General features: G+C 72.9%; 51 protein-coding genes and 1 riboswitch (1 of these 52 running past the window's edge). Of the genes, 26 read left to right on the top strand and 25 right to left on the bottom strand.

Features of this window, described 5'->3' with window-relative positions:
* Positions 1 to 18 precede the first annotated feature (18 nt).
* Positions 19 to 155, top strand: a riboswitch (cobalamin riboswitch).
* 137 nt (positions 156 to 292) lie between these two features.
* The 8 genes from ACFZDL_RS37080 to cobC all read left to right on the top strand — a co-directional run bounded on the left by ACFZDL_RS37080 (position 293) and on the right by cobC (position 10,100).
* Entirely contained in the window at positions 293 to 1,522 is a 1,230-nt protein-coding gene (locus ACFZDL_RS37080) for a cobalamin biosynthesis protein (protein ID WP_353595113.1), read from the top strand.
* A gap of 2 nt (positions 1,523 to 1,524) precedes the next feature.
* The gene (locus ACFZDL_RS37085; protein WP_353595112.1) at positions 1,525 to 3,231 is read left to right on the top strand and encodes a cobyric acid synthase; all 1,707 of its coding nucleotides are present in this window, start codon (positions 1,525 to 1,527) and stop codon (positions 3,229 to 3,231) included.
* Positions 3,228 to 5,417: a putative cobaltochelatase gene (locus ACFZDL_RS37090; protein ID WP_353595111.1), complete on the top strand. Its 2,190-nt coding sequence runs from the start codon at positions 3,228 to 3,230 to the stop codon at positions 5,415 to 5,417. Before ACFZDL_RS37085 ends, ACFZDL_RS37090 begins: the two co-directional genes overlap by 4 nt.
* The gene (gene cobO, locus ACFZDL_RS37095) at positions 5,417 to 6,022 is read left to right on the top strand and encodes a cob(I)yrinic acid a,c-diamide adenosyltransferase (protein WP_353595110.1); all 606 of its coding nucleotides are present in this window, start codon (positions 5,417 to 5,419) and stop codon (positions 6,020 to 6,022) included. The genes ACFZDL_RS37090 and cobO overlap by 1 nt, the downstream gene beginning before the upstream one ends.
* Positions 6,016 to 7,449, top strand: a complete 1,434-nt coding sequence (locus tag ACFZDL_RS37100) for a cobyrinate a,c-diamide synthase (protein WP_353595109.1) — start codon at positions 6,016 to 6,018, stop codon at positions 7,447 to 7,449. The genes cobO and ACFZDL_RS37100 overlap by 7 nt, the downstream gene beginning before the upstream one ends.
* Positions 7,450 to 7,641: 192 nt before the next feature.
* Positions 7,642 to 8,031, top strand: coding sequence for a cobalamin biosynthesis protein (locus ACFZDL_RS37105; protein WP_353595108.1), 390 nt, complete (start codon positions 7,642 to 7,644; stop codon positions 8,029 to 8,031).
* 103 nt (positions 8,032 to 8,134) lie between these two features.
* Positions 8,135 to 9,019: a sirohydrochlorin chelatase gene (locus ACFZDL_RS37110; RefSeq protein ID WP_353595107.1), complete on the top strand. Its 885-nt coding sequence runs from the start codon at positions 8,135 to 8,137 to the stop codon at positions 9,017 to 9,019.
* A complete protein-coding gene (gene cobC, locus ACFZDL_RS37115) occupies positions 9,009 to 10,100 on the top strand; it encodes an Rv2231c family pyridoxal phosphate-dependent protein CobC (RefSeq protein WP_353595106.1) in 1,092 nt (363 codons plus the stop codon). Before ACFZDL_RS37110 ends, cobC begins: the two co-directional genes overlap by 11 nt.
* 231 nt (positions 10,101 to 10,331) lie before the next feature.
* Here cobC and ACFZDL_RS37120 read toward each other — a convergent pair whose 3' ends face one another.
* Together ACFZDL_RS37120 and ACFZDL_RS37125 are read right to left on the bottom strand one after the other, a co-directional pair.
* Entirely contained in the window at positions 10,332 to 11,258 is a 927-nt protein-coding gene (locus tag ACFZDL_RS37120; RefSeq protein WP_353595105.1) for an SCO1860 family LAETG-anchored protein, read from the bottom strand.
* A 272-nt stretch (positions 11,259 to 11,530) separates the two neighbouring features.
* The gene (locus ACFZDL_RS37125) at positions 11,531 to 12,640 is read right to left on the bottom strand and encodes an amidohydrolase family protein (protein ID WP_353595104.1); all 1,110 of its coding nucleotides are present in this window, start codon (positions 12,638 to 12,640) and stop codon (positions 11,531 to 11,533) included.
* Between the two features lie 271 nt (positions 12,641 to 12,911).
* Here ACFZDL_RS37125 and ACFZDL_RS37130 point away from each other — a divergent pair, with 271 nt between their 5' ends.
* The 6 genes from ACFZDL_RS37130 to thpD all read left to right on the top strand — a co-directional run bounded on the left by ACFZDL_RS37130 (position 12,912) and on the right by thpD (position 17,964).
* Positions 12,912 to 13,559 carry a SigE family RNA polymerase sigma factor gene (locus ACFZDL_RS37130; RefSeq protein WP_391193476.1) on the top strand — a complete coding sequence of 216 codons (648 nt, stop codon included), beginning with the start codon at positions 12,912 to 12,914 and terminating at the stop codon, positions 13,557 to 13,559.
* Positions 13,556 to 14,344 (top strand): hypothetical protein, encoded by a 789-nt coding sequence (locus ACFZDL_RS37135; RefSeq protein ID WP_353595103.1) that lies wholly within the window; start codon positions 13,556 to 13,558, stop codon positions 14,342 to 14,344. The genes ACFZDL_RS37130 and ACFZDL_RS37135 overlap by 4 nt, the downstream gene beginning before the upstream one ends.
* Before the next feature lie 374 nt (positions 14,345 to 14,718).
* Complete coding sequence (gene ectA, locus ACFZDL_RS37140; RefSeq protein WP_353595102.1) at positions 14,719 to 15,261, top strand: diaminobutyrate acetyltransferase; 543 nt, start codon at positions 14,719 to 14,721, stop codon at positions 15,259 to 15,261.
* A 69-nt stretch (positions 15,262 to 15,330) separates the two neighbouring features.
* Entirely contained in the window at positions 15,331 to 16,599 is a 1,269-nt protein-coding gene (gene ectB, locus ACFZDL_RS37145; protein WP_353595101.1) for a diaminobutyrate--2-oxoglutarate transaminase, read from the top strand.
* Between the two features lie 67 nt (positions 16,600 to 16,666).
* On the top strand, positions 16,667 to 17,071 hold the full coding sequence (locus tag ACFZDL_RS37150; protein WP_353595100.1) for an ectoine synthase: 405 nt from the start codon (positions 16,667 to 16,669) through the stop codon (positions 17,069 to 17,071).
* Between the two features lie 5 nt (positions 17,072 to 17,076).
* On the top strand, positions 17,077 to 17,964 hold the full coding sequence (gene thpD / locus ACFZDL_RS37155) for an ectoine hydroxylase (RefSeq protein WP_353595099.1): 888 nt from the start codon (positions 17,077 to 17,079) through the stop codon (positions 17,962 to 17,964).
* Between the two features lie 41 nt (positions 17,965 to 18,005).
* On the opposite strand, the gene ACFZDL_RS37160 is transcribed toward thpD, so the two are convergent.
* The gene (locus ACFZDL_RS37160; RefSeq protein WP_353595098.1) at positions 18,006 to 19,067 is read right to left on the bottom strand and encodes an aminotransferase class V-fold PLP-dependent enzyme; all 1,062 of its coding nucleotides are present in this window, start codon (positions 19,065 to 19,067) and stop codon (positions 18,006 to 18,008) included.
* Between the two features lie 71 nt (positions 19,068 to 19,138).
* The gene (locus ACFZDL_RS37165) at positions 19,139 to 19,792 is read right to left on the bottom strand and encodes a DsbA family oxidoreductase (protein ID WP_353595097.1); all 654 of its coding nucleotides are present in this window, start codon (positions 19,790 to 19,792) and stop codon (positions 19,139 to 19,141) included.
* A 155-nt stretch (positions 19,793 to 19,947) separates the two neighbouring features.
* Between ACFZDL_RS37165 and ACFZDL_RS37170 the strand changes: the two genes are divergently transcribed.
* Together ACFZDL_RS37170 and ACFZDL_RS37175 are read left to right on the top strand one after the other, a co-directional pair.
* Positions 19,948 to 20,223, top strand: coding sequence for a hypothetical protein (locus tag ACFZDL_RS37170; RefSeq protein ID WP_353595096.1), 276 nt, complete (start codon positions 19,948 to 19,950; stop codon positions 20,221 to 20,223).
* The gene (locus ACFZDL_RS37175; protein WP_353595095.1) at positions 20,220 to 20,690 is read left to right on the top strand and encodes a fic family toxin-antitoxin system, toxin component; all 471 of its coding nucleotides are present in this window, start codon (positions 20,220 to 20,222) and stop codon (positions 20,688 to 20,690) included. The genes ACFZDL_RS37170 and ACFZDL_RS37175 overlap by 4 nt, the downstream gene beginning before the upstream one ends.
* Positions 20,691 to 20,808: 118 nt before the next feature.
* Here ACFZDL_RS37175 and ACFZDL_RS37180 read toward each other — a convergent pair whose 3' ends face one another.
* Complete coding sequence (locus ACFZDL_RS37180; protein ID WP_353595094.1) at positions 20,809 to 22,338, bottom strand: aldehyde dehydrogenase (NADP(+)); 1,530 nt, start codon at positions 22,336 to 22,338, stop codon at positions 20,809 to 20,811.
* A 131-nt stretch (positions 22,339 to 22,469) separates the two neighbouring features.
* Here ACFZDL_RS37180 and ACFZDL_RS37185 point away from each other — a divergent pair, with 131 nt between their 5' ends.
* The 4 genes from ACFZDL_RS37185 to ACFZDL_RS37200 all read left to right on the top strand — a co-directional run bounded on the left by ACFZDL_RS37185 (position 22,470) and on the right by ACFZDL_RS37200 (position 26,550).
* Entirely contained in the window at positions 22,470 to 23,240 is a 771-nt protein-coding gene (locus tag ACFZDL_RS37185; RefSeq protein WP_353595093.1) for an IclR family transcriptional regulator, read from the top strand.
* Positions 23,241 to 23,437: 197 nt separating this feature from the next.
* Positions 23,438 to 24,778 (top strand): histidine kinase, encoded by a 1,341-nt coding sequence (locus ACFZDL_RS37190; RefSeq protein ID WP_353595092.1) that lies wholly within the window; start codon positions 23,438 to 23,440, stop codon positions 24,776 to 24,778.
* Between the two features lie 65 nt (positions 24,779 to 24,843).
* Positions 24,844 to 25,491: a response regulator transcription factor gene (locus tag ACFZDL_RS37195; protein WP_353595172.1), complete on the top strand. Its 648-nt coding sequence runs from the start codon at positions 24,844 to 24,846 to the stop codon at positions 25,489 to 25,491.
* 78 nt (positions 25,492 to 25,569) lie between these two features.
* Positions 25,570 to 26,550 carry an aldo/keto reductase gene (locus ACFZDL_RS37200; protein ID WP_353595091.1) on the top strand — a complete coding sequence of 327 codons (981 nt, stop codon included), beginning with the start codon at positions 25,570 to 25,572 and terminating at the stop codon, positions 26,548 to 26,550.
* Between the two features lie 57 nt (positions 26,551 to 26,607).
* On the opposite strand, the gene ACFZDL_RS37205 is transcribed toward ACFZDL_RS37200, so the two are convergent.
* Positions 26,608 to 28,053: an NCS2 family permease gene (locus ACFZDL_RS37205; protein WP_353595090.1), complete on the bottom strand. Its 1,446-nt coding sequence runs from the start codon at positions 28,051 to 28,053 to the stop codon at positions 26,608 to 26,610.
* A gap of 138 nt (positions 28,054 to 28,191) precedes the next feature.
* Positions 28,192 to 29,433, bottom strand: coding sequence for a right-handed parallel beta-helix repeat-containing protein (locus tag ACFZDL_RS37210; protein WP_353595089.1), 1,242 nt, complete (start codon positions 29,431 to 29,433; stop codon positions 28,192 to 28,194).
* A gap of 319 nt (positions 29,434 to 29,752) precedes the next feature.
* Here ACFZDL_RS37210 and ACFZDL_RS37215 point away from each other — a divergent pair, with 319 nt between their 5' ends.
* On the top strand, positions 29,753 to 30,631 hold the full coding sequence (locus ACFZDL_RS37215; RefSeq protein ID WP_353595088.1) for a class I SAM-dependent methyltransferase: 879 nt from the start codon (positions 29,753 to 29,755) through the stop codon (positions 30,629 to 30,631).
* Between the two features lie 150 nt (positions 30,632 to 30,781).
* On the opposite strand, the gene ACFZDL_RS37220 is transcribed toward ACFZDL_RS37215, so the two are convergent.
* From ACFZDL_RS37220 to ACFZDL_RS37290, 15 genes are all read right to left on the bottom strand, one after another.
* On the bottom strand, positions 30,782 to 32,089 hold the full coding sequence (locus tag ACFZDL_RS37220; RefSeq protein ID WP_353595087.1) for a pectate lyase: 1,308 nt from the start codon (positions 32,087 to 32,089) through the stop codon (positions 30,782 to 30,784).
* Between the two features lie 66 nt (positions 32,090 to 32,155).
* Complete coding sequence (locus ACFZDL_RS37225) at positions 32,156 to 32,980, bottom strand: rhamnogalacturonan acetylesterase (protein WP_353595086.1); 825 nt, start codon at positions 32,978 to 32,980, stop codon at positions 32,156 to 32,158.
* 128 nt (positions 32,981 to 33,108) lie between these two features.
* Positions 33,109 to 34,455, bottom strand: coding sequence for a sugar ABC transporter substrate-binding protein (locus ACFZDL_RS37230; protein ID WP_353595171.1), 1,347 nt, complete (start codon positions 34,453 to 34,455; stop codon positions 33,109 to 33,111).
* Between the two features lie 36 nt (positions 34,456 to 34,491).
* A complete protein-coding gene (locus ACFZDL_RS37235) occupies positions 34,492 to 36,396 on the bottom strand; it encodes a pectinesterase family protein (RefSeq protein WP_353595170.1) in 1,905 nt (634 codons plus the stop codon).
* Between the two features lie 161 nt (positions 36,397 to 36,557).
* Entirely contained in the window at positions 36,558 to 38,108 is a 1,551-nt protein-coding gene (locus ACFZDL_RS37240; protein WP_353595085.1) for a glycoside hydrolase 43 family protein, read from the bottom strand.
* A gap of 92 nt (positions 38,109 to 38,200) precedes the next feature.
* Positions 38,201 to 39,082, bottom strand: coding sequence for a PmoA family protein (locus ACFZDL_RS37245; protein WP_353595084.1), 882 nt, complete (start codon positions 39,080 to 39,082; stop codon positions 38,201 to 38,203).
* Complete coding sequence (locus ACFZDL_RS37250; protein ID WP_353595083.1) at positions 39,079 to 40,263, bottom strand: Gfo/Idh/MocA family oxidoreductase; 1,185 nt, start codon at positions 40,261 to 40,263, stop codon at positions 39,079 to 39,081. The genes ACFZDL_RS37245 and ACFZDL_RS37250 overlap by 4 nt, the downstream gene beginning before the upstream one ends.
* Positions 40,264 to 40,273: 10 nt before the next feature.
* Positions 40,274 to 41,665: a pectate lyase gene (locus tag ACFZDL_RS37255; protein WP_353595082.1), complete on the bottom strand. Its 1,392-nt coding sequence runs from the start codon at positions 41,663 to 41,665 to the stop codon at positions 40,274 to 40,276.
* A gap of 71 nt (positions 41,666 to 41,736) precedes the next feature.
* Positions 41,737 to 42,636: a carbohydrate ABC transporter permease gene (locus tag ACFZDL_RS37260; protein ID WP_353595081.1), complete on the bottom strand. Its 900-nt coding sequence runs from the start codon at positions 42,634 to 42,636 to the stop codon at positions 41,737 to 41,739.
* Positions 42,633 to 43,559 carry a sugar ABC transporter permease gene (locus ACFZDL_RS37265; RefSeq protein WP_353595080.1) on the bottom strand — a complete coding sequence of 309 codons (927 nt, stop codon included), beginning with the start codon at positions 43,557 to 43,559 and terminating at the stop codon, positions 42,633 to 42,635. Before ACFZDL_RS37265 ends, ACFZDL_RS37260 begins: the two co-directional genes overlap by 4 nt.
* 161 nt (positions 43,560 to 43,720) lie before the next feature.
* Entirely contained in the window at positions 43,721 to 45,487 is a 1,767-nt protein-coding gene (araD, locus tag ACFZDL_RS37270) for an L-arabinonate dehydratase (RefSeq protein WP_353595079.1), read from the bottom strand.
* Positions 45,484 to 46,386 (bottom strand): dihydrodipicolinate synthase family protein, encoded by a 903-nt coding sequence (locus ACFZDL_RS37275; RefSeq protein ID WP_353595078.1) that lies wholly within the window; start codon positions 46,384 to 46,386, stop codon positions 45,484 to 45,486. The genes araD and ACFZDL_RS37275 overlap by 4 nt, the downstream gene beginning before the upstream one ends.
* A gap of 170 nt (positions 46,387 to 46,556) precedes the next feature.
* Positions 46,557 to 47,234 (bottom strand): GntR family transcriptional regulator, encoded by a 678-nt coding sequence (locus ACFZDL_RS37280; protein ID WP_353595077.1) that lies wholly within the window; start codon positions 47,232 to 47,234, stop codon positions 46,557 to 46,559.
* Positions 47,235 to 47,389: 155 nt separating this feature from the next.
* Positions 47,390 to 48,589, bottom strand: coding sequence for a hypothetical protein (locus ACFZDL_RS37285; RefSeq protein WP_353595076.1), 1,200 nt, complete (start codon positions 48,587 to 48,589; stop codon positions 47,390 to 47,392).
* A gap of 33 nt (positions 48,590 to 48,622) precedes the next feature.
* On the bottom strand, positions 48,623 to 49,585 hold the full coding sequence (locus tag ACFZDL_RS37290) for a 5-dehydro-4-deoxyglucarate dehydratase (protein ID WP_353595075.1): 963 nt from the start codon (positions 49,583 to 49,585) through the stop codon (positions 48,623 to 48,625).
* Between the two features lie 267 nt (positions 49,586 to 49,852).
* On the opposite strand from ACFZDL_RS37290, the gene ACFZDL_RS37295 reads away from it, so the two are divergent.
* Together ACFZDL_RS37295 and ACFZDL_RS37300 are read left to right on the top strand one after the other, a co-directional pair.
* Positions 49,853 to 50,677, top strand: a complete 825-nt coding sequence (locus ACFZDL_RS37295; protein WP_353595074.1) for an NAD(P)-dependent oxidoreductase — start codon at positions 49,853 to 49,855, stop codon at positions 50,675 to 50,677.
* Between the two features lie 507 nt (positions 50,678 to 51,184).
* Complete coding sequence (locus ACFZDL_RS37300) at positions 51,185 to 51,406, top strand: hypothetical protein (protein ID WP_353595073.1); 222 nt, start codon at positions 51,185 to 51,187, stop codon at positions 51,404 to 51,406.
* Positions 51,407 to 51,541: 135 nt separating this feature from the next.
* On the opposite strand, the gene ACFZDL_RS37305 is transcribed toward ACFZDL_RS37300, so the two are convergent.
* A complete protein-coding gene (locus ACFZDL_RS37305; RefSeq protein WP_353595072.1) occupies positions 51,542 to 52,489 on the bottom strand; it encodes a LysR family transcriptional regulator in 948 nt (315 codons plus the stop codon).
* Between the two features lie 125 nt (positions 52,490 to 52,614).
* Between ACFZDL_RS37305 and ACFZDL_RS37310 the strand changes: the two genes are divergently transcribed.
* The 3 genes from ACFZDL_RS37310 to ACFZDL_RS37320 are packed head-to-tail and all read left to right on the top strand — an operon-like array spanning position 52,615 to position 54,988.
* On the top strand, positions 52,615 to 53,538 hold the full coding sequence (locus ACFZDL_RS37310) for a zinc-binding dehydrogenase (RefSeq protein ID WP_353595071.1): 924 nt from the start codon (positions 52,615 to 52,617) through the stop codon (positions 53,536 to 53,538).
* Positions 53,535 to 54,551: an alpha/beta fold hydrolase gene (locus tag ACFZDL_RS37315; protein ID WP_353595070.1), complete on the top strand. Its 1,017-nt coding sequence runs from the start codon at positions 53,535 to 53,537 to the stop codon at positions 54,549 to 54,551. Before ACFZDL_RS37310 ends, ACFZDL_RS37315 begins: the two co-directional genes overlap by 4 nt.
* 47 nt (positions 54,552 to 54,598) lie before the next feature.
* Positions 54,599 to 54,988, top strand: a complete 390-nt coding sequence (locus ACFZDL_RS37320; RefSeq protein WP_353595069.1) for a hypothetical protein — start codon at positions 54,599 to 54,601, stop codon at positions 54,986 to 54,988.
* Between the two features lie 16 nt (positions 54,989 to 55,004).
* Here ACFZDL_RS37320 and ACFZDL_RS37325 read toward each other — a convergent pair whose 3' ends face one another.
* Both ACFZDL_RS37325 and ACFZDL_RS37330 read right to left on the bottom strand, forming a co-directional pair.
* Positions 55,005 to 55,568 (bottom strand): isochorismatase family cysteine hydrolase, encoded by a 564-nt coding sequence (locus ACFZDL_RS37325; protein ID WP_353595169.1) that lies wholly within the window; start codon positions 55,566 to 55,568, stop codon positions 55,005 to 55,007.
* Between the two features lie 23 nt (positions 55,569 to 55,591).
* Positions 55,592 to 56,038, bottom strand: the final stretch of a protein-coding gene (locus ACFZDL_RS37330) for an MFS transporter (RefSeq protein WP_353595068.1). Its footprint extends 1,014 nt past the window's final position; 447 of the gene's 1,461 nt are visible here — the last part of the coding sequence; its start codon lies off the right edge, out of view; its stop codon occupies positions 55,592 to 55,594.

Raw genomic sequence — 56,038 nt, forward strand, 5'->3', positions numbered from 1 at the left:
GAGCCAAACGGCGGCAGGAGAGGAAGCCGGTGAGAATCCGGCGCGGTCCCGCCACTGTCACCGGGGAGCGCTCTCCCATCGCCTGTACGGGTCACGGCCATCCACACGGAGGCTGGAAGACCGGGAGAGACGCGGATCCGGGAGCCAGGAGACTCTCACCGCCGGTCACGTCGAACCAGGGCGCGGACCCTGAGTGAGGACATACCGCCATGCCCGGCACCGCCGTACCGCCGACCCGCCCGCGGCCCCTCCGCCACGTCCCGACGCCCCGGGGCAAGACGGCGGACTGACGATGCGTGCCGATCACGCCTCCTACGCGTGCGGCGCCGCCCTCGGCTTTCTCGGCGATCTCGCCCTGGGCGATCCGCGTCGCGGCCACCCCGTCGCGGCGTTCGGGCGCGCCGCCCTGGCCGTCGAGCGGCTGCTGTGGCGCGACCACCGCGGCTCCGGGGCTCTCCACACCGCGCTGTGCGCGGGCGGCGCGGCGGCGGGCGCCGCGCTGTCGATGCGCGCCGTACGGGCCTTGGGACGACCCATGCCGACCCCCTTGGAACGCCTCGCTCTGGGCAGCCCTGTTCTGAAACGCTCGGGGCGTCCCGTCTTGGGGAGCGCCGCCGCGGAATCCTCCGCCCCCGGGCTCCCCTCCCCCACCGCGCGGACCATGCTGACCGCCGCCGCCACCTGGGCCGTGCTCGGCGGGACGACGCTGGGCCGGGAGGCGCGGGCCGTCGGCCGTGCGCTGGCCGCCGGGGATCTCGACGCCGCCCGGCGGCGGCTGCCGCATCTGTGCGGGCGCGATCCGCAGGCGCTGGACGAGACTCAGATCGCGCGCGCGGTCGTCGAGTCGGTCGCCGAGAACACCTCGGACGCCGTGGTGGGCGCGCTGGTGTGGGGGGCCGTCGGCGGGGTGCCGGGCCTGGTCGGCTTCCGGGCCGTCAACACTCTGGACGCCATGGTGGGCCACAAGTCGCCGCGCTACCGGCGTTTCGGCTGGGCCTCGGCCCGTCTTGACGACCTCGCCGGCTGGCCCGGCGCGCGGCTCACCGCGGCGCTGGCCGCCCTCGCCGGGCCCGATCCGCGCGGCGCGTGGCGCGCCTGGCGGCGCGACGGCCACCGCCACCCCAGCCCCAACGCGGGCCCCGTGGAGGCCGCGTTCGCGGGCGCGCTCGGCGTACGGCTGGGCGGCACCCTCGCCTACGGCGGCCGCGTCGAGCACCGGCCGGTGCTCAACCCCGGAGGGCGGCCGGTCGAGGCGGCCGACATCGAGCGGGCCGTACGGCTGTCGCGGCGCGTCGGCGCCCTGGCGCTCGGCGTGTCCCTCGCGGCCCGGCTGGCCGCGGGCGCGCTGCGGCCGGCGCGTACGGGGCCCTTCCCGGCCGCGCGGCCCGGCGCGCCCGTACGCCCCGGCCGCGCCCCACATGGCGCGCTCGCCCGCGGGGCACGGTCCTTGCGGGCTCCCGGGGCCGCGGGCGCCGCGTACGGCCCGGCGACGGCGCGGCCCCCGGCCGCGGGGAGGGACTGAGGATGAGCGGGACAGATGGCACAGGCTCCGGGAGCACGCCGGGCGGCGGGCTGCTCGTCGCGGGCACGACCTCGGACGCGGGCAAGAGCGTCGTCACCGCCGGGATCTGCCGGTGGCTCAGCCGTAAGGGCGTCAAAGTCGCGCCCTTCAAGGCGCAGAACATGTCGCTCAACTCCTTCGTCACCCGGGACGGGGCGGAGATCGGCCGCGCCCAGGCCATGCAGGCCGCCGCCGCCCGCGTCGAGCCGAGCGCGCTGATGAACCCCGTCCTGCTCAAACCCGGCAGCGACCGCAGCAGCCAGGTGGTGCTGCTGGGCAAGCCGGTGGGCGAGCTGAGCGCGCGTGGCTACCACGCAGGGCGCCAGGAGGCGCTGCTGGGAACCGTCACCGAATGCCTGGCCGAGCTGCGGCGCACCCATGACGCGGTGATCTGCGAGGGCGCGGGCAGCCCCGCCGAGATCAATCTGCGCCGCACCGACATCGTCAACCTGGGGCTCGCCCGCGCCGCCCGGCTGCCGGTCGTCGTGGTCGGGGACATCGACCGCGGCGGCGTCTTCGCGTCGTTCTTCGGCACGACCGCGCTGCTCTCCGAGGCCGACCAGCGGCTTGTCGCGGGCTATCTGGTGAACAAGTTCCGCGGCGATGTGACCCTGCTCGAACCGGGCCTTGCGATGCTGCGCGGCCTGACGGGCCGCCCGACCATGGGAGTGCTGCCGTACGCGCACGGACTCGGCATCGACGAGGAGGACGGGCTGCGGGTGTCGCTGCGCGGGGCGGTGCGCGAGAGCGTCGTCGCACCGCCGCACGGCGCGGACATCCTGCGGGTCGCCGTCGCCGCCGTGCCGCTCATGTCGAACTTCACGGACGTGGACGCGCTGGCCGCGGAGCCGGGCGTGGTCGTGCGGTTCGTGGACCGGCCGGAGGAGCTGGCCGACGCCGATCTGGTGGTGGTGCCCGGCACCCGCGGCACCGTACGGGCGCTGGCGTGGCTGCGCGAGCGAGGGCTGGCCGCGGCGATCGCACGGCGGGCGGCGGAGGGCCGGCCGGTGCTGGGCATCTGCGGCGGCTTCCAGATGCTCGGCGAACGCATCGAGGACGAGGTCGAATCGCGCGCCGGAACCGTCGAGGGGCTCGGGCTGCTGCCGGTGCGGGTGCGGTTCGCGGTGCACAAGACCCTGGCCCGGCCGGTCGGCGAGGCGCTGGGCGAGCGGGTGGAGGGCTACGAGATCCACCACGGGGTCGCCGAGCTGCTGGACGGTGCGGACGAACCCTTCCTGGACGGCTGCCGGGTCGGCTCGGTGTGGGGCACGCACTGGCACGGCTCGCTGGAGAGCGACGGCTTCCGGCGCGCCTTCCTGCGGCGGGTCGCGGACGCGGCGGGCCGGGCGTTCGTCCCCGCGCCCGACACCAGCTTCGGGGAACTGCGCGAGGAGCAGCTCGACCGGCTGGGCGACCTGATCGAGGAGCACGCGGACACGGACGCGCTGCTGCGCCTGATCGAGAACGGCGTACCCGACGGGCTGCCCTTCGTCCCGCCGGGCGCGCCGCCCCAGCCTCCCGGGCCGCCGCTGCCCCCTCCAGCCGCGTCGGCGGAGGCCGCGTCCGTGGAGACCGCGTCGGCGGAGACCGCGTCCGTGGATGCGCCGTCCCTTCCGCCCCGCCCGGACGACCACCACCGCGCCCACACCGCAGGAGGTACCCCCGCATGACCGCCGCCCCCTACCCGTTCACCGCGCTCGTCGGGATGGCCGACCTGCGGCTGGCGCTCCTGCTCAACGCCGTGTCACCGGCCGTCGGCGGGGTACTGGTGCGCGGCGAGAAGGGCACCGCGAAGTCGACGGCGGTACGGGCGCTCGCCGCCCTGCTGCCCGGCATCGACGTGGTGGCCGGCTGCCGGTTCTCCTGCGACCCCGCCGCGCCCGACCCCGGCTGCCCGGACGGCCCGCACGAGCCGGGCACCGGCACCCCGCGGCCCGCCCGGATGGTCGAGCTGCCGGTCGGCGCCTCCGAGGACCGGCTGGTCGGGGCGCTGGACATCGAGCGGGCCCTGTCGGACGGGGTGAAGGCGTTCGAACCGGGCCTGCTGGCCGACGCGCACCGCGGCGTGCTCTACGTCGACGAGGTCAACCTGCTGCACGACCATCTGATCGACCTCCTGCTCGACGCGGCCGCCATGGGCGCCTCCTATGTGGAGCGCGAGGGCGTGTCCGTACGGCACGCGGCGCGCTTTCTGCTGGTGGGCACCATGAACCCCGAAGAGGGCGAGCTGCGGCCGCAGCTGCTGGACCGCTTCGGCCTGACGGTGGAGGTCGCGGCGTCGCGGGACACCGACGAGCGGGTCGAGGTGGTGCGGCGGCGGCTGGCGTACGACGAGGACCCGGCCGGGTTCGCGGAGCGCTGGGCGGACGAGGAGGGCGCGCTGCGGGAGCGCGTGGCGGCGGCGCGCGCCCTGCTGCCGCGGGTCCGGCTGGGCGATGGCGCGCTGCGGCAGATCGCGGCGGTGTGCGCGGCGTTCGAGGTTGACGGGATGCGCGCGGACATCGTGACGGCGCGCACCGCGACCGCGCTGGCGGCGTGGGCGGGGCGTACGGAGGTGACCACCGAGGACGTACGGCAGGCCGCGCTGCTGTCGCTGCCGCACCGGCGCCGGCGGGCCCCGTTCGACGCGCCGGGTCTTGACGAGGACAAGCTCGACGAGGTGCTGCGCGAATCCGGCGGCGACGACGACCCCGACCCGGGGCCGGGCCCGGACGGGCGCGACGGGCAGGAGGGTCCTGACGGGCAGGAGGGGCCGGGCGGGCCTGACGGGCCGGGCGGTGGGCAGCCGCCGCAGGGCTCTTCCGACGGGCCCTCGACGCCGGAACAGACGCGGCCGTCGGACGGGTCCTCCGTGCCGGAGCCGCGCACGGGCTCCGACGCCCCGAGCCGGGCCCCTGGCGCCGCCGACGCGCCGACGGAGGAGGCCACGGTCGACGGGGGCGCGGGGGGAGGCACGGCGGGCGGGCCCGGCGGCGAACGCGCGGCCGTGGGCGCCGCCGAGCCGTTCCGGGCCCGGCGCCTCGACGTACCGGGGCTCGGCGAGGGGGCCGCGGGACGGCGGTCGCGCGCCCGCACGGCCCACGGCCGCACCACCGGCGCCCGCCGCCCCCGCGGAACGCTGTCCAAGCTGCATCTGTCCGCGACCGTACGGGCCGCCGCGCCGCACCAGCGCTCGCGCGGCCGGCGGGGCCCCGGGCTCGTGGTGCGCCGTGACGACCTGCGTGAGGCGGTGCGCGAGGGCCGCGAGGGCAACCTCGTGCTGTTCGTGGTGGACGCGTCGGGGTCGATGGCGGCGCGGAAGCGCATGAGCGCCGTCAAGGGCGCCGTGCTGTCGCTGCTGCTCGACGCCTACCAGCGGCGGGACAAGGTCGGCCTGATCACCTTCCGGGGCGCCGAGGCCACCCTGGCGCTGCCGCCCACCTCGTCGGTGGACGCGGGCGCCGCCCGGCTGGAGAAGCTGCCCACCGGCGGGCGCACCCCGCTGGCCGCCGGGCTGCTGAAGGCCCGCGAGGTGCTGCGGATCGAGCGGCTGCGGGACCCGTCGCGCCGTCCGCTGCTTGTCGTGGTGACGGACGGGCGGGCCACCGGCGGCCCTGACCCGGTGGCCCGGGCCGGGCGCGCGGCCCGGCTGCTGGCGGACGACGGGGTCGCCTCGGTGGTGGTGGACTGCGAGGCGGGGCCCGTCCGGCTGGGCCTGGCGGGCGCGCTGGCGGTCGAGCTGCGGGGGACGCCGGTGACGCTCGACGAGCTGCGCGCGGACAGCATGACCGCGCTGGTGCGCGACGCGCGCGGGACAACCACCGCACGGGCCGTACGAGAGACACGGACCGCGACACAGACACGGAGGGCCGCCTGATGCCGCAAGGACAACCGACCGTCGTGCCCGACGACGGGCTGACCACCCGGCAGCGCCGCAACCGGCCGCTGGTGCTCGTGCACACGGGCGTCGGCAAGGGCAAGTCGACGGCCGCGTTCGGGCTGGCGCTGCGGGCGTGGAACCAAAACTGGCCGGTCGGTGTATTCCAGTTTGTAAAGTCCGCGAAGTGGCGGGTCGGCGAGGAGCGGGCGCTGCGCGTCCTCGGCGAGTCGGGCGAAGGGGGGACCGTCGCATGGCACAAGATGGGCGAGGGCTGGTCATGGCTCCAGCGCTCCCAGCAGGACGCCATCTCCAGCGAGGAGGCGGCGCGCGAGGGGTGGGAGCAGGTCAAGCGGGACCTGGCGGCGGAGACATACCGGCTGTATGTGCTGGACGAGTTCGCGTACCCCATGCACTGGGGGTGGGTGGACACCGACGAGGTGGTGTCGGTGCTGCGCGACCGGCCCGGGGCCCAGCACGTGGTCATCACGGGGCGTAACGCGCCTCAGAAGCTGCTGGACTTCGCGGATCTGGTCACCGATATGTCCAAGGTCAAGCACCCGATGGACGCCGGTCAGAAGGGGCAGCGGGGCATCGAGTGGTGAGCGTGCCGCGCCTGGTCATCGCCGCGCCCGCCTCCGGCAGTGGTAAGACCACCGTGGCCACGGGCCTGATGGCCGCCTTCGCGCAGCGTGGTCTCGATGTGTCGCCGCACAAGGTGGGCCCGGACTACATCGACCCCGGCTATCACGCCCTGGCCGTCTCCTCCCCGGGCCGCTCCGGGCGGGCGGCGCGCCCGGGGCGCAATCTGGACGCCTATTTGTGCGGGCCGGAGCGGGTGGGCCCGCTGTTTCTGCACGGGGCGGCCGGCTGCGATCTGGCGGTCGTCGAGGGCGTGATGGGGCTCTACGACGGGGCGGCCGGGCAGGGCGAGATGGCGTCGACGGCGCATGTGGCGAAGCTGCTGCGCGCGCCGGTGGTGCTGGTGGTGGACGCCTCGTCGCAGTCCCGCTCGGTGGCGGCGCTGGTGCACGGCTTCGCGTCCTGGGACCCCGAGGTGCGGGTGGCCGGGGTGATTCTCAACAAAGTCGGCTCGGACCGGCACGAGGAGCTGCTGCGCGAGGCGCTGGACGGGTCGGGGGTGCCGGTGCTCGGGGCGCTGCGCCGGGTGCGCGCGGTGCACGCCCCGAGCCGCCATCTCGGTCTGGTGCCGGTGGCCGAGCGGCGGGCGGAGGCGGTTGAGTCCGTGGCCGAGTTGGCCGAGCGGGTGCGCGAGGGCTGCGACCTGGAGGGCCTGCTGGCGCTGGCGCGCAGCGCACCGCCATTGGCGGACCCGCCCTGGGATCCGGGGCGGGAGACCGCCTCCGCGCGCGGCGGGGTGGGGACGGCCGGGGGTGGGGCGGAGACGGCCGGGGGTGGGGCGCGGCCGGTTGTCGCGCTGGCGGGCGGGCCGGCCTTCACCTTCTCGTACGCGGAGCACGCGGAACTGCTCACCGCCGCGGGCGCGGAGGTGGTCCCCTTCGACCCGCTGCGGGACGAGCGCCTGCCGTCCGGCACCGCGGGCCTGGTGATCGGCGGCGGTTTTCCGGAGGTGTTCGCGCCGGAGCTGTCCGCGAACGAGCCGCTGCGCGCGGAGGTGGCGCGGCTCGCGGCGGCCGGCGCGCCGATGGCCGCCGAGTGCGCGGGGCTGCTGTATCTGGCGCGTTCGCTGGACGGCGAGCCGATGTGCGGAGTGCTGCCCGCCGAGGCGCGTATGTCGGAGCGGCTGACGCTGGGGTATCGCGAGGCGGTGGCGATCGGCGACAGCTCACTCGCCGCCGCGGGGACCCGGGTGCGCGGGCATGAGTTCCACCGCACCGCCGTGGACCCGGGCGCGGGGCCGGAGCCCGCGTGGGGGCTGGTCCGTCCGGAGCGCCGCGCGGAGGGGTTCGTCCAGGGCGGTGTGCATGCGTCATATCTGCATGTGCACTGGGCGGCGGTGCCGGAGGCGGCGGTCCGGTTCGTGGCCGGTTGCGCGCGGCGGGGTGGATGAGAGGGCGAAGCGGATGACGGAACGGAACGGGAGGGGGCGGTGAGTGGAGAGCGTGACGCGGGCGGGGCGCGCCCCGGGCCGCCGATGGGGTCCGCGGCTGCGCCGGGGGCGGCGAATACGCCGATGCCCTCCGCGCCGCGCCCGGGGCTTGTGGTCGGGGTCGGTGCCGGGCGGGGTGTGTGCGTCGGGGAGGTGACCGGGCTCATCCGGCGGACGCTGGAAGGGGCGGGGCTCTCGGTGTGCGAGGTCGTGGAGTTGGCCACGGTCGAGGGGAAGGTGGACGAGCCGGGGCTGGCCGCGGCGGCGGCCCGGCTCGGCGTGCCACTGCGGGGCCTTGGCGCCGCGGCGCTGGCCTCCGTCGCGGTGCCGAGCCCGTCCGGGGCCGTGCTGGGCGCCGTGGGGACGGCCAGTGTCGCCGAGGCGGCGGCCCTGCTCGCCGCCGGGCCGGGGGGCGAACTCCTCGCGCCCAAGCGGAAATCGGAGCCGCGCGGCCGTCCCGCGCGGGCCACCTGCGCCGTCGCGCGCCGGCTGTCCCGGCTCGGGTCGCTGCAGGGCAATCACGGGCAGGACAAGGAAAGATGACCTGCCTGCACATCGGCCCGCAGAACTCAGTAACGTCTCGGGGCGGGATTCCAACCCCCCGCATCGACTGTGCCACCCGCACCATCAGCACCAAGGAGACCTCGTGACGACCCCGCCCGCGCTTCTCATCGCAGGCATCGGCACCCGAGACGAGAGGCGAGCCGACGCCTTCCGCGACTTCGTGCGGGAGTTGGGCACCCGCAATCCCGGCCTGCCCGTCGCGGGCGGCTTCACCGGCCGAAGTCCCTTGCCGCTCGGTGACGCGGTGGCCGGACTCGCCGACGAGGGCGTGACCCGCTTCGCCGTCGTGCCCCTGACGCTGATCCCCTCCGAGCGCGCCGACCAGGACCTCACCGCCGCGCTGGCAGGCGAGCGTGAGCTGCGCCCCGACACGTCCTTCGTCCGCGCCCGCCCGCTGGGCCCGCACCCCCGGCTGCTGAGCGTGCTGGAGCGCCGTCTGGACGAGGCGCTGGGCGACGGCCCGCGCCGCTCCCCCTCCGACCGGGCGGAGACCACCGTCCTGCTGGTGGGCCCCGGGTCGGTGAGCCCCGAGTCCAACGCCGAGGTGCACCGGGCCGCCAGGCTGCTGTGGGAGGGCCGTGGCTTCGGCGGCGTGGAAACCGCCTTTGTCTCGCTGGCCGCGCCGGACGTGGCCTCGGGCCTCGACCGCTGTGCCCGGCTGGGGGCGCGGCGCATCGTGGTGCTGCCGTACTTCCTGTTCGCGGGGACGGCGGCGGACCGGGTGCAGCAGCAGGCGGAGGGCTGGGCGCTGGCGTACCCGGAGATCGAGGTGGTGGCCGCCGAGGTGCCGGGTCCCTCGGAGGAGTTGATGGACCTGGTCATGGAGCGCTACCGGGAGGCGGCCGGAGACGGGGCCGGACACGGGGCCGGGACTGCGGCCGGGGGCGCCGGGGACGTGACGGGCGGCTCGGTCCCCGTGCCCGCGCAGCAGGGCGGGCAGCCCGGCTCCCCCACGCATGCGCGCTGACCAGCCCGCCGGCGTGTCCGTCGATCCGGCCGCCGGGTTCGACCCGCGCCATCTGCGTCACCACGGGGACGCGGAGGTGCGGGGCTCCGGCGCCGGGCTGACGGATCTCGCGGTCAATGTCCGGGCCGATACGCCTCCCGGCTGGCTCAAGGCCGAGGTGGCCGCCGCGCTCGACGGTCTCGCCGCCTATCCGGACGGTCGCGCCGCGCGGCGCGCGGTGGCCGCGCGGCATGGTGTGCCGCCGGCGCGGGTGCTGTTGACGGCGGGGGCTGCGGAGGCGTTCGTACTGCTCGCACGCGCCCTCCCGGTGCGGCGCCCGGTCGTGGTGCATCCGCAGTTCACGGAGCCGGAGGCCGCGCTGCGGGACGCCGGGCACCGGGTGGAGCGGGTGGTGCTGGACGAGCGCGACGGCTTCCGGCTGGACCCGGGCGCGGTGCCCAAGGAGGCGGACCTGGTGGTGGTGGGCAACCCCACCAACCCGACGTCCGTGCTGCACCCGGCCGATGCGGTGGCCGCCCTGGCCCGCCCGGGGCGGACGCTGGTGGTGGACGAGGCGTTTATGGACGCGGTGCCCGGCGAGCGGGAGTCGCTCGCCGGCCGCACCGATGTGCCGGGGCTGGTCGTGCTGCGCAGCCTGACCAAGACCTGGGGGCTGGCGGGGCTGCGGATCGGCTATGTGCTGGCGGAGCCGGACACGGTCGCGGCCCTGGAGCGGGCGCAGCCGCTGTGGCCGGTGTCCTCCCCGGCCCTGGCGGCGGCGGAGGCGTGCTGTGCGCCTCCGGCGCTCGCCGAGGCGGCGCGGGCGGCGGAGACGATCGCCGCCGACCGGGCTCATCTGGCCGCGCGGCTGGCCGAGTTCGAGGAGATCCGGGTGTGCGCCCCGGCGGCCGGACCCTTTCTGCTGATCCGGCTGCCGAACGCCACCGCGGTCCGCGCCCGCCTGCGCGAACTCGGTTTCGCGGTGCGGCGCGGCGACACCTTCCCGGGCCTGGGCCCGGACTGGCTGCGTCTCGCGGTCCGCGATCCGGCCACGACCGACCGCTTCATCACCGCCCTGGCGAAGTCCTTCGCCGAGCGCTGACCCGGGGCCGGCCCCGAGGGCTTCGGGGCTGATGCGCCGCCCCCGCCCGCGCGGTGACCGCGCGAGGCCCGGCCGGGCGCCACCCGGGCAAGGCTTCAGCCGAGGTGGCGCATCAGCTCTGCCCGGGCGGCGGCCAGTGACCGCGTGCGACGCCCGCGCCGGGGGCGCCGGCCGGGCGGGGTCCCGCCCGCCCGGCGCCCCCGGCCGGCGTACGACCGGCCCGGGGCCGCGTCAGACTCCGTCGCCGGGCGCCGCGGCGCGACGGCGGCGGGCCAGGACGATGGCGCCGGCACCCAGACCCAGGAGGGCCGCGCCGCCGGCCACGAGGTACGGCGTGGTGGAGCTGCCGCCGGTCTCGGCGAGGTGTTCCGGCTTGGGGCCCGGACCGGCCTGGGAGCCGATCTCGGAGCCCGCGCCCGGGGCGGCCGGGGCCTCACAGGTCGCCTCGGCCAGGGTGATCTTCCCCTCGACCTCGGAGACGTTCAGCTTCAGCGGGTTCACCGAGACCTTCAGCCCGAGCGCCGTGGCCGCGGCGGTGCGGGACGTGGTCGAGGTGCGCGACAGGTCGAGCCGCACCGTGCCGAGCCCCGGCACATCGACCGTGGTCGTCCCGCTGGAGGCGAGCTTGACCTTCTTGCCGAGCACGACCACGCTGCCCAGCACGTTGGACGTGGCGGTGGGCCGCTTTCCGGCCTCGCACACCGCCTTCGAGGTGACCTGCTGGACCTCGACCAGCGACACCCCAGGCAGCCCCGGGAGGTGCACTGTGGCGTGTGCGAGATTGGCGTACCCCTCGGCGCGGGACTTCGCGACGGTGCCACGTGCGGTGGCCACGTCCGCGCGCAGGACGTTGAACGGCTTGCCCCCCTCGACGCCGTCCAGTGTCGCGCTGAGCGCGGTCTTGCTGGCGGAAGCCGGCGCGCGCACCTCGTTCAGGGTGAGCGCCAGCGGCGCCTTGACGGTCTTGTTGAGCAGCGAGACGTTCAGATCGGCGCGGAGTACGGCCGCGCCGGCTCCGCCCGTCGTGTGCGTGCTCGTCTTGGCAGAGCCGCCGGCCTTGCTGTCACCGTCGGTGGCGTGCGCCGCGCCCGCGGGCAGCAGGCCCAGTACGGAGACGGCGGCAGCTGCCGTGGCGACCGCCAGACGGCGGGCAGGCATGCCTGAGTAGTTGTTGGTGGAACAGGACACGTGAGTTGACCCCCACAGGAGACATGGAGCCGTCGGCGGCTCGCCACGGGGGGACACCACGGGCGCCGACGGCATCGACCCCGCAATATTTGCGGCACGCAAGGCCAACCCGCAGCTTCCTGGGGTCAGTTCATCCCATCGGGTGTGACTCGCCGATGCGTTCGAACCCCTGGGTGTCCTGAGCCCGCTGAAGCCGCTGAGCCCGCTGAGCCCGCTGACTCGGCCGAGCCCACCGGGTCCCCTCAGCCGACCACACGCCCGCGCAGCACCACCCGCCGCGGCGCGGTCAGCACCCGCACATCGGCCCGCGGATCGGACTCGTACACCACCAGATCGGCCGACGCGCCCTCGGTGAGCCCGGGGCGGCCGAGCCAGGCCCGGGCGCCCCAGGTGGCGGCCGACAGCGCGGCCGTCGCCGGGATACCGGCCCTGACCAGCTCGGCGACCTCCTGGCCGACCAGACCGTGCGGGAGCGAACCGCCCGCGTCGGTGCCGGTGTAGATGGGCACGCCCGCGTCGTAGGCCGCGCGCACGGTGTCGTAGCGGCGCTCGTGGAGCCGCCGCATGTGGTCCGCCCAGCGCGGGAACTTCCGCTGCCCGCCCTCTGCCAGTTTGGGGAAGGTGGCGATGTTGACCAGGGTCGGGACGATCGCGACACCGCGCTCCGCGAAGAGCGGGATGGTCTCCTCGGTCAGCCCCGTGGCGTGCTCGACGCAGTCGATCCCCGCCTCGACGAGGGGGGCCAGGGTCTCCTCCGCGAAGCAGTGCGCGGTGACCCGTGCGCCCAGCCGGTGTGCCTCGGCGATGGCCGCCTCGGCCGCCTCGCGCGGCCAGCAGGCCGCTAGGTCCCCGGCTTCCCGGTCGATCCAGTCGCCGACCAGCTTGACCCAGCCGTCCCCACGCCGCGCCTCCCGCGCGACATACGCCACCAGTTCCTCGGGCTCGATCTCGTGGGCGTAGTCGCGGATGTAGCGCTTGGTCCGGGCGATGTGGCGGCCCGCGCGGATGATGCGGGGCAGGTCGTCGCGGTCGTCGATCCAGCGGGTGTCGGCGGGCGACCCGGCGTCCCGCAGCAGCAGCGCCCCTGCCTCCCGCTCGGTCAGCGCCTGCTTCTCGCTGGTCGACTCGTCGACGGCGCCATGCGTGTCGAGCCCCACATGGCAGTGCGCGTCCACGAGCCCGGGCAGCACCCATCCCTCGATGGTCCGCACGTCCCGGGCGGTGGCCGGCCGGTCGTAGGTGATCTTCCCGTCCACGATCCACAGTTCGTCCCGGACGTCCTCGACGAAGCTCCCGGCGTCCGGCCCGACGAGCACCCTGCCCTTGATGTGCAGCACCGCGCTATCCCTCATGCCTCGCACTGTACGAGACTTCGCCAACGCGCTGACCGGCCAATTCCCCAGGGGCCAAACAGCGCCACTCGTACAACACGGGGAGCGCTGCTACGCTCACGCAACCCACCGGACGAGGGGAAGTGAGGAGGCCCGCGTGAGCGCTCCCACCGATGACCCGGCCGCCGTACGCCCCGCACCGGCGACACTGCCGGAGTCACCGGAGAACGCGCCCCCGGCTACCGCCGGGACGCGCCCCCCGCGGGACTTACCGGCGGCCGCCCTGTCGGGCCTGACACCCGCTCCGGCATCCGATCCGCCCCCTGAACAGGCACCCGTCCCGACAGCCGACCTCGCGCCCGCCGGGCCACCGGACGCCCAGGCGGAGTTCCGGGACTTCTTCGAGCGGCACCACGCCGAACTCGCCCGCCTCGCCCATCTGCTGCTCGGCAGCTCCGACGGCGCGGACGACCTCGCCGCCGACGCGCTGGTCGCCGTCTGGCACCAGTGGGAGCGGGTGCGGGTCGCCGACCACCCGGCCGCATACGCCCGGGGCGTGGTCGCCAATCTGGCGCGCTCCCGGATCCGCAGCCTGGTGCGCGAGCGCCGCCGGGTGGCGCTCTTCTCGTCCCAGCGCGCCGACCACGTCGACGACCCGGACATCTCCGCCGTGGTGGACGTCCAGGCCGCCCTGGTGAGGCTGCCGTTCCGCAAGCGCGCCTGTGTGGTGCTGCGGCACGCCTTCGACCTGTCGGAGCGGGAGACGGCGCGTACGCTCGGCATCTCGGTGGGCACGGTCAAGAGCCAGACCTCGCGCGGCATCGCGGAGCTGGAGCGGCTGCTCGGCTCGGCGCACGGCGGCGGGCAGCAGCCGGTGCCGGGCACGCAGGAGACCGTACGGAAGCTCCACCCTGGCCATGCGGGAGGGAACGGTCGATGATCGACCACCGCGAGCGGCACGACCGGATCGATGTCGCCGCCGAACTGCGCACGGCCGCCGAGGCCCACCGGCCGGACCGGGCCCGGATGCTGGCCCGGGTGACCGCGGGCATGGCCGGGGACCGGCGGCGCCGCACCGAGCGCTGGGCCGGGCGGCCGTGGACCCGGGTGGCGGGCCCGGTCGCCGGGCTCGCCGCGGCAGTGGCGGCCGCGGGGATCGTGGTGCTGGCCACGGATCCTGCCCAGCGGCCGCAGACCGTACGGACGTCGAGCGAGCCCGCGGTCCCGCCGGCCCATGCGGGGCGGGACACCGGGAACGGAGGGGGGACGGACGACGGATCGCAGCGGCACACTCCGACCGCCTCCCCCACCGCGGTCGGTCCAAACCACCTTGCCGACCCCGTGGTGCGCTCGACCGGCGAGATCAACCCGGGGTCCAATCCGTACTGGGCGCAGAGCGATGTGATCGTGAAGACCGGCAAGCCGCTGACCTCGCTGACCGTCGAGTTGCGGGTCGCGCACACCGGTGGGGTGCTCACCACCGGCTCGTGGTCCACGCTGCCCACCGGCAGCGTGAACGTCTCGGTGCGCAGCGAGAAGAACGCGCTGGTGTACCGCTGGACGCTGAAGGACGGGGCCACGGTGCCCGCGGGGCGGCATGTCTTCGCCGGCCAGTACAACCACGCGGAGGGTGACCGGGACATCTCCGGGGACGGCTACTCGGCCTCCGGCAACGGCCCGTCGGGCGCGTTCGCCGTCAGGGGCCGGTTCCGCGAAGCCAAGTGATTCCCGGGGACGCCACGTGATTCCAGGCGAATCCAGCTGAATCCAGGTGAATTCCGGGTGGCCTGCGGAGATATAAAGGAAGCGCCTTTTTGAATACAGGTTCCCATCTTCTTCTGCCCGCTTTCCGGACTCCTAAACGCTAAAGTTTCGTAACCCGGGAGCGCTGTAATTCGAGTGCGTCACTCGACCGTTACGCAGATGTGACACATTCCACACGGAGGACGTTTCGCCCCGGTAACTCCCCCGACAAAGCAGCATTTTTCATCCATCGCCCCGTGCGCACGCGCGTCCCCGCGCGATAACACACCGACCCCGCTCCGGGTAACCCCTCACCGCAATGCAATTTAAGATTGTGCTGGGTAAATTCAATCCGCATGACCGCCGCACAAGCAGACCTTGCAAGTGCCCGAAGAGAAATGCCGAAAGGACTGACGCTCGAGGCCCCACGCGTCGAGGACGGAGCCGCGATCTGGCGCATCGCCCGCGACTCCGGGACCTTGGACCTGAACTCCTCCTACAGCTATCTGCTGTGGTGTCGCGACTTCGCCGCCACCTCGGTCGTGGCCCGGGACACCCACGGGGAGCCGGTCGGCTTCGTCACGGGTTACATCCGCCCGCAGCGCCTCCGGACCCTGGTGGTCTGGCAGGTCGCCGTGGACCAGGCGTGGCGCGGCCGGGGGCTGGCCGCCGCCCTGCTGGACGGGCTGACCGCGCGCGTCGCCGAGCAGTCGGACATCCATCGCATCGAGACCACGATCACGCCGGACAACACCGCCTCCAACAGGCTGTTCACCTCCTTCGCCGAGCGGCACGGCGCCCCCGTGGAGCGCGAGGTGCTGTTCGACGGCGGCCTGTTCCCGGACGGCGGCCATGAGCCCGAGGTGCTGTACCGCATCGGCCCCCTCGCCGTCACCTGACGCCCCGCCCCGCACCACACCCTCGCCCCAAGCTCTCACCCCCTCACATTCATCTCCCAGGAGAATGCTGTGACCATCACCCCGCCCGCGCTGAGCGTCTTCGAGGCCCTGGAGTCGGAGGTACGCAGCTACTGCCGCGGCTGGCCCGCCGTCTTCGACCGCGCGCAGGGCAGCTACATGTACGACGAGGACGGCCACACCTACCTCGACTTCTTCGCCGGGGCCGGAGCGCTCAACTACGGCCACAACAACCCGGTCCTCAAACGCGCCCTGATCGACTACATCGAGCGGGACGGCGTCACCCACGGCCTGGACATGGGCACCACCGCCAAGCGCGCCTTCCTGGAGACCTTCCAGAACACCGTGCTGCGCCCGCGCGATCTGCCGTACAAGGTCATGTTCCCGGGCCCGACCGGCACCAACGCCGTCGAGGCCGCCCTGAAGCTGGCCCGCAAGGTCAAGGGGCGCGAGGCCATCGTGTCCTTCACCAACGCCTTCCACGGAATGTCGCTGGGCGCCCTCGCCGTCACCGGCAACGCCTTCAAACGGGCCGGCGCGGGCATCCCGCTGGTCCACGGCACACCGATGCCGTTCGACAACTACCTGGACGGCCGGGTGCCCGACTTCCTGTGGTTCGAACGGCTGCTGGAGGACCAGGGCTCCGGCCTCAACCAGCCCGCCGCGGTCATCGTCGAGACGGTGCAGGGCGAGGGCGGCATCAACGTGGCGCGCACCGAGTGGCTGCGCGGCCTGGCCGACCTGTGCAAGCGCCGCGACATGCTGCTGATCGTCGACGACATCCAGATGGGCTGCGGCCGCACCGGCCCGTTCTTCTCCTTCGAGGAGGCGGGCATCACCCCGGACATCGTCACGCTCTCCAAGTCCATCGGCGGCTACGGCCTGCCCATGTCGCTGACGCTCTTCCGGCCCGAGCTGGACGTCTGGGAGCCGGGCGAGCACAACGGCACCTTCCGCGGCAACAACCCGGCCTTCGTCACCGCCGCCGCGGCCCTGGACACGTACTGGGCCGACGGCCAGATGGAGAAGCAGACCCTGGCCCGCGGCGAGCAGATGGAGCAGGCGCTGCGCGCGATCTGCGAGGAGCACGTCCGGCTGGGCGCCGAGTACCGCGGCCGGGGCCTGGTCTGGGGCCTGGAGTTCACCGATCGCTCGCGCGCCTCGGCGGTGTGCGCCCGCGCCTTCGAACTCGGCCTGCTGGTGGAGACCTCGGGCCCGGAGAGCGAGGTCGTCAAGCTGCTGCCGCCGCTGACCGTCTCCCCCGACGAGCTGGACGAGGGGCTGCGGACCCTGGCCCGCGCGGTCCGCGAGACCGCCTGATCACCTCGCACCACGCCACACCACCTCACACCACATCGGATCACGAACAGAAAGGCGACAATCCACCGTGATCGTCCGATCCTTCAAGGACATCGAGGGCACCGAGCGGCATGTGAAGGCCGCGTCGGGCACCTGGGAGAGCAAGCGCATCGTCCTGGCGAGGGAGCGGGTGGGCTTCTCACTGCACGAGACCACGCTCTACGCCGGCACCGAGACGTCGATGTGGTACGCCCACCACATCGAGGCCGTGCTGTGCGTCGAGGGCGAGGCCGAGCTCACCAACGACGACACCGGCGAGAAGCACTGGATCACCCCCGGCACCATGTATCTGCTGGACGGGCACGAGAAGCACACCCTGCGTCCCAAGACCGACTTCCGCTGCGTCTGCGTTTTCAACCCGCCGATCACCGGACGGGAGGACCACGACGAGAACGGCGTATACCCCCTGATCACCGAGCCGGAGGAGGCCTGATCCAGATGACCACGGTCACTGACCTGTACCCGACCCGCACGAGCTCCGAGACGGTCACCCCGCGCGTGGACCCGGTGGTGTGGTCCGAGCCCGGGGCCCCGGGGCCGCTGCGCCCGTCCGAGCTGAGCGACTTCGATCGGGACGGCTTCCTGGCGATCGACCAGCTGATCGCTCCGGACGAGGTCGCGGTCTACCGCGCCGAGCTCGACCGGCTGATCGCCGACCCGAAGGTGCGGGCCGACGAGCGCTCGATCATCGAGCCGAAGTCGCAGGACGTACGGTCGGTTTTCGAGGTGCACCGGATCAGCGAGGTCTTCGCGGGCCTGGTCCGCGACCCGCGCGTCGTGGGCCGGGCCCGCCAGATCCTCGGTTCGGAGGTGTACGTCCACCAGAGCCGGATCAACGTCAAGCCCGGCTTCGGCGCCTCGGGCTTCTACTGGCACTCGGACTTCGAGACCTGGCACGCCGAGGACGGGCTGCCGAACATGCGCACGGTGTCGGTGTCCATCGCGCTGACCGAGAACCACGACACCAACGGCGGTCTGATGATCATGCCGGGTTCGCACCGCACCTTCCTCGGCTGCGCGGGGGCGACCCCGAAGGACAACTACAAGAAGTCGCTGCAGATGCAGGACGCGGGCACCCCGTCGGACGAGGCGCTGACGAAGCTCGCCGACGCGCACGGGATCAGGCTGTTCACCGGCAAGGCCGGATCGGCGACCTGGTTCGACTGCAACTGCATGCACGGGTCGGGCGACAACATCACGCCGTACCCGCGCAGCAATGTCTTCATCGTCTTCAACAGCGTGGAGAACGCGGCGGTCGAGCCCTTCGCGGCGCCGATCCGGCGGCCGGAGTTCATCGGGGCGCGGGACTTCACCCCCGTACGGTGACCCCCACGCCCGTACGCTGACCCGGCGTCCCGGAAGGGGCCCTACGCCCCGGCCGGGACGCCGGAGACCACCTCGAGCAGCCGGTCCACATCGGCCTCGGTGTTGTAGAGGTGGAACGAGGCGCGCAGATTCCCGGCGCGCGCCGCGACGGAGACGCCGGCCTCGGCGAGGCGGGGCGCGGCGTGGCCGAGCCCCGGTACGGACACGATCGCCGAGCCCGGGGCGTCCACGCACCGGTGCCCCAGCGCGGTGAGCCCGGCCCGGAAGCGGTCGGCGAGCGCGCGGTCGTGGTCGCCGATGGCCGCCGTGCCCAGCTCCTCGACGAGCGCGAGGGAGCGCGCGGCGCCGACGTACGACAGCAGGCTGGGGCTCTGGTCGAAGCGGCGGGCCGAGTGCGCCAGTTCCTCGACGGGCCCGTAGCAGCTGTCCCAGGGCTTCTCGCCGGCCGCCCAGCCGGCGAAGACCGGGGTGAGCCCGCCGAGGTCCTCGGGCACGGTCAGGAAGGTGACGCCGCGCGGGCACATCAGCCACTTGAAGCCGACGCACACCGTGTAGTCGGCGTCGTCGGCGTTCAGCGGCAGCCAGCCGAGGCCCTGGCTGCCGTCCACCAGGAGCCGGGCGCCGTGCGCGCGGGCCGCCGCCCGGATGGCGTCCAGGTCGGCGATCCGGCCGTCCGCCGACTGCACCGCGCTGACGGCGACCAGCGCGGTGCCGGGGCGCACCGCGTCCGCCAGGGCGTCCAGCGGAACGGCGCGCGGCTTCAGGTCGCGGCGCATGGTGAAGGGGTTGACCAGCGAGCTGAAGTCGCCCTCGGCCACCAGGACTTCGGCACCGGACGGCAGGGATGCCGCCACCAGCCCGGCGTACACGGCGACCGAGCCGCCCGCCGCGACCCGCCGCGCCGGCACCCCGGTCAGCCGGGCGAAGGCGGCGCGCGCCTCCTCCACCGCCTCCCAGGCCAGGTCGGCGGCGGGCCCTCCGCCCGCCGCGGCGTCAAGGGCCTCCTTCATGGCGGCCACGGTACGGGCGGGGATCAGACCGGTGGAGGCGGTGTTGAGATACGTCGTCTGCGGCGCGAATTCCGCGCCTCCCAAGGGCTCCATGTGCATCCACTATGGGAGGCGTCCACCCCCGCGTCCATCGCCGAGGTCTGAAGCGTATCCCCAAGCAGTCCTTACTTGTCCCCGCTGACCTGCGACGCTTCCCAGGCCTGGCGCAGCGCCTGGGTGAAGATCTCAGCCGGTTGGCCGCCCGAGACGCCGAAGCGGCGGTCGAGGACGAAGAAGGGCACGGCACTGGCCCCGAGCTCGGCGGCCTCGCGCTCGTCGGCCCGTACGTCCTCGGCGTACGCGGTCTCGTCGTCGAGTACCGCGCGGGCCTCGGCGGGGTCGAGCCCGGCCTCCGCGGCGGCGGCCAGCAGTGTCCCGGGGTCGAAGAGGGACCGCTCGTCGGCGAAGTTCGCGGCGTAGAGCCGGTCCAGCAGGGCGCCCTGGCGTCCGCGGGCCTTGGCGAGGTGCAGCAGCCGGTGGATGTCGAAGGTGTTGCCGTGGTCGCGGTCGGAGCGGTAGCCGAGCCCGGCTTCGGCCGCGGCCTCGGCCACCCGGCCCTCCATGGCCTGGGCCTGCTCGCGCGGGACCCGGTACTTGGTCGCGAGCATGTCGAGCACCGGCACCGTGTCGCCCTTGGGGTGGTCGGGGTCGAGCTCGAAGGAGCGATGCACCACCTCGACCTGGTCACGGTGTTCGAAGGCGGCCAGGCCCTGCTCGAAGCGGGCCTTTCCGATGTAGCACCAGGGACAGACGATGTCGGACCAGATCTCTACACGCATGGGGCTCGCTTTTTCCGATCAGTCGCCGGTCGCCGTGCGCGGGGGCGGCGGCGCCCGGGGGGGGTGTCACAGTGTTGGCGGGTCAACCACGAGGCACCCCGGTTCATTCCCCACGGGGATTGCGATCACCTGATTCGGGGTGATTGTCTCCCCGCATGGCCAACCTCATCCTCCGGCTCACCGAAGCAGAACACGAGGAGATCCGGCGCCGTGCGGCAGCCGTCGGCATGACGCCCCAGGCGTACGGGCGGGCTCGGCTCGCGCTGGACCGGGACGAGACGCGGGAGGCCTTCCTGGCCGCGTTCCGGGATTCGCTGCAGCGCTGGAGGGGCGAGTTCGAGGAGCTCAACGAGGAGCTTGCGGCGCGTCCCCGCAGCACGAGCAAGGAGATGGGGTTCGACCCGGCCACGCGTCTGAAGGACGTCTGTTGACCCGGTCGGCCCGGTCGCCCCGTTCTCCAGGGCTCGCCATCGACTTCCCCACCCTGCTCCAGGCGACCGCGGACATCCCCGGCTCGCCCGCGATAGACGACTACGGGGTGCCGCTGGCGGCCATCCACCGGCACGGCGCACACATGCTGAACCAGGACGTGTACTGGGGCGCCCATCTCAAGGCGGCCGCGGTCCTCGACACGCTGCTGCGCCATCCCTGGCTCGAACACTCCCAGGCCGACGCCGCGTGGGCCGCGACCCGGGCGGTGCTGACGATAAACGGCCTGTCCGTCACCCAGGACGTCAAGGGCTCCGAGGTGCTGGCGCTGATGCGCGACATCGCGGGCCCGGGGGTTCCGCTGCGGCACATCGCCCGCGCGCTGCGCGCCTGGACGTCGGAGGTGGCGTCGGAAGGGGCGGCGGAGGGGATGTCGGACGGAGCGGGGGACGGGCCGGCCGACGGCTGAGCCGGGGCGGCCGACGGCTGAGCGCGGTGGGGCGTGCGTACGGCCCACCGCGCTTGTGGGCGCGGTGAGCCGCGGGCGGGGCCGGCCGGCCCCGCCCGCGGCGTCGCACCTCGGGTCGTCAGGCCTCCCGGCGCCCGTTCACCCGGCGGGGCAGCCCCAGCGGGTTCTCGTCGCGCAGCTCCGGCGGCAGCAGCGCGGCCGGGGTGTCCTGGTAGGTGACCGGCCGCAGCCAGCGCTCGATGGCGGTGCCGCCGACCGACGTGGAGGTGGAGGTGGTCGCCGGGTACGGGCCGCCGTGGTGCTGGGCCGGGGCGACGGCGACGCCGGTCGGCCAGCCGTTGACCAGCACGCGGCCGGCGAGCGGGGTGAGCTCGGCCAGCAGTTCGGAGGCCCGGCCGTCGCTGCCTTCGCCCTCGGCCTCGGAGAGGTGGACGGTGGCGGTCAGGTTGCCCGGCAGCCGCCCGAGCACGGCCGTGATGTCGTCCTGGCTCTCGTAGCGGGCGAGCACGGTCACCGGGCCGAAGCACTCCTCCAGCAGCACATCGTGCTGCCCCTCCTCGGCGAGCAGCCGCGCCGGGACGGTCAGGAAGCCGGCGCTGACCGCGTGCTCACCGCCGGAGCCGGGGGTGACCGGGGCGTCCACCTCGGGGAGTTCGGCCCGCTCCTTGACCCCGGCGACGAAGTTGTCGCGCATGCGGTGGTCCAGCAGCACACCGGCCTCGCTGTTACTGACCGCCTCGGTGAGGGACTTCACCAGGCGGTCGCCCGCCTCGCCCGCCGGGGCCAGCACAAACCCGGGCTTGGTGCAGAACTGGCCCATGCCCAGCGTCATCGACCCGCCCAGGCCCGCGCCGATCTGCTCGGCGCGCTCGGCCGCCGCGGCCTCGGTGATCACGACCGGGTTGAGGCTGCCGAGTTCGCCGTGGAAGGGGATCGGCACCGGCCGGGCCGCGGCGGCGTCGAACAGGGCGCGCCCGCCGCGGATCGAGCCGGTGAAGCCCGCGGCGGCGATCAGCGGGTGCTTGACCAGCTCGATGCCCGCCTGGAAGCCGTGCACCACCGAGATCACGTCCACGGGCAGCCCGGAGTCCTCGGCGGCGCGGCGCAGCGCGGAGGCGGTCACCTCGGAGGTGGCGGGGTGGTCGGGGTGCGCCTTGACGACGACCGGGCAGCCCGCGGCGAGCGCGGAGGCGGTGTCGCCGCCGGGCACGGAGAAGGCGAGCGGGAAGTTGCTGGCGGAGTAGACGGCGACGACGCCGAGCGGCACCTTGTAGCGGCGCAGATCGGGCCAGGGCGGGGTCTGGGTGGCGTCCGCGTGGTCGACGCGCACGTCGAGGAAGCCGCCCTCGTCCACGACGTCGGCGAAGGCCCGCAGCTGGTAGGTGGTGCGGGCGAGCTCGCCCGTGAGCCGGACGGGGCCCAGCGCGGTCTCGGCGTCGGCCGCCTCGACGATCCGGTCCTTCGCCTCGTCGAGCCGGTCGGCGGCGGCGCGCAGGAAGGCGGCGCGCACCGTACGGTCGGCCAGGGAGCCGCGTGCCTCGTGGGCCGCCCGCACCACGCGGTCGATCTCCTCGGCGGTGGCTTCGATCGCGACCTGTTCCCGCTGCTTCCCGGTTCGGGGGTCGACGCTCCACACTGGTGCTGACACCGCGGAATCCTCCTGCTGTGTTGCCGCTGCTTGCGTCCCGCACCTCGGCTGTTGTTCGATATGCTGAACGCTGTCCCTGATAGTGAACTCTGTCGGGACTCTATGGCTGGTCGAACAAAGGGGTCAAGGCGATGTCAACTGCCGAGACGGGTGGGGCCCAGGTCAAGTCGGCGGTCCGTACGGTCGAGCTGCTGGAATTCTTCGCCGGCCGGCCCGGCATGCACAGCCTGGCCGCCGTGCAGGATGCCGTGGGCTACCCCAAGTCCTCTCTCTACATGCTGCTGCGCACCCTGGTGGAGCTCGGCTGGGTGGAGACCGACGCGACCGGCACCCGCTACGGCATCGGCGTGCGCGCCCTGCTGGTGGGCACCTCGTACATCGACGGCGACGAGGTCGTGGCCGCCGCCCGGCCGACCCTGGACCGGCTCTCCGACGACACCACCGAGACCATCCACCTCGCCCGCCTCGACGGCACCAACGTGGTCTACCTCGCCACCCGCCAGTCCCAGCACTATCTGCGCCCCTTCACCCGCGTCGGCCGCCGGCTGCCGGCCCACTCCACCTCGCTGGGCAAGGCGCTGCTGGCCACCTACTCCGACGAGCAGGTGCGCAAGATGCTGCCCGAGACCCTCGGCGCGCTCACCGAGCACACCATCACCGACCGCGAGAAGCTCATCGAGGAGCTCCACGTCATCCGCGAGCAGGGATACGCGGTGGACCGCGAGGAGAACACGCTGGGGCTGCGCTGCTTCGGTATCGCGATCCCCTACCGCACGCCTTCGCGGGACGCGATCAGCTGCTCCGTGCCGGTGGCCAGGCTCACCCCCGCCCATGAGCAGATGATCAAGGACGCCCTCTTCGACGCCCGCGACCGCCTCACCCTCGCCACCCGCCGCCTCTGACCCGCCCCTGACCCGCCCCTGACCCGCCCCTGACCCGTCTGCGCCCCTCCGGCCCGAAGGCGCGGGGCCGCTCGCCCGTACGGCGGAGGCGGATCGTCTCACGGGAGGAAGCGCGGCAGGGAGGCCGCCGGAAGACTGGTGGGCATGAAAAGAACCCTGCGCTCCTTCGCCGTCGCCGCCCCGGCGCGCCGGGGGGCGTGACGCCCGTGGCGTGGTGGCGGCGGTGCGCCCGGGCGGCGCTGGGGCGGCGGGCCCGGCTGCGCTGGGTGCATCTGGTGCTCGGCGGGGCCCTGTTGATGCCGTACTACCTGCTGGCCTGCGTCGTCCTCGTGGCGGCCGTCCCGGGCGCCCGGCCCCTCGACTCGCTGGGGTGGCAGCTCGCCGCGTACGCCGTGGCCCTGCCGCCGGCCGTACTGACCGCGCTCTTCCCACTCGTACGCCCCCTGGAGGCCACGGCCGCGCGCTCGCTGTGCGGGCTCCCCGAGCCCGCCGAACTCGCGTCCGGGCCCGCCACGTCCTGGGACGCGCGCAGCCGCGCCTCCCTGTGGTACGGGCTGCACCTGGCGCTCGGCGGCCTCGTCGGCGCGATCACCCTCGCCCTGCCGCCCGCGGCGGCGCTGCTGGTCGCGCTGCCGTTCACCGACGCGGCGTACGCCAGGGGCGTGGTCTGGCCGACCGCCTTCGAGTCCGCCCGCGTGCTCGCCCCCGCCGCCGGAATCCTGCTGCTGTCGGCCGTGGTCGCGGCGATCGCGGGCGCGGGGGCGCTGCTGGCTCGCTGTGCGCCCGCGCTGCTCGGGCCCACGCCCGCCGACCGGCTCGCCGCGGCCGAGGAGCGGGCCGCCCGCCTCGCCTCCCGCAACCGACTCGCCCGGGAGCTGCACGACTCCGTCGGGCATGCGCTGAGCGCGGTGACCCTGCAGGCGGGCGCGGCGCGCAAGGTCCTCGACGCGGACCCGGAGTTCGCCCGGCAGGCGCTTGCCGCCATCGAAGAGGCCACGCGCGCGGCGGTCGGGGAACTCGACAGCGTGCTGGGCCTGCTGCGGGAGGGCGAGGACAACGGAGGCGGGAACGAGAGCGGGAGCGGCGGGGGCCGTGCCGCCCCCGCCCCCACCCTCGCCGGCCTGGACGGGCTGCTGGCCCGGACCCGGGCGGCCGGCGTCACCGTCGTCCTGACCGCCACCGGCGGGCTCGACCGGCTGCCGCCCGCCGTGTCCCGCGAGGCGTACCGCATCGTGCAGGAAGGACTCAGCAACGCGCTGCGCCACGCGGGCCGGGTGCCGGTGAGACTGCGGATCGCCGAGCGCACCGCACAGGACAGGGAGTTGGAGATCACCATGGAGAACCCGGTGAGCCCGGTGGACCCGGTGGAACCGGCGAAGCGGGTGGGCGGGGCCGCCCGGCGGCGGCGCACCGGCGGCGGCCGCGGCCTGCGCGGGATCGCCGAGCGCACGGCGCTGCTGCGCGGCAGCTGCGCCTGGGGCCCGACCGAGGACGGCTGGCGGCTGGCGGTCCGTATCCCCCTGGGGGCGGCCCGGTGAGCGCCCCGCCGCCCTCCGCCCCGCCGGCATCCGTCCCGCCGACATCCACCCCGGCGCCGCCTCCCCTGCGCATCGTGCTCGCCGACGACGAGCGGATGGTGCGCACCGCGCTGCGCGCGATCCTGGCCGGCGAGCCGGACCTGGAGGTCGTCGGCGAGGCGGGCACTGGCGCGGAGGCCGTCCCGCTGGTCCACCAGCTGCGCCCGGACATCGTCCTGATGGACGTCCGGATGCCCGAGATCGACGGCATCCGCGCCACCGAGCGCATCCTGGCGACCATGCCCGAGCCGCCGCGCGTGATCGTCGTGACGACCTTCGAGAACGACAGCCATGTCTACGACGCGCTGCGCGCGGGGGCCAGCGGCTTTCTGCTCAAGCGGGCCCGCGCGGACGAGCTGGTGCAGGCGGTGCGGCTCGTGGCGCGCAGCGACTCGCTGCTGTTCCCGGCCGCGGTGCGGGCGCTGGCCGCCGCGCACGCCACCGGCCGCGACGACCCGGCGCGGGCGCTGCGCGACCGGCTCTCCGAGCGGGAGGCCGAGGTGCTGCGGCTGATGGCCGCCGGGCTGTCCAACGCCGAGATCGCCGGCCGGATCGCGGTGAGCCCGGCCACGGTCAAGAGCCATGTGGCCGCGGTGCTTGCCAAGCTCGGCGTACGGGACCGCACTCAGGCGGTCATCGCGGCCTACGAGTGCGGTTTCGTCAAACCGGGCTGACACGCGGGCGCCGTAGTGGTCTGCTGTGACCGATCGAGGGAACTGGGAAACCTGGGAAATCTGGGAAAGAGGAAACGCATGGAGTACGCCCGCCTGGGACAGTCCGGGATCAAGGTGTCGCGGATCTGCCTGGGGATGATGAGCTACGGCGACCCCCAGCACCGCGCGTGGCAGTTGGACATCGACGCGGCGCGGCCGATCGTGCGCCGGGCGGTGGAGAGCGGCGTGACGTTCTTCGACACCGCCGACATGTACTCCAGGGGCAGGAGCGAGGAGGTCACGGGCGAGCTGCTGCGTGAGCTCTTCTCCAGCCGGGACGACTATGTGCTGGCCACCAAGGTGTACATGCCGATGGGCGAGGGCCCCAACGACCGCGGGTTGTCCCGGAAGCACATCCTGGCGGGCATCGACGCCTCGCTGCGGCGGCTTGGCACCGACCACGTCGACCTCTACCAGATCCACCGGTGGGACCCCGAGACGCCGATCGAGGAGACCATGGAGGCGCTGCACGACGTGGTGCGGGCGGGCAAGGCGCGCTATATCGGCGCGTCGTCCATGTTCGCCTGGCAGTTCGCCAAGGCGCAGTACACGGCAGCGGCGGCGGGCTGGACCCGGTTCGTGTCGATGCAGAACCACTACAACCTGCTGTACCGGGAGGAGGAGCGGGAGATGAACCCGTTCTGCCTGGACCAGGGGGTGGGGGTGATCCCGTGGAGCCCGCTGGCGCGCGGGCTGCTCACCGGCACCCGCGACCGGCACCGCACCGGGGCGACGGTCCGGGCGGGCGAGGATCAGCTGGTCGAGAGGTGGTACGCGGACGCCGAGTTCGACATCGTGGACGCCACCCGTGCCGTGGCCGAGGAGCGCGGGGTGAGCCCGGCGCAGGTCGCGCTCGCCTGGCTGCTCGGCAAGGACGCGGTGACCGCGCCGATCGTGGGGGCCACCAAAGCCGGCCACCTGGAGGACGCGGTCGCCGCGGTCGGGCTGCGGCTCGACGAGGACGAGGTGGCCCGCCTGGAGGCGCCGTACCGCCCGCGCCCCATCATGGGTCACGGCTGATGGGACGCGAGCGGTCCGGGGCCAGGCCCAGGCCCAGGCCCAGGCCCAGGCCCAGGCTCAGGTGAGCAGCTGCTCGATCGGGTCGATCCCGAAGTAGAGGACGAACAGCGCCGCCGTTCCCCACAGCAGCCAGTGCACCTCGCGCGCCTTGCCGAGGACCGCCTTGATGAGCACGTACGCGATGAACCCGGCGCCGATGCCGTTGGTGATGGAGTAGGTGAACGGCATCACGACGATGGTGAGGAACGCCGGGATGGCGATGTCGTAGCGCTCCCACTCGATGTGCCGCACCTGGCTCATCAGCAGGAATCCCACAGCGATCAGCGCCGGGGTGGCGGCCTGGGCGGGCACCATGGTCGCCAGCGGGGTCAGGAAGAGGGCGAGCCCGAACAGCGCGCCGGTGACCACGCTGGCGAAGCCGGTGCGCGCCCCCTCGCCGACCCCGGCCGCCGACTCGATGTAGCTGGTGTTGGACGAGGCGGACGCCGCGCCGCCCGCGGCCGCCGCGACCCCGTCGATCAGCAGCACCCGGCCCAGGTTGGGCACCTTGCCGTTCTCGTCCAGCAGCCCGGCCTCGTTGCTCACGCCGACGACCGTGCCCATGGTGTCGAAGAAGTCGGACAGGATCAGGGTGAAGATCAGCAGGACGATGGTGACCACGCCGACCTGCTCGAACGCCCCGAACAGGCTGAAGGAGCCGATCAGGCCGAAGTCCGGGGTGTCGACGACCTTGTCCGGGAAGGAGGGCACGGTCAGCCCCCACGCCTGCGGCTTGATGTCGGCGACCTCGTTGATGATGACCGCGACCACGGTCGAGGCGACGATGCTGATCAGGATCGCGCCCTTGACCTTGCGCACCATCAGGGCGATGGTCAGCAGCACCCCGAGGCAGAAGACGAGCACCGGCCAGCCGGTCAGCCGCCCGGTCGCGCCGAGCTGGACCGGCACCGAACCCTCGATGCCCGGGATGCGGGTGGCGAAGCCCGCGTCGATGAAGCCGATGAAGGCGATGAACAGGCCGATGCCCACGCTGATCGCCTGCTTCAGCGGCTGCGGGATCGCGTTCATCACCGCCTCGCGCAGCCCGGTGCCCACCAGCACACAGATGATCAGGCCCTCCAGGACCACCAGGCCCATGGCGTCGGGCCAGCTCATCTGCGGGGCGATCTGGTACGCGACGACCGCGTTGAGCCCCAGGCCGGCGGCCAGCGCGAGCGGCAGATTGCCGCCGACGCCCATGAGGACCGTCATCACACAGGCGACCAGGGCGGTCGCGGTGACCAGCTGCGCACCGTCGAGATGGGCATGGAACTTGTCCTCCGCCTTGCCCAGGATGATCGGGTTCAGCACGAGGATGTAGGCCATCGTGAAGAAGGTGGCGAACCCGCCCCGGACCTCCCGGCCGAGGGTCGAACCCCGCTCGGATATCCGGAAGAACCGGTCAAGTGCGGTGCGGGACGGCGCGGTGGGGGTCGGTGCCTTGTCGGTCACCTGTCGTGCCATGTCGTGGCGCTCCTTAAGCGTGAAACAGACGCGTGCGGGGTGACTGGATTGTGCCCACTACGCGGACCGCTCAGGTTTTCGCCGTGTTACGAGATCAACTGGCCGCGCGGCGCGGTGCGGTGGGCGCCGCGACGGGCGTCACTCCATCGTCGATCCGATCTCGGTGCCGTCGGCCACCACCAGGAAGCTGGTGACGGGCAGTGAGCCGTCCTGCCGCCGGGCGCCGAGGGCCGTGACGGGGTCGGTGGTGACGAAGGGCGGGGTGGCCGCGCCTCCGGCGCGCCAGCCGCTGCCCCGCCCGGGGCTCCAGTTGTTGCCCCGGGAGACGGCCTCCGGGCCCGCGTCGGCGTTGGCGTCGCCGTTGGAGACGGCGAGGTTGCGCTCGAGGCGGGCGCGGGAGCTGGGGAAGGAGTAGCCGGCGGCCTGGTTGCCGTACGCCGTGGTGCGCCGGACGCGGATCGCTCCGCTGTTGCCGTTGGCCGAGAAACCGTACTGGGTGTTGTCCCAGGCGGCGGAGTTCCGTACGACATGGGCGGGCGAGGGGGCGGGGGCGTCGCCGCCGAGCTGGAAGCCGCTGCCGTCGCCCCGGAAGTCGCGGATGTGCCAGCGGTTCTCGCCGTTTCCGAAGGCCCATGTGTGCTCGATGGTGACCGGGCCGGCCCATCTCCACAGGTCCACGCCGTCGTCGCTGTTGTTGAACGCGCGGACTCCGGTGATCACATTGCCGCCGCCGGAGCCGTGGGTGATGGCTATGCCGTCCGCCTGCTTGCCGCCGGTGGCGTCGTCGTGGTTGTCGTACGAGTCCAGGTTGCGGATGACGTTGTTGTCGCTGCCCTTGCCGCGCAGGGTGAGCCCGGTGTCGCCGTTGCCATGGGTGGAGAGGTTGGCGAAGACGGTGCGGGTACAGGAGGTGCAGACCAGGCCGCCGCCGGGGGCGTTGCGGAATTCGATGCCCGAGACGGTCCAGTAGTCGGCGCGGAGCGAGAGCAGCGAGGAGCCGGACGAGAGCCGCGAGCCGTCGACCCGGACCTGCTCGGCGCGGTACGGCCGCAGCTCGACGCGGTCCCGGGCGGTGCCGTCGACGGAGCTGCTGAGGGTCCGGGCGGGGTAGTAGGTGCCGCCGCGCACCTCGATGACGGTGCCGGCCTTCGCGACCGAGAAGGCCTTCTCCAGCGTGCGGTACGGGGATTCGAGCGAGCCGGAGTCCCCGTCGTCGCCCTGGGGGGACACATACACGGTCGACGCCACGGCGCTCGCGCCCTCGGGCGCCGCCGTCAGATAGACGCCCGCCACGGCCGACGCCACGATGACGGCGCTGCCCAGCGGCAGCGTACGGTCCTTCCGGCGGCGGTGGCGACCGCGCTTGCGCCTCAGCCCCATTGGCAACTCCTGTTCTGCGTCGAGGGAATGGGCCGGGGGATCCTGGTCCGACCCATTCCAAGCCGTAGTTGCCGCCAACCCCAGCTTAGGTTGCCGCGCACTCGCGAATTCTTAGATTACGAAATCGGGATGGTCGCACGAGTGGCCGGGGCAAACCTTGATCATTTCGTGTTCGGAGTAGCCTCCTCACCGGTCAGGGACGGTCAGGCCGCGCACAGGACGGATCGCGGAGCCCCTGGCGCGGCGCCGGCGTACGAGACTTCGGAACCTGATAGCCTCAGGCAACTATTTCATCCGGCCGAGGCCCGGGAGGCCCGAGATGCAGCCGCGCAGCCCCAGCCGCACCGCCCGGCGGGCCGCCGCGCTCCGCGCGGCCCACCAGACACTGGACCACGGCCAACTGTTCCGCGATCCGCTGGCCGTCCGCCTGCTGGGCGCGGACGCCGACGGACTGCTCGGCGAGCTCGACGCCACCCGCACCGCGCCGGAGCGCCGGGGCATCCGCCTGTTCATCGCCGCCCGCTCGCGCTTCGCCGAGGACCATCTGGCCGCCGCCGTGGAGCGCGGCACGCGCCAACTCGTGGTCCTGGGCGCCGGTCTCGACACCCTCGCCTACCGCAATCCGCACGAGGCGGCCGGTCTGGCGGTCTTCGAGGTGGACCACCCGGCCACCCAGGAGTGGAAGCGCGAGCGCCTGTCCGGCGCCGGCATCCCGCTGCCGCCGTCGCTGACCTTCGCGCCGGTCGACTTCGAACGGGAGAGCCTGGGCGAGGGCCTGGCGGCGGCCGGCTTCGACCCGGCGCGGCCGACGTTCTTCAGCTGGCTGGGCGTGGTGCCGTATCTGACCCGCGACGCGGTGTTCGGCACGCTCGGGTACATCGCGGGCCTGCCCGGCGGTGCGGAGGCGGTCTTCGACTACAGCGAGCCGCCGAGCGCCATGACGCCGCACGCCCGCGCCGCCCACCGCGCCCGCGCGGCGCGCGTGGCCGCGCTCGGCGAGCCCTTCCTGAGCTACTTCGCACCCGAGGAGCTGGCGGCGGACCTGCGGGAGACGGGCTTCGCCGCGCTGGAGGACCTGGACGCGGTCCGGCTGCTGGCCCGCTACGCCGACGAGCACACCGCCCGGCCCCCGGGCGAGCGCCCACGCCGCTCGACGGCACACGTCGTGCGCGCCGCGACCCGCCCCCGACACCAGTGACTTCGCGGTGAACACGGGACACGGACACGCCGTGGCGTCGGCGTGTCCGTGTCCCGTGTTCACCGCAAACCCGAATGCCGGTGCAGGGAGGAGGGGAGGCCGGGCGGGGCCAGGTGACGCCCGGCCTCCCCGCTTGGGGGGTGGCGACTGTCAGAGGCGGCCCGCGCCCGCGCGTCCGTCGACGATGCCGGGCACCGCGCGCGGCGCGTCGACGCGGGTGCGCAGCGTCGGCGTCCAGCCCGCGTCGTCGCCCAGCTGCTCGTCGGGGACGCCCGCGTTGTGGGCGGCGAGGAGGCCGACCGGCTTGCCGCCCACGTAGTTGTTCTTCTCGGTGAGCGCGGTGCCCTTCCACTTCTTGATGACCTTGGCGGGGTCGACCGCGCCGGGCAGGGTGAAGGCGTTGGCCTCGGCGTGGAGCTGGGACTCGACGCCGACGCCCCAGCTGTAGGCGTAGCCGTCGGCGGGGGCGATGTAGTGGTTGTTGTAGACGTCGACCTTGCCGAAGCGGACCCGCGGGGCGCGTTCGACGATGTTCTTGAAGACGTTGTGGTGGAGGGTGACGCGGAGCTTGCCGCGGTCGGTGGCGCCCGCGCTGTCGCTGTTGCCGATCATCAGCGTCTTGTCGTGGTCGGCGAAGAGGTTCCAGGAGGCGGTGACGAGGTCGGCGCCGCGCACCACGTCGAGTTCGCCGTCGTGCTGCTGGTAGAGCTGGCCGAAGTAGCGGGGCTGGGCGCTGTCGGGGCGGCGGCCGTCGGTGAAGGTGTTGTGGTCGACCCAGACGTGGGTGGAGCCGTGGACGACGAGGTTGTCGTACTCGGAGTTCCAGGCGCCGTCCGCTCCGTCGGTCGGGTCCCAGGCGGGGAAGCAGTCGAAGGCGTCCTCGAAGGTGAGGTTGCGGACGACCACGTTGTCCACGCCGGTGACCTGGAGGCTGGCGCCCAGCAGCCGGGCGTTCCGGCCGACGCCGACGATGGTGGTGTTGGAGGGGACGGCCAGCTTGACGCGCTTCGCCTGCAGCGCGGCGGAGGCGGCGCGGGCGTCCTCCTGTGGGCCGGACGGCTGGGCGTCGCCCCAGGTGGCCGGGTCGTACGCGGCGAGGTAGGCGTCCAGGGCGTAGCCGTCGGTGGCGTAGTCGGCGCAGCTCAGCGGCTTGCCGGCGGTGTCGGTGTTGGCGTCGATGGTGCCGTTGACGTAGATGGTCCGCGGGCTGCCGTCGGAGCCGTCCAGCGCCTTGGCGAGCTGGGCCCGGTTGGTGACGGTGAAGGTGTGGGCCTTGTCGGCGCTGGCGCCGCCGGTGGTCCCGCCCTCGGCGGAGGCCCAGCCGTCGCCCGCCGGGAGAGTGTCGCGTACGGGCGCCGAGGGGGCCGCCGTGGCGGGGGCGGCGGCCAGCACGAGGGAGGCGCAGCAGAGCGCCGAGGCGAGTGAGGCGACGCGGGCATGACATCTGGGAGTGCGCATGTTGGCGGGCTCCTTGCGGGGTGTATGGGGCGTACGGGGAAGGGACGGGCAGGAGGGCGCGGGCCGCTACCAGGTGATCCAGCTGTCCGGGATCGCCTCGCCCAGGCGCCGCAGATCGGACGGGGCCAGCACGCCCCTGGCCTTGAGCTCGCGCGCCACCAGGCGGGCCACCTCGATCGCGCCGTGCGGCTGGAAGTGGGTGTTGTCCTGCCTGCCGTCGGGGTAGTTGGGCCACTCACCCGGGTCGAGCCAGTTGAAGCAGCCCTTGGTGGCCTCGGGCCCGAGCCGCTGCCACAGGGCGATGCTCGACGCCTGTACGTCGATCAGCGGCACCCCTTCGGCCCGGGCGAGGGAGCGCACCGCGTCGGGGTAGGCGCCGTGCGTGGGCTGAGCGGTGCCCATCGCGTCGAACCTGCGGCGCTCGACGGAGGTCAGCAGGACCGGCCGGGCGCCGCGGTCGCGCGCCCCCTTCAGATACAGCCGCAGATACTGCGGATAGGTGGTGGCCGGATCGGTGCCGCGGGCCGGGTCGTCGGTCTTCTCGTCGTTGTGGCCGAACTGGACGAACAGGAAGTCGCCGGGCCGGATGGCGGCCAGGATCGCCCCCAGCCGCCCCTCGTCGTAGAAGCTCTTGGAGCTGCGGCCGTTGACGGCGTGGTTGGCGACCCTCAGCCGGTCGGCGAGGAAGAAGGGCAGGGCCATCCCCCAGCCGGTCTCCGGGGCCGCCGAGGCGGCCTTCGTAGCGGCGGTGGAGTCGCCCGCGAGGTAGACGGTCACCCCGGCGCGGGGCTTGCCGCGCCCGCCGGAGCGGGCCTGGGCGGTGCCGGGCGCGGCAAGGGCGAGCGGGACGGCGGCGAGCGACACGGCCGCGTGTCTGCGGGAGAGTGACATGGCGTGCGGATGCCTTTCGTCCGGGTCACGGGGTCAGGGGTTCACGGGTGCACGCGTTCACGGGGTTGGGGGGCGAGGGGTGGGCCGGCCGCCGGTGTACGGCGGCCGGCCCGCGACGCCGACGCGCCTCAGTTGTGCTCTTTCCAGTCCGCCTGGGCCGCGTTGAGCTCCTTGGCGACCTTGTCGCAGAACTCCTTGGCGGTCATCTTGCCGAGCAGCACCTTCTGGAAGTTCGGCTCGTTGTCCGCCTTGCTGATGGTGTTCCAGTCCGGCAGGTAGTACGGCAGCTGCACCACCTTGGTCTGCGGGTCGCTGAGCGACTGCAGCGCCGCCTTGGTCGGCGGGGCCTGCTGGATCCAGGCGTCGTTCGCGGCGTCGACATTGGCCGGGATGGCGCCGACGTCCTCGTTCCAGAGGCTGTTCATCTCCGCGGAGGCCGCGAACTCGATGAACTTCCAGGCCGCCGCCTTGTTCTTGCTCGCCTTGAACAGGCCGAGGCCGTCGACCGGGTTGGAGACGATGGTGCGCGGCTGCCCCTCGGCGGACGGCGGCATCGGCACACCGGCGATCTTGTCCTTGCCGAACGCCTTCACATGGTCGGTGTAGCTGCCGAGGTTGTGCTGCAGCATGCCGATGTCGCCCTGGTCGAACTGGGCGACCATCTTGGTGAAGTCGTTGTTCAGGTCGGCGGCCGGGGTGACCTTCTTGTAGAGGCCGACGTACTTCTCCAGCGCCGCCACGTTCTTGGGGTCGTTGAGGGTGGTCTTCTCACCGTCCCAGAAGGTGTCGATCCCGGACTGGGCGTACATCATCTCCATCGCCTGGGCGATGGACCCGGCCCCGCCGCGCAAGGTGAAGCCGAACCTGTTCTTGTCCTTGTCGGTCAGCTCGTCAGCGGCTTTGTAGAAGTTGTCCCAGCTGGTGGGCGCGGGCAGGTTCTTCGCCTTGAAAAGGTCGGTCCGGTACCAGAGGGTGCCCTGGTTGGCGGAGGTCGGGACGGAGAACATCTCCTTGTCGCCGCCGCCGGCCGCGCGGACGCTCTCCACCATGTTCTTGACCAGCTTGCCGCCCAGCGGGCTGTCCTGGATGCGGTCGGTGACCGGCTCCAGGGCGTCCTGGGCGACGAGGTTGGCCAGGTACGCCGTGCCCACGCCGCCCACGTCGGGCAGGCTGTCGCCGCCGCCCTGGATGGCCGTGTCGTACTTCGACTGGACATCGGCGATCGGGATCGGCACGTACTCGACCTCGATGTCCGGGTACTTCTTCTCGAACTTGGCGATGATCTGCTTCCAGATCGCGGTCCGCGGACCGCCGTTGTTGTCCCAGAAGACGATCTTGCCCTTGCCGGACCCTTCCGACCCGGAGTTCGACCCGTCGTCCCCGCACGCGGTGGCGGACAGGGCGAGGGCGAGCGTCACGGCCACGGCCGCGGCGCCGCGCACGGCACCGCCGCTCCTGCCGGCCCCGCGGGACATCGCTGGTATCGGGTTCTTTCTCATCGTGCGCATCTCCTAGTGAGTCTGGGGTGCCCAGCCGTCGCTGCCCGCGAGGTAGTCGGCCACCTCGTGGTCCGCGGCGTCGGCGTCCGTCATCCGCGGTCGGTCGGCGGACGGGGCGGCCCCCGGTCCGGTGTTGCGGTACTCGCTGAAACGGGCTTCCTGCCAAGGGAATCCGCTCATGTCCGTCCACGGGGCGGACTTGATCGCGGCAGGCAGCCAGGTGTCGCGGATCAGCACCTGGGCGATGGCGTCCGGCTCGCCGCCGGGGTGCCAGGGGCGGCCGAGGTGGAAGGTCTGGTCGGGCGCGTCGCTGACGATCCGGCTCCGGGTGATGAGGAATCCGTACGGATTGCCCTTCCAGGTGCTCGCGGCGGTGATGTAACCGTTGTTGCTGTCGCTGCCGCGGCTGAGCGCCTTGATGGTGGAGCGCTCGATGACGGTGGTGGCGCGCCCGTAGATGAAGTCGACGTCCCCCTCGATGTACGAGTCACGGAGGTAGACCCGGCTGACGGTGGTCAGCTTGGGGCTGTCGGTCATCAGGGTGTCCTGGTTGCCCTTGAAGGCCGTGTCCGTGAGGACGATCCGGTCACCGGTCGTCTTCATGGCCAGCGCCTGCTCGCCCTTCAGGTCGTGGGCGGCCTCGTCGAAGTCGTTGACGAAGGTGAGGTGGCGGGCCGACACATCGCTCGCGGCGATCAGAACGGTGGCGCTGCCGGTGGAGCCGCCGTACTCGGCGGGGGTGTCGTGGACGATGACGGTGTCGCCGCGGTCCCGCCCGGTCCCCAGGAAGGTGAGGAGCGGCTTGTCGGCCGGGACGCGGACCTGCTCGCGGTAGGTGCCGGGCGCGATGGCGATCGTGATCCGTCCGTCGTTGCCCGACGGGACGGCGTTGACAGCGGCCTGGACGGTACGGAAGTCGCCCGAGCCGTCCGCCGCCACACGCAGCACGGTGTCCGTGCCGAGCCGGCTCTGCGGGCCGGAGAACCTCTTCACCAGGGCGGGCACGGCGGCCGCGGGGTCCAGCCGGTAGGGGTAGAAGTCGCGCGGGTCGAAGGCGTCGCCCCGGGTGTCGTGGCGGCCCGTGGTGTCGCGGGCGATGCTGCCGCGCTGGACCAGCTCGGCGGTCTCATCGGCCTGGTAGGGGTTGCGTATTTTGTCGTAGTAGCTGTTCTCGATGACCATCTTCGTCCGGCCGCGCGACCAGTTGCCGTACGTCCACACCGGGTCCTCGTCCCGGTACTGGGCGGACAGGTAGTTGTTGTAGAGGTGGGCGTGGGCGGCGTTGTCGATGGACGGGCTGCGCTGCTTGATGCCGGTGAACCAGTTGTGGTGCACGGTGATGTTCGTGGTCACGTTGTCGGTCCAGCCGAGGCCGAACGCCTTGTTGTGGTTCTTGAAGACGTTCCAGGAGACCGTGATGTAGTCGCTGTCCTTGCGGATGTCGAGCAGTCCATCGCCCATGTGCGTGAGCGTGTTGTGGTCGATCCACACGTGGTGGACGGTGTCCATCTGGATGGCGTCGAAGTCCTGGGTCTTGCCGTCCCAGTCGCCCTCGACATAGCTGTCCCGGATGGTGAGGTTCCGGATGATGACGTTGTGGGTGCCGGGGTTGAGGTGGAGCTCGCCGTGGACGATCTCCCCGGTGGTGCCGACGCCGATGAGGGTCTTGTTCGACGCGACGACGATGTCGGAGCCGAAGGGGGCCACGTCGATCGAGCCCGCGATGCGGATGATGTACGGGTCGGGGGCGGAGGCGTACGTGGTGAGGTCTTGCTGGGTGCGGACCGTTACTACTTTGCCGCCGGCGCCGCCTGTTGTGCCGCCTGCGAGCGCGGCGAAGCCGTCTGGTTTGTCTGACCAGGTTTTGGTCGGGGTTTGTGGTTGGGCTTGTGCTGTGGGGGCTTGGAACGCGGTCAGTAGTGTCAGGAGTGTGGCCAGCAGTGCGACGGTGGCCCTAACGGGTCGCGCCGTCGCTGGTGCGGGCCGTGGCCGTCTGCGGGTGGGGTTGTGCCCACCCGTTCCTCCCCCAGCTACCGCTGGGAGGTGCCCCCTCTGCGGAACGATTGCCCACAACCGGGTCATGAGGCTGCCTCCGTGTGGAAGTTTTTGAATTCGGCGTGGCCCGGTGTTCCCTGGCCCTTGGGCGCTGTGGCGAAGAGGCCCAGGAGGGCGCCGACCCAGCGCCAGGGGGTGGCGGCGAAGACCGGGCCGGAGGGGTGCCAGCCGTTGCCGTCTCCTGTGTCGGTCAGGAAGCGGCAGCGGGCGCCGCGGGAGACGTCGATCCGTAGCAGCGCTCGTCCGTCGGGGGCCTCGCGCGGGGGTTCGGCGTCCCGTTCGCGTTCGGTGGCGACGTCGGCGAAGCGGTGGACGAGGCGGGTCCCGTCCGCCGTCCGTTCCAGGCCGATCCAGCCGAACGCGTCGCCCAGGACCGCGAGCCCCGCCTTGGCGCCCGGTACCTCGCTGTGCAGGGACAGCTCGACCGTCACCGTGAACTCCTCCGCGGGCAGCCGCTGCACCAGGACGTTCGGCAGCCGCCGCAGGTCGTGTGCGTCGGCGGTGCGGTGGCAGGTCAGCCGCAGGCCGTCGCCGGCGTGGGCGCAGGTCCAGCCGGGCGCCGGGTTGGCCGTCCACGACCACTGGCGGCCGAACCGCCCGCCCGGGAAGCCGTCGTCGGTCGCCGGGGCCTCGGGGGGCTGCGGCTCCGCCTTGGGTTTGCGGTACGAGGCGACGGGCTCGCCGCGGTCGCCCATCACGGGCCAGCCGTCCTCGGCCCACTCCATGGGCTGGAGGTGCACCACCCGCCCGTACGCGCCGCGCTGCTGGAAGTGGAGGAACCAGTCCTCGCCCGCCGGGGTGTCCACCCATGCGCCCTGGTGCGGGCCGTTGACGTCGGTGCGGCCCTGGGCCAGGACGGTGCGGTGTTCGTACGGGCCGAAGAAGTCCCGCGAGCGCAGCGCGCCCTGCCAGCCGGTCTCCACGCTCCCCGCCGGGGCGAGGATCCAGAACCAGCCGTCCCGCCGGTAGAGCTTGGGCCCTTCGAGGGTGAACCAGCCGGGGATGGCGTCCGCGTCGACGATCAGCGTGCCCTCGTCCAGCAGGGCCGTGCCATCGGGGCTCATCCGGTGGCCGGTGAGCCGGTTCTTGACTCCGGCGCGGGACTTGGCCCAGGCGTGGACCAGGTAGGCCGAGCCGTCCTCGTCCCACAGCGGGCAGGGGTCGATCAGGCCCTTGCCCGCCTTGAGCAGGTGCGGCCTGGTCCACGGGCCCCGCGGCTCGGGGGCGTTGATCTGGAAGACGCCGGCGTCGGGGTCGCCCCAGAAGATCCAGAAGCGGCCGTCGTGGTGGCGGAGGCTGGGTGCCCACACCCCGCAGTCGTGGCGTGGGGCGGCGAAGGCCTCCTCGGGTTCGAGGCGTTCCAGGGCGTGTCCGATCAGCCGCCAGTTGACCAGGTCCCGGGAGTGCAGGATCGGCAGACCGGGGGCGCGGCCGAAGCTGGAGGCGGTGAGGTAGTAGTCGTCGCCGACCCGGATCGCGTCCGGGTCCGACCAGTCGGCGTTCAGCACGGGGTTGTGGTACGTGCCGTCGCCCTGGTCGGCCCGCCACACCGGCCCGCTCACGGCCCAGGTCATGCTGTGCCTCCCTTCTTCGCTTCTCCGCACACGCGGCGCAGAGGTGCCGCTGTCGCCGCCGTCCGCGGCCCGGCGGCCGCGTGCTCGTCCGCTCATACGGTGGCTCCCTTGTCGGACAGCTGCGCCCCGATACGGGCCGCCGCCTCGCGGTCCAGACGGCCGTCGGCGACCGCGGTGACGATGCGCCGGGTGACGGTGCCGGCGGGGGCGATGGCCAGCCGGCGGTCCCAGGCGAGGGCCGAGCCGACGCCCGGGTAGTCGCCGGTGCGGACGAACCATGGGTCGGCGCGGGTGTCGCCGGTGGCCCCGGCGAACACCAGCGTCCAGTCCTCGGCCGCGAGCGCCAGCCAGTCCGAGGGCCGCCCGTGCACCGCGGCCTCGCCCTCGCCGTCCGCGCTGAAGACCCGCGGCGGCTCACTGCGGCGCGGCGCGCGCCAGAAGAAGCCGCCGTAGCCCGCGCCGGGGCGGCCGTTGGTGGCGGGGCTGCCGATGGTGACGGTCTCCCCCGTCACATTGGTGAGGGCGGTGGTGAAGTCGAGCGCCCAACAACCGTCGGCTCCGTGGGAGAGGGCGCGCACCGCGACCGTGCGCCGCTCCAGCAGGAGCTGCCGTCCGCCCGCGACCCACGACAGCTCCTCCACGAAGCCGTCCGGGTCGCGCAGCAGCCAGCCCAGGTGGCGCTGTGAGCCGTGGTTGTCCAGTTCGGTGGGGCCCTGGCCGCGCACATAGGTGCGGCCGCCCCAGAAGTTGCGCCCGGCCACGTCCGGGACGGCCACGCCGACGCCCAGGTGGTGCGGGTGGTCGGCGGGGCGCGACTCGGTGACGGTGATGCCCGCCAGCGTCCGTACGGGGTGCAGATACGGGCGGGGTGAGAGGGTGCGGGGCAGCTGCGGGCGGTGGGTGTAGGTGCCGACGGGGCGTCCGTCGCAGCGCAGGACGGTGCAGGGGGGCCGGTTGGTCAGGGAACGGTTCATGTGTGGGGGACCTCCGCGGGGGGTGCGGCCCAGGGGGCGCGCAGTTCCGAGTAGAGGGCGAGGCGTTCCGCGCCGGCGGCGACCAGGTGGTCGATGCCCGGTACGACGCGGCGTTTCGCCGAGGGCGCCGCGCCGACGCCCGGCTGGGTGCGCCAGGCGTCGGCGGGGAGCCGGACCGGATCGGGGGCGGTGCGGATGGCTTCGACGACGCGCATGAACGCGCCGGTGCGCTGTGGGGGGACGAGCAGTTCCGTGCCGTCGCGCAGATGCGCGGCCAGGTTCTCCAGGAGGTCGGTCCTGGGGTGGTCGGTGGTCTCGGGCTCGTGTCCGGGGCGCTCCAGGAGCACCCGGTCGAGCTTGTACCAGAAGGTGATCCGGCCGCGGTCGCCGTGGATCAGGACGTACGGCTCGCCGGGCTGTTCGGCACAGAGCGTGGCGGCGACGGTGACAGTGCCGGTGCCTGAGCGGGCTGCGCGGGCGGTGCGCAGCCGTACGCAGGAGGTGTCGTCGGACTCGATGTCGTTGGCCCGGAACAGCTCCAGTTCGATGGAGGTGATGTCCTCGGCGCGGTCGGCGCCGTCGATGCGCAGGGCGGTGGCGACGGCGTGGGCGAGGGGGTTGGTGAGCACGCCGTCGATGACGTCGCGGCCGTCGAGGGAGCGGTGTCCGGCCCAGGGGGCGCGGGTGTAGTAGTCCTCGTCGCGGGCCCAGGCGCCGGCCGCGCCGATGCCGGTGACCTCTCCGATGGCGCCGTCGGAGATGAGTTTCCGGATCGCGGTCAGCGCGTGGGAGCCGAGCGACTGGAAGCCGATCTGACAGGCGGTGCCGAGTCTGTCCAGGCCCTCGGTCATGCGGGTGAACTCGGCGTAGGAGGGCGTGGGGGGCTTCTCCAGCAGCAGGTGGGCGCCGCGGCCGGCGGCGGCGAGGGCGAGGTCGGCGTGGGTGTGGATGGGGGTGCAGATGACGGCGATCCGGGCGCCCGTACGGGTCACCAGGTCGGCGAGGTCGGCGGACTGTTCGGGGGTGCCGAGGCCGTCGCCGAGCTCTTCGGCGGTCAGGGGGGTGAGTTCGCAGACTCCGGCGAGCCGGACCAGGCCCTGGGCGGTGAGCCGCCGGATGTTCTCCAGGTGCCAGCGGCCGTGGCCCCGGGCCCCGGCGAGTACGAGGGGTGTGGGTTCCATGGTCGCCATCTCAGCCGATCCGTCCGGCGCCCGCGCCGCGCGCCACGTCCTGGGCCGCCTTCGCTGCGCCGTCGATCCGGCCGTGCAGGGCGGGGGTCCAGCCCACGTCGGGTTCCAGGTCGCGTTCGCTGCCGGAGTTGTAGGAGTTGTGGATGGCCAGCAGGTCGACGGGGTAGCCGTTGAACTCGGCTCCGCTCTGGTGCAGGGCGCTGCCGTTCCAGCTCTTGACCAGGTCGGCGGCCTCGACGTGGCCGGGGGTGGTGAACGCGTTGTTCTCGGCGTAGATCCGTGACTCGGTGGACACGCCCCACGAGTAGCGGTAGTCGGTGCCCTCGGGGATGTCGTAGGCGTTGTTGTAGAGGTGGACCTGGCCGAAGCGGACCCGCGGGGCGCGCTGGACGACGCCCGTGAAGCTGTTGTGGTGGAGGGTGACCCGCAGTCTGCCGCGGTCTGTGGTGACGTTGTCGCCGTTGCCGATGAGCATGGCCTTGTCGTGGTCGGCGAACCGGCTCCAGGAGACGGTCACCAGGTCCGAGCCGTTCGTGATGTCCAGCAGCCCGTCGTGGCGCAGGTAGTTGCGGCCGAAGTAGGTGGGCTCGGCGGCGTCGGGGTGTCCCTTGTCGCTGATGGTCACGTGGTCGACCCAGACGTGGCTCGCGCCGCGCAGCCAGATGTTGTCGTACGCGGTCTTCCAGTCGCCGAGGCCGCCGGTGTTGGGCTGCCAGACGGGGAAGCAGTCGTGGGCGTCGCGCAGTTCGAGGTTGCGGACGATGACGTTGGAGGCGTCCTTGACCTGGAGGCTCGCGCCCTTCAGGACGGCGTCCCGGCCGGCGCCGACGAGGGTGGTGTTGGAGCCGACGGCCAGTTCGACCCGCTCGGCCTGGCGCGCGGCGGAGGCGGCGCGGGCCTCCTCCTGCGGGCCGGAGGGCTTGTGGCCGCCCCAGGTGCGGGGGTCGTAGGCGGCGAGGTACTTCTTCGTGGTGTAGCCGTCGGTGGCGTAGTCCGCGCAGCTCAGCGGGCGCCCCTGGGCGTCGGTGTTGGCGTCGATGGTTCCCCGGACGTAGATGATCTTCGGTACGGGGCTGCCGCCGTCCAGCGCGGCGGCCAGCTGCGCCCGGGTCCGTACGGTGAACACGTGCGCGTCGTCGGCCGCGGCCCCGCCGGTGGTCCCGGCGCCCTCCGCCGCCCACCCGTCGTCCGCCCCGAGCACCTCGCGCCCGAGGTCGCGGCCGGGATCGCCACCGGGCGAAGGTGCCCCGGCCTGCGCCCCGGCCGGCAGGGCCAGCGCGATCAGCACGGCGGCCGGCGCGACCGCCGCGAGGGCCGTCGTGCCGAGCCGGGTCCACCCCGTGCGCTTCGCGCGCGCTGTCGCTGGAACGCCCCGTCCCTGGGGGTGCGCCATCTTCGGACCTCCTTGTCCGCGAGAGATGTGCTCCGGTCAGCCGCCGCCCGGCCGGGCGGCGGCGTGCCGGCCTAGCCCTTGACCGCCCCCGCGCTGAAGCCGGTGATCAGCCACTTCTGGATGAAGGCGAACACGATGACGACGGGAACGGCGGCGATCACTCCGCCCGCCGCCAGGGCGCCCAGGTCGACGCTGTCCGCCCCGATCAGCGTGTTGAGGCCGACCGGGATGGTCTGTTTGTCCTGGGAGCTGAGGAACATCAGGGCGAACAGGAAGTGGTTCCAGCTGTGCACGAAGGCGAACGAGCCCACCGCGATCAGCCCCGGCCGCAGCAGCGGCAGCACCACCGCGCAGAAGGCGCGGAAGCGTCCGCAGCCGTCCACCCAGGCCTGTTCCTCCAGGGACACCGGCACGTTCTTGATGAAGCCGCTGATCAGGATCATGGACAGCGGCAGCTGGAAGACCGTCTCCGCGATGACCACGCTCCCCAGGGAGTTGATCATCTGCAGGTTCTTGAAGATCTCGAAGAGCGGGACCAGCATCAGCGCGCCGGGGATGAACTGCGAGGCCAGCAGCGCCAGCATGAACCCTTTTTTGATCGTGAAGTCGAAGCGCGCCAGGGCATAGCCGCCGGCCAGGGCGACCGCCGTGGTCATCACCAGCGAGGAGACTCCGACGATCATGCTGTTCTGGAAGAAGACCCCGAAGCTGCGCTCGTTCCAGACCTTGGCGAAGTGCTCGCCGGTCATCGGCCAGGGCACCAGCGAGGTGGAGCCGGCCGGGCGCAGGGCGAACAGCAGCATCCAGTAGAACGGGATCAGGGTGAACAGCAGATAGAGGGCCAGCGGCAGATAGATCTGCCAGCGCGGTACGCCCTGGTCGATCCCGCGCCCGCGCTTCCTGCCGCGATCTGCGTCCGGAAGGGCGGCGGTGGCGGGGGCGAGGCCCTTCTCCGCGAGTGCGGTGGTCACTTGGTGTCGCCTCCGAACTTGCTCAGGCGCAGATAGAGAATCGAGCAGAAGAGAAGGATCACGAAGGCGACGGTGGTCAGCGCGGAGGCGTAGCCGAAGTCGTGTCCGTCGATGCCGGTGTTGGCGACGTACAGCGGGAGGGTGGTGGTCTGCCCGGCCGGGCCGCCGCCGGTGAGGGTGTAGAGCAGGTCGACGTTGTTGAACTCCCACACCCCGCGCAGCAGCGTGGAGAGGATGATCGCGTCCTTCAGGTGCGGCAGGGTGATGTGGAAGAACTGCCGCGCCCGCCCCGCGCCGTCGACCGAGGCCGCCTCGTACAGGTCCTTCGGGATGGACTGCAGATCGGCCAGGATGAGGATGGCGAAGAACGGGACGCCGCGCCACAGTTCGGCCAGCACGGCCGCCCAGAAGACGGTGCCGGTGTCGGAGAGCACCGAGGTTCCGTAGCTGCCGATCCCCGCGTCCGCCAGATAGCGGCTGATGCCGGTGGACGGGTTGTAGAGCAGCATCCAGATGGTGGTGGTCAGCACCCCGGACACCGCCCAGGGCGAGAAGACCAGGGCGCGGGCGATGCCGCGGCCGATGAAGGTCTGGTTGACCAGCAGGGCGAGCGCGAGTCCGAGGACCAGTTGCAGCAGCACCTCGGTGACGACCCATTTGCCGCTGAAGGCGAGGGTGTCCCAGAACTGCGGGTCGTCGGTGAAGATCTTGGTGAAGTTGTCCAGGCCCGCGAAGCCGTTCCGCCAGGGCTTGGTGACGTTGTAGTTCTGCAGGCTGTAGTACAGGACGCTGAGCATCGGATAGGCGATGAAGCCCACCATCAGCAGCCCCGCGGGGGCGATCAGCAGATAGGGGAGGCGACGGGCGGAGCCTTTGGTACGGCGCCGGGTGACCCGGGGTGGTTTCGCCACGGCGTCGGCCATGACTGCTACTCCGTTCTCAGGGTGCGCGGTCGGGCGGGTGAAGCGCTTACCGAATGTCGTTCGATATCCCGTGCAAAAAAGCCGGGGGGAAATGGCTGTTCAGAGGGGTTACTCAGGGGGTTGTTCAGGGGGGTTGTTCAGGGGGGTTGTTCAGGGGGGCGTCAGCCCGCGTACGGCTCGGGGTCCGCGCCGGGGGCGGCGAGGAAGCGGAAGTCGCAGCCGGTGTCGGCCTGGGTCATCTGTTCCTGGTAGAGCGCGCCGTACCCGCGGGCGTAGCGGGGCGGGGGCGGCGTCCATCCCGCCCGGCGCCGCTCCAGCTCGGCGTCGTCGACCTCCAGGCGCAGCGTGCGCGCCTGGACGTCGAGGGTGATCAGATCGCCGGTGTGGACGAGGGCGAGCGGCCCGCCGACGTATGACTCGGGCGCGATGTGCAGCACACAGGCGCCGTAACTGGTCCCGCTCATCCGCGCGTCGGAGATGCGGACCATGTCCCGCACCCCCTTCTTGAGGAGGTGGTCGGGGATCGGCAGCATGCCGTACTCGGGCATGCCGGGGCCGCCGAGCGGGCCGGCGTTGCGCAGCACCAGCACGCTGTCCTCGGTGATGCCGAGGGCCGGGTCGTTGATGGTGGCCTGCATCGTCTTGTAGTCGTCGAAGACGACGGCGGGGCCGGTGTGTTTGAGCAGGCGCTGCTCGCAGGCGATGTGCTTGATGACCGCGCCGTCGGGGCACAGATTGCCGCGCAGCACCGCCACTCCGCCCTCGCTCGCCCGCGGGTTGTCCAGCGGGCGGATGACCTCGGGGTTGTGGACCAGGGTGCCCTCGAGCTGTTCGCGTAAGGTGGCGTGGGCGACGGTGGGGCGGTCCAGGTGCAGGGTGTCCTTCAGCTGAGCCAATCGGACCAGGAAGCCGGGCAGGCCGCCCGCGAAGTGGAAGTCCTCCATCAGATAGCGGCCGCCGGGGCGGAGGTCGGCCAGCACCGGGACGGTGCGGGCGATCCGGTCGAAGTCGTCCAGGGTGAGCCGCACCCCTGACCGCCCGGCCATGGCGATCAGATGGATCACGGCGTTGGTGGAGCCGCCGAGCGCGAGGACGGTGGCGACCGCGTCCTCGTACGCCTCACGGGTGAGGATCTTGGAGAGCTTGAGGTCCTGCCAGACCAGTTCGACGATGCGCAGCCCCGAGGCCGCGGCCATCCGCTCGTGTCCGGAGTCGACGGCCGGGATGGAGGAGGCGCCGGGGACGGTGACGCCCAGCGCCTCGGCGGCGGCCGTCAGCGTCGAGGCGGTGCCCATGGTCATGCAGTGGCCGGGCGAGCGGGCGAGGCCGCTCTCCAGCTCGGACATCTCGCAGTCGCCGATGAGCCCGGCCCGCTTGTCGTCCCAGTACTTCCACATGTCGGTGCCCGAGCCCAGGACCTCGTTGCGCCAGTGGCCCGGCAGCATCGGCCCGGCCGGCACGAAGACGGCCGGCAGATCGGCGGTGGCGGCCCCCATCAGCAGCGCGGGGGTGCTCTTGTCGCAGCCGCCCATGAGGACCGCGCCGTCCACCGGGTAGGAGCGCAGCAGCTCCTCGGTCTCCATGGCGAGCAGATTGCGGTAGAGCATGGGCGTCGGCTTCTGGAAGGTCTCCGAGAGCGTCGACACCGGGAATTCCAGCGGGAATCCGCCCGCCTGCCACACCCCGCGCTTGACCGCCTGGGCGCGGTCCCGCAGATGCACATGGCAGGGGTTGATATCGCTCCAGGTGTTGAGGATCGCGATGACCGGCTTGCCCAGGTGCTCCTCGGGGAGGTAGCCGAGCTGGCGGGTGCGGGCCCGGTGGCTGAAGGAGCGCAGGCCGTCGGTGCCGTACCACTGGTGGCTGCGCAGCTCCTCGGGCGATCTCCGGGGGGTGGCCGCGGGGGGCTGGGGGGCCGCGGGCGTCATATCGCCCACCCCTGGACGAGCGCGGCGACCTCGGCGCGCTGCGGCTCGGCCAGCGCGCTGCTGGGCGGGCGGATGTCGCGGCGGCACAGACCGAGCGCGGCAAGCGCTTCCTTGACGACGCTGACGTTGTTGGCCGACTGGTGGGCGGCGCGCAGGTCCTCGAACGGCCGGATCTGCTCCCACACCTTCATGGCGCCCGCGTAGTCCCCGGCGCGCAGCGCGCCCAGCATGTCGAGCGAGACCTTCGGGGCGACGTTGACCAGTCCGGAGGTGAAACCGGTGGCGCCGACGGCCCAGTACGAGGGCGCGTACAGCTCGGCGAGCCCGGCCACCCACACGAACCGGTCGAGCCCCGCGTCGCGGGCCACCGCGGCGAAGCGGGCGGCGTCCGGGACCGCGTACTTGACGCCGATGACGTTGGGGCAGGCCTCGCCGAGCCGGGCGATGGCGGCCCCCTCGATCAGCGGATTGCGCAGATACGGCACCACCCCGAGCTCGGGGACGGCCTCGGCGATGGCGCGGTGGTAGTCGACCCAGCCGTCCTGGGAGACGTAGGGGTGCACGGGCTGGTGCACCATCACCATCCCGGCGCCCACCTCGTGGGCGTGGCGGGCGGCCTCGACCGCGGTGGCCACATCGTGGCCGACGCCGACGAGGACGGCGGCCCGGTCGCCGGTCTCCGCCACGGTCAGCTCGGTGACCAGCCGACGCTCGGCGAGGGTGAGGGCGTAGAACTCGCCGGTGTTGCCGTTCGGGGTGACGGCCCGCACGCCGCCGTCCAGGAGCCGGCGCAGCAGGGCGCGGTAGGTGTCCTGTTCCACGGCGCCCTCGGCGTCGTACGGAGTCACCGGGATCGCCACGACGTCCGCGAGCGCCGCCCTCAGTGGTGAGTGGTCCATACGGTGCCTGTCCCTTCTGGTCGGGCCGGTACGGCTGGTCGGGCCGTATCGGTTGGGCCTGTTGGGTCTGTTAGGCCGGTTGGGCCTGTGGTGCCGGGGACGGTGGCTGGTGTGGGTGAGGCGCGCGGGCGCGTGCGGGACCGTCCCCTCATCGCACGCGCCCACGCGGTCTAGGGGGCCGCCTCGGAGGCCTCGGGGACTCCCGCGACGTGCGCGACTTCCGGGAAGGCGCGCCGGACGAAGGAGGCGATGTGGTCGTACAGGGCGGCGGCCGCGCCGTCCGCGTCGCCGTCGAGCGCGCGGGCCAGGATCTCGCGGTGTTCGTCCGCCTCCCGCTCCCAGGACGGGACGGCCTGCCAGGCGATCGCGGAGACGAGGGCCGCCTGATCGCGCAGCTCGTCGAGGATTCCGGTCAGCAGCGGGTTGCCGCAGGGCAGGTACAGCGCGCGGTGGAAGTCGCGGTTGGCCAGCGACCGGTCGGCCTGGTCGGCCGCGGCGTCGGAGCGCTCCAGGGCGGCGCTCGCGCCGGCCAGGTCGGCGCGCGTGGTGACGGTGCGGCGCAGCGCCTCGGGCTCCAGCAGCAGGCGTACGTCGTAGACGGCGTGGGCCATGGCGGTGTCGACGGTGCGTACGGTCGCGCCCTTGTACTCGCTCATCACGACGAGCCCGCGGCCGGCGAGGGTCTTGAGGGCTTCGCGCACCGGGGTCTTGGACACGCCGAACTGGGCGGCCAGCTCCGTCTCGACGAGGGGCTGGCCGGGCCGCAGCTGTCCGGTGAGGATCGCGTGCTTGACCGCCTCCAGCACGTACTGCGTACGGGAGGGGATCGGGCTCGGCGCAATGTCCATAGGGCTCTCAGATCTCACATATCGCGTCTCATATATGACGTACGAAGTACGACGCGATGAAATTAGGGCCGCCCCGGGGGTTCGTCAACGGTTCTGACAAAAATCCCGGGGCGGCGCTGGTGAGTTGCTGGAGCGCCAGGGAGGCTCGTGGGAGTTCAGGGGAGCCGTTCGAGGGCGGTGCGTACGGCGGCGAGGTCCGCGTCGGAGGCCAGTCCGGCGTGGTACAGGCGGATTTCGTCCGCGCCGAGGCCGACCGCGTGAGTGGCGTCGGCCTCGAGCGTGGCCGGGCTGCCGCCCATGCCGGTGACGACGGTGAAGTTCGCCGCCAGGGTGGTGCGTTCGGTCGTGTGCGGGGCGAAGGGGGTCAGCACATCGGCCCGCGCCGCGTCGTTCCCGGTGCAGGGCAGCACGACGCCGTCGGCGTGGGCGAGGATGCCCGCGGGGTCCACCCCGACGTTCGCACCGAAGCGGTGGGGCGCCGGGTCGGCGTGCAGCAGCACCTGGAACTCGCCGCTCGCCGCCTCCCTCACGGCGGCGACGGCGTCCCGCTGCAGTTCGGCCGCGACCCGGTCGCGCCAGGTGGCGAAGGTGGCGGCGTGGTCGGCGCCGAGCAGCTTCTCCACCTCGGCCCACTCGGCCGCCCGGTCGCCGCCGCCCTGCGCCGCCTCCCCCGACCAGATGGGCCGCAGGGCGCGCCGCACCGCGTGCCGCAGCTCCTCCGGGTCGGCCCCGAGCGAGGCGTAGCCCGCGTGGCAGCTGTCGCAGAAGCACACCGACATCAGGTACTGGGCCGCGCCGCCGAGCGGCACGCCGCCGATCTTGTCGTGCGCGTGCAGGTGGGTGACCCCGTACCAGCCGCAGGACTCCAGTTCGGTGCCGCGGGTGCCGGGGCGCGCCGCCGCCTCGGCGGCCAGGTCGACCACGTACGCGCGCACCTCGGGGCGGGCGATACAGGGTGCCCAGGGGTAGCGGTCGCCGTAGGCGTTGCGCACGGAGGTGTGCGGAAGCTCGTCGCCCATGCGGGAGTTGTGCGCGAGGACCACCCAGGAGTGCACCTCGAGCCCGGCGTCGGCGAGGGCGTCGGCCGCGGCGCCGTACGGGTCGGCGCCGTCCACCCAGGACTGCTCGTACGGGCGCAGCGGCCGGCCCGCCCAGCGGCCGGGGTCCGGCGGGTAGAGGACGGCGGCGTGCCGGGCGGTGACGATGCGGTGGCGCGGGTGGCGCGGGGTCAGCGCGCGGGTGGAGTGGTAGGCCGAGGCGAGGGTGACCTGCCGCACCCCGAGGTCGGCGATGCGGCGGGCGGCGCCGGGGTCGCCGACGACGTCCCAGGGGTAGACGAAGGCGGAGGCTTTCAACGCGGTTTCCCCCTAGGGGTCGTCAGTCGCTCATCAGGCGCGGTCGTCGGCAACGGTAGCGGCGTCGGCCCCGGGGACCAGGGCCAGGCCGCGCTCGATCAGCTCGGCCAGCTCCTTGACGTGGGCGGGGCTGGGCTCCGACAGCGGCGGGCGCACCTCGCCGACGTCCAGGCCGCGCATCCGCACCCCCGCCTTGACCAGCGAGACGGCGTAGCCGCGCCCCTGGTTGCGCAGCTCGACCAGCGGCCGGTAGAAGCCGTCGAGCAGCGCGTTGACCGTCGCGTCGTCGCCCGTGGTCAGGGCCTTGTGGAAGGCGAGGGCGATCTCGGGCGCGAAGCAGAAGACCGCGGAGGAGTAGAGCAGCACCCCGATGCCGCGGTAGGCGAGCCCGGTCAGCTCGGCGGTGGGCAGCCCGTTGAAGTAGAGGAACTTCCCCTCGGGGTCGTCGGCGCGCACCGCGCTGACGATGCGCTGCAGCAGGTCCAGGTCGCCGAGGCCGTCCTTGAGCCCGATGATGCCGGGGACCTTGGCGAGCTCGACCACGGTCTGCGGGGTGAAGACGACGTTGTCCCGCTGGTAGACGATGACTTCGAGGCCGGTCGCGCCCGCGAGCGCGGTGTAGTGCCGCAGCAGCCCCTCCTGGTCGGCGACGACCAGATACGGCGGCATGGCCAGCAGCCCGTCCGCCCCGGCCTCCTCGGCGAGCTTGGCGTACTGGATGGCGAGGGCGGTGCCGTAGCCCGCCCCGGCGATCACCGGCACCCGCCCGTCGGCCACCTCGACGGCGGCGGCGGCGACGGCGCGGAACTCCTCGGGGGTGAGCGCGTGGAACTCACCGGTGCCACAGCACGCGAAGACGGCGGCCGCCCCCGCCTCGATCCCACCGCGCACATGCGCGCGGTACGCGTCGAGGTCCAGGGCGCCGTCGGGCCCGTAGGCGGTCACGGGGAAGAACAGCAGTCCGTCGAGGCGCTCGGCGAGTGAGGCTGAGGTCACGGGCTCTCCCTGTCCTGTGCGCCGACGTGCCATCACCTCATCGGCGCGTACATGCTTCTGATCGTCATCTACATTCGTGAACAGAGTCACCGTAGGGCAGCCCGCCCGCGCCGGTCAAGGCGGCTGCACGCACGCGGGGCCGCGCGGGACGCACCCCCGTCCCCCTCTCACGGCTCTTGACTCACCCCCGCCGCCATCCCTAGCGTGTCCATGTTCATGAACGGCATCTATGTATGAATTTCCATCCTTAATGGAGGAGATCCCCACATGCCCGCTCCCCGCACCGTTCTCCTCACCGGCGCCGCCGGCGGCATGGGCACCCTGATGCGCGAGCTGCTTCCCGCGACGTACGGATACCGGCTGCGCCTCTTCGACGTCATGCCCATCGAGGGCGAGCCGGACGCCATCACCGCGGACCTCGCCGACAAGGAGGCGCTGCGGGAGGCCGTACAAGGGGTCGACGCGATCATCCACCTCGCGGGCATCTCCCTGGAAGCCCCGTTCGAGAAGATCCTGCGGGCCAACATCGAGGGCACCTACAACCTCTACGAGGCGGCGCGCGAGGCGGGCATCCGCCGCATCGTCTTCGCCTCCAGCAACCACGCCGTCGGCTTCACCCCCCGCCCGGCCACCACCCCCGTGCCCGCCGAATCCCTCATCCCCATCGATACCCCGCGCCGCCCGGACACCTTCTACGGCCTGTCCAAGTCCTTCGGCGAGGACCTGGCGTCCTTCTACTGGGACAAGCACGGCATCGAAACCGTCGCCATCCGCATCGGCTCCTGCTTCCCCGAGCCCACGTCGGTCCGCATGCTGTCGGTCTGGATGAGCCCCGCCGACGGCGCCCGCCTCCTCCACGCCGCCCTCACCGCGGAGGACGTCGGCTACACGGTGGTGTACGGCAGCTCGGCCAACACCCGCCTGTGGTGGGACCTCGCCTCCGCCCGCGCCCTGGGCTACGAGCCGCAGGACGACTCGGAGCCGTACGCCGCGAAGCTCATCGCCGAGCAGGGCGAACTCGACCCGGACAACCCCGACCACGCCTACCTCGGCGGCCACTTCTGCACCAACCCGCCCATCTGGCCGCACTGAGCACGTCGCCTATCCTGCCCGGCATGATCGAAACCGAGTCAACTCCCTTGCTCCGTAGGGACTTCGGCGACGACACAGCCTGGCAGGCCGTCCGCGCGGCCGTGGCCGCCCCGGTGGGTGGCGGTCCGGTGGGTGGCGGTCCGGTGCGGGCCGATACGGAAACCGTGGACGACCGGCGGCCCCCACGGCCTCGATCGCAGGCTCGCCGCCCTGGCCGAGCTGCGCGGAGCCGCCGCTGCCCACCAGGGCACACCGCAGGCAGCCCCTCACGCGGAGATACCCGGCCCGCCGCCGGCCGCGGCGACCCGCGCCATGCCCGCCTCCCCGGCCTCCCGAACGGCGCCGTCCGCACCGGCGCAGCCCTCGTGTCCCCCCACGACCGGCTGAACCGATCCGGGTTCACAGGACACGGGCGCGTGCCGGGCGCGCGCCGGAAATCCATGCGCGCCCGACGGCTCCCGGGCGGTACGGTCGAGGCCCTTCCGGCGGCCGAAAGGAGCGCGCCCGATGCCCGCACCGTCCGGCTTCAGCTACCGACAGCGCGGCGACGGCAGCGTGGTCATCACCCACCACGGCAGGGCGGCCGCCACCCTGCGCGGCTCCCGGGCGGCCCGGTTCCTGGCCGAGGCCGAGGCGGGCGATCCGCAGGAGGTGATGGCGCGCTGGACCGGCAACTACCGCAGGGGCAACGAGCGCACCGCCCGCGACCACCCGCGCAACCGGCGCTGATCAGCGCAATCACCCCTGGCCGACGCTGATCAGTGCAATCACCCCTGGCCGACGCTGATCAGTGCAATCACCCCTGGCCGACGCTGATCAGTGCAATCACCTCAGGCCGGCGCTGATCAGCGCGCCCCGGGCGGCTCAGTCCCACCCCTCCCCGGTGTGAGGTTCGTGAGGTTCGGGCAGCCAGTCCCGCGCCGGGTCGTACTCCAGCCAGCGGTTGCGCCCCGCCTCCGCCGCGAGGGCGTTCAGCAGCGTGGGCAGGTGAGGGGGCCCGCTGCCGCACCACAGCAGCGACCAGGCGTACAGCGGCGTGGGGTCGACCAGCGGAACGGACCGGATTCCCGGAACGCGGGGCAGCGGCACGTCGGCCGGTATCAGCGAGAAGCGGCTCGGGTCCGCGGCCAGGTCGGCGAGGAAACCGTCCAGCCCCAGGTTGGTGCCCTCGGCATGGTCGCGGATGCCGAACCGCTCGGCGAATCGGCGCAGGAAGTCGAGCCGGCCCAGCGTCGCGGGTGTCCACAGCAGGCTGTCCCGCAGTTGCCCGGGACGCAGGGCGCGCTCACCGGCCAGGGGATGGTGCGCGCTGAGAACGGCGTCCACCGGCTCCAGCCGCACCAGACGGTGGGTCAGCCCCGCGGGCAGCGGTGGATGGACGCGGCCGAACGCGGCGTCGATGTCGCCGCGCAGCAGCGCCGCCGCCACCGACGGCAGATCACGCCCGTGTCCGAGCTCCAGCGGTGGTGCGTCGCTTCCCGCCGCCACCTGTGCCAGCGTCCGCATCGGCGCGTAGAGGTGGCCCCACACATCGACCCGCAGTGGCCGGTGTTCGTCCAGGGCCGCGGCCACGGCCCGGTCCGCGGCGGCCAGCGTCTGCCGGGCCGGTTCCAGGAAGCGGTGGCCGGCGCGGGTCAGTTCCGCCCCCTGGCCGGTGCGCCGGAACAGGGCGGTGCCCAGTACGGACTCCAGGCGCGCGATCCGCTTGGACAGCGCCTGTTGTGAGATCGAAAGCGCCGCGGCCGCCCGTCCGAAGTGCGACTCCTCGGCGGCGAGAACGAAGGCGTGTACCTGCGCCAGATCGAGGTCCATGGCTCTCACCCTAAAGGTCGAGACGGAGAGGTATGCCCTCCTCACCATGGGTGACAACCATCGGTTGTCGTCTCGCGCAGCAGGTTGTTGGCCCGTCACTTGCCGCCGCCGGTTACATGATCCGCATGCAGAGACTGATCCCCACGGGAGATCCGGCGCGCCCGGTGGAGTTCACCGAGGACGCCCAGCCCGTCCCCGCGCCGGACGAGGCATTGATCCGTGTCGAGGCGTTCGCGCCGAACCGAGGCGAGACGTTCCTCCTGGAACGGCCGGAGCCGGGCCTGCTGCCCGGCAAGGACATCGCCGGGCTGGTGGTGCAGGCGGCCGCCGACGGCTCCGGCCCGCAGGTCGGCACGCGCGTGGTGGGCCATCCGCCCCGGGGCGGGTGGGCCGAGTACGCGGCCGTGCCCACCCACTCGCTCGCCGAACTGCCCGAATCCATCAGCGCCGTCGACGCCGCGGCCCTGCCGCTGGCCGGCATCACCGCCCTGCGGCTGCTGCGCACCGCCGGCGGCGTGACGGGCAGGCGGATGCTGGTGACCGGCGCCTCGGGCGGCGTCGGCCACTACGTCACCGAGTTGGCCGCCGCCGCGGGCGCGGAGGTCACGGTGGTGACCGCCACCGCGTCGCGCGCCGAGCGGCTGCGCGCTCTGGGCGCCGCGGCGGCCGTGCACGAGGTGGCGGAGGCGCGGGGGCCGTTCGACGTGGTGCTGGAATCCACCGGCGGTGCCGGCCTGCCGGTCGCGCTGTCGAAACTGGTCGCGGGCGGCACGCTGATCTGGTTCGGCCAGGCCAGCCGCACCCCGGCGACGCTGGACTTCTTCGATCTCCTCAACGGCCCGGAAGGCGCCGTCATCCGCCACTTCCACTACGCGGGACCGCCGTACGGCGATGACCTGGCCACCCTGGTGCGCCTGGTGTGTGGCGGGCGGCTGCACCCGGAGATCGGCCGCACCACGGACTGGGCGAAGACCGCCGAGACCCTGGTCGACCTGCGGGAGCGCCGCATCCGCGGCAAGGCGGTCCTCACCACGGGGGTGCTGTCGTGAACGTCGCCGACCTCGCAGCGGAGAATCTGACGCGCGCCACCGGCGCCGGTCTTGACCCGCACGAATACCACCGTGTCACCGCCGAGTTGGCCTCGGTCGACGACTGGGCACAGGCGTTCACGCGGGCCGCTCGTCGCCACCTCGTACGCGCGGAGCAGGCCGCCTCCCCGATCTCGGCGGGCGAGCACTACCAAGTGGCGGCGCGCTGGTTCCACATCGCCACCCTGGGCCCGTACACGGACCGGACCACGGCCGAGTCCGAGGCCGCCGCAGAGGCGGCTGCCGAGGCCGATGCCGCGATGCGCCGTGCGCTGGAGATTCTGGAACCCGGCGCCCGCCGACTCGACGGGCCCGCCTTCGCCGGCTGGCTCCGCGGCCCTGCCGACGCGCCCGCCACCGTCGTCGTCGTGCCCGGCCTGGACTCCGGCAAGGAGGAGTTCCACGCGGTCACCTCGGCGCTGCTGCGCAGAGGCCTGGCCGTGTTCACGATGGACGGCCCCGGGCAGGGCACATTCGCGGCCGCCACCACGATCCGGCCCGACTATCACCAGGTCATCGGCCAGGTCGTGGACGCGCTCGGCGTCGACCGGGTCGGGCTGATCGGCCTCAGCCTGGGCGGTTACTACGTCGCGCGGAGCGCCGCCCACGACCCCCGCGTGGCCGCCGCCGCCACCGTGAGCGGCCCCTTCCGCCTCGACTGGGAAGCCCTGCCGCCCGCGCTCCGGAACATCCTCACCCGGCGCGCCGGAGGAACCCGGGCGGCCCGCGACTTCGTCGACCGGGTCGACCTGTCCGAGCCGGCGCCCCGCATCGCCTGCCCGCTCCTGGTGGTCGACGGCGGCCGGGACGACATCGCGGGAGTGACCTGCGGGGAGCCACTGGCCCGCCTGGCACCGCGCGGCGAGTACCTGCTCGTCCCCCACGGCGACCATCTGCTGGGCAACGCCCGGGCGGACTGGCTGTTCGCGGCTGCCGACTGGATGTCCGGGGTGCTGAATGTGACGATTTCCTGATCGTCGGAGTATTCCCGGGCGTGGCATGGCCTGGCAGAGTCCCGATCATGAAAGACATCCGAAGACAGCAGCTGGGGCTGGTCCCCGGAGTCGCGCTGGCCGCCGCGCTGCCCGGGATAACGCTCGACGAGACCGGCACGTCCCCGCTGTTCGGTTACATCTTCGCGTTCATCCTCTTCGCGGGCATCAGCACCGCGGTCTGGGCCACCCCCAAGGATCCGCACCAAGGGGTCCTGCTGCCCATCCTGGCCGTCGTCGGCCTGACTCAGGACACGCTGGTGTGGTACCTCATCGCCTGGCTGTCCGAGGTCCGGTTGAACAGCGTGTGGTGGGCACTGGCCGGGGCCTTCGTGGTGCGGGGGTGCTGCTGGGCCGCCGTGTGGACGCTGCCGTCCGGGACGCCCGGGACGCCGCCGGACGGCACTTCGGAAACCTAGCGGCCGCCGAGCGTACTCACCCCAGCGCCGCGGCCCACTGGTCGACGGTGCTGATCTCGGCCTGCCACGGGAACACCTTCTCGATCAGCAGCCGGTGGACCTCCGGGTCGCGGTCGCCGCAGCCGTCGGCCAGCACGGTGAGCCGGTAGTCGAGGTCGGCGGCCTGGCGCAGCGTGGACAGGACGACGCCGCTGGTCGCGAGGCCGGTGAGGACGAGACGGGTGATCCCGGCGGACCGCAGGACCAGCTCCAGATCGCTGCCGGTGAAGGCGCTGACCCGCTTCTTGGTGACCACGACCTCCCCGGGCCGGGGCGCGATGTCGGGGTGGATGGCCGCGTGGGGGTCGCCTTCGGCGAAGGCGCCCGGGGGCAGGGCGCTGAACATCCGGTTGCGGTCCGACACCTCGGGGTGGCCGGAGCGGAAGCCGATGACCACGTACACGACCGGGATGCCGGCCCGCCGGGCGGCATCGATGGCGCGGCTCAGCCGGGACAGGTAGTCCGGGTCGTCCTGGACCTGGGCCACGATGCCCTCCTGGACGTCCATCACGAGCAGGGCGGTGTTGTCGTTCACGTGCAGACTCAACCTTTCAATGCTGTTCATCAGGGAAGGCGCTGGGCAGAAGGAGACCGGTCGTCGGCCCCGATCCGGCCCAGCGAGCGGTCCACGGCCGTGACCGCCAGGAACACGGCGGCGACGGCGAGCATGAGCCAGGCCAGACCGTGCAGGCCGCCGGTGTCGGCGCGGGCGCCGTAGAAGGCGCCGTAGGCGCTGGAGGCGACGATCGCGCCGAGGTAGAAGAAGGTGCGCATCAGCCCGGCCGAGGACCCGATCCGCTCCGGGTCGGCCTGGTGGTACACCGCGTTCTGCAGGGCCAGGTTGTTCAGGCCCTGTGGCACGCCGAAGAGCAGCGCGACGGCGATCAGCAGCCACACCGGGCTGTGCGGGCCCAGCAGGAGCATCGTCGCGCACGCGGCGATCTGCCCCACGGCCCCGACGAGGAGCTTGCCGCGCACCTCGGTGCGGCGGCCGGTGACGGTGGAGACGGC

It is taken from the genome of Streptomyces sp. NPDC007917, from assembly GCF_042959105.1.
In the GTDB taxonomy this organism is placed as follows: Bacteria; Actinomycetota; Actinomycetes; order Streptomycetales; family Streptomycetaceae; genus Streptomyces.

What these genes read in the sequence shown, in the direction of transcription:
- ACFZDL_RS37305 (WP_353595072.1), bottom strand. Translation starts at nt 52,489, where the DNA reads ATGGACCTCGATCTGGCGCAGGTACACGCCTTCGTTCTCGCCGCCGAG.
- ACFZDL_RS37220 (WP_353595087.1), bottom strand. Translation starts at nt 32,089, where the DNA reads ATGCGCACTCCCAGATGTCATGCCCGCGTCGCCTCACTCGCCTCGGCG.
- ACFZDL_RS37275 (WP_353595078.1), bottom strand. Translation starts at nt 46,386, where the DNA reads ATGGACCACTCACCACTGAGGGCGGCGCTCGCGGACGTCGTGGCGATC.
- ACFZDL_RS37215 (WP_353595088.1), top strand. Translation starts at nt 29,753, where the DNA reads ATGCAGCCGCGCAGCCCCAGCCGCACCGCCCGGCGGGCCGCCGCGCTC.
- ACFZDL_RS37310 (WP_353595071.1), top strand. Translation starts at nt 52,615, where the DNA reads ATGCAGAGACTGATCCCCACGGGAGATCCGGCGCGCCCGGTGGAGTTC.
- ACFZDL_RS37245 (WP_353595084.1), bottom strand. Translation starts at nt 39,082, where the DNA reads ATGAACCGTTCCCTGACCAACCGGCCCCCCTGCACCGTCCTGCGCTGC.
- ACFZDL_RS37300 (WP_353595073.1), top strand. Translation starts at nt 51,185, where the DNA reads ATGCCCGCACCGTCCGGCTTCAGCTACCGACAGCGCGGCGACGGCAGC.
- ACFZDL_RS37080 (WP_353595113.1), top strand. Translation starts at nt 293, where the DNA reads ATGCGTGCCGATCACGCCTCCTACGCGTGCGGCGCCGCCCTCGGCTTT.
- cobC (WP_353595106.1), top strand. Translation starts at nt 9,009, where the DNA reads ATGCGCGCTGACCAGCCCGCCGGCGTGTCCGTCGATCCGGCCGCCGGG.
- ACFZDL_RS37250 (WP_353595083.1), bottom strand. Translation starts at nt 40,263, where the DNA reads ATGGAACCCACACCCCTCGTACTCGCCGGGGCCCGGGGCCACGGCCGC.
- ACFZDL_RS37120 (WP_353595105.1), bottom strand. Translation starts at nt 11,258, where the DNA reads ATGCCTGCCCGCCGTCTGGCGGTCGCCACGGCAGCTGCCGCCGTCTCC.
- ACFZDL_RS37090 (WP_353595111.1), top strand. Translation starts at nt 3,228, where the DNA reads ATGACCGCCGCCCCCTACCCGTTCACCGCGCTCGTCGGGATGGCCGAC.
- ACFZDL_RS37185 (WP_353595093.1), top strand. Translation starts at nt 22,470, where the DNA reads ATGTCAACTGCCGAGACGGGTGGGGCCCAGGTCAAGTCGGCGGTCCGT.
- ACFZDL_RS37240 (WP_353595085.1), bottom strand. Translation starts at nt 38,108, where the DNA reads ATGACCTGGGCCGTGAGCGGGCCGGTGTGGCGGGCCGACCAGGGCGAC.
- ACFZDL_RS37280 (WP_353595077.1), bottom strand. Translation starts at nt 47,234, where the DNA reads ATGGACATTGCGCCGAGCCCGATCCCCTCCCGTACGCAGTACGTGCTG.
- ACFZDL_RS37230 (WP_353595171.1), bottom strand. Translation starts at nt 34,455, where the DNA reads ATGTCCCGCGGGGCCGGCAGGAGCGGCGGTGCCGTGCGCGGCGCCGCG.
- ACFZDL_RS37255 (WP_353595082.1), bottom strand. Translation starts at nt 41,665, where the DNA reads ATGGCGCACCCCCAGGGACGGGGCGTTCCAGCGACAGCGCGCGCGAAG.
- ACFZDL_RS37135 (WP_353595103.1), top strand. Translation starts at nt 13,556, where the DNA reads ATGATCGACCACCGCGAGCGGCACGACCGGATCGATGTCGCCGCCGAA.
- ACFZDL_RS37320 (WP_353595069.1), top strand. Translation starts at nt 54,599, where the DNA reads ATGAAAGACATCCGAAGACAGCAGCTGGGGCTGGTCCCCGGAGTCGCG.
- ACFZDL_RS37295 (WP_353595074.1), top strand. Translation starts at nt 49,853, where the DNA reads ATGCCCGCTCCCCGCACCGTTCTCCTCACCGGCGCCGCCGGCGGCATG.
- ACFZDL_RS37125 (WP_353595104.1), bottom strand. Translation starts at nt 12,640, where the DNA reads ATGAGGGATAGCGCGGTGCTGCACATCAAGGGCAGGGTGCTCGTCGGG.
- ACFZDL_RS37265 (WP_353595080.1), bottom strand. Translation starts at nt 43,559, where the DNA reads ATGGCCGACGCCGTGGCGAAACCACCCCGGGTCACCCGGCGCCGTACC.
- ACFZDL_RS37170 (WP_353595096.1), top strand. Translation starts at nt 19,948, where the DNA reads ATGGCCAACCTCATCCTCCGGCTCACCGAAGCAGAACACGAGGAGATC.
- thpD (WP_353595099.1), top strand. Translation starts at nt 17,077, where the DNA reads ATGACCACGGTCACTGACCTGTACCCGACCCGCACGAGCTCCGAGACG.
- ACFZDL_RS37165 (WP_353595097.1), bottom strand. Translation starts at nt 19,792, where the DNA reads ATGCGTGTAGAGATCTGGTCCGACATCGTCTGTCCCTGGTGCTACATC.
- ACFZDL_RS37205 (WP_353595090.1), bottom strand. Translation starts at nt 28,053, where the DNA reads ATGGCACGACAGGTGACCGACAAGGCACCGACCCCCACCGCGCCGTCC.
- araD (WP_353595079.1), bottom strand. Translation starts at nt 45,487, where the DNA reads ATGACGCCCGCGGCCCCCCAGCCCCCCGCGGCCACCCCCCGGAGATCG.
- ACFZDL_RS37225 (WP_353595086.1), bottom strand. Translation starts at nt 32,980, where the DNA reads ATGTCACTCTCCCGCAGACACGCGGCCGTGTCGCTCGCCGCCGTCCCG.
- ACFZDL_RS37210 (WP_353595089.1), bottom strand. Translation starts at nt 29,433, where the DNA reads ATGGGGCTGAGGCGCAAGCGCGGTCGCCACCGCCGCCGGAAGGACCGT.
- ectA (WP_353595102.1), top strand. Translation starts at nt 14,719, where the DNA reads ATGACCGCCGCACAAGCAGACCTTGCAAGTGCCCGAAGAGAAATGCCG.
- ACFZDL_RS37160 (WP_353595098.1), bottom strand. Translation starts at nt 19,067, where the DNA reads ATGGAGCCCTTGGGAGGCGCGGAATTCGCGCCGCAGACGACGTATCTC.
- ACFZDL_RS37085 (WP_353595112.1), top strand. Translation starts at nt 1,525, where the DNA reads ATGAGCGGGACAGATGGCACAGGCTCCGGGAGCACGCCGGGCGGCGGG.
- cobO (WP_353595110.1), top strand. Translation starts at nt 5,417, where the DNA reads ATGCCGCAAGGACAACCGACCGTCGTGCCCGACGACGGGCTGACCACC.
- ACFZDL_RS37200 (WP_353595091.1), top strand. Translation starts at nt 25,570, where the DNA reads ATGGAGTACGCCCGCCTGGGACAGTCCGGGATCAAGGTGTCGCGGATC.